Source organism: Pseudomonas sp. UBA3153 (assembly GCF_002364635.1).
Classification (GTDB): Bacteria; Pseudomonadota; Gammaproteobacteria; order Pseudomonadales; family Pseudomonadaceae; genus Pseudomonas_O; species Pseudomonas_O kuykendallii.
Window position 1 is genome coordinate 1 of the sequence record NZ_DEYR01000013.1, and the last position, 56,131, is coordinate 56,131.

A 56,131-nucleotide genomic window follows, 5' to 3' on the forward strand; every position below is an offset into this window, starting at 1 on the left:
TCGGCGGCGCGAAGGCCAGCGGGTTCACCTCCTCGTAGCGCAGCGCGACGCTGCATTCGGCGAGCAGGGCGAGGGCGTCGTCGTTGCGCAGGCCGGCGTCGGTCAACTGGCAGCCGGAGGCGACCGGCTTGGCCGCCGCGGTCGAGAGCCCGGCGCGCCGGGCCGCGTGGAGCAGGCCAGCGGCGATGGTGGTCTTGCCGATTTCGGTATCGGTACCGGTGACGAAGTAGGCGTGCTTCATGCGTTGGTTTTCACTCGATGGCGGGGCGCGGGTTCGCTCAGGCCTTGCGCAAGATACCGTAGACCACCTGATAGGTCGCCGGCAGGCCGAGCGGCTGGCGCTGGCGCTCGTAGGCCTCGACCAGCGCCCGCATCCGCGCGCGACCGGTCAGCCCGCCGGGGCGGCCGGGGTTGAGGTTTTGCGCGCCGAGCGCCTTGATCTCGTGGGTCAGCTGGCGCAGGTCGGGGAAATGCAGCACCTTGGCGCGTCGCTCCAGACCGACCAGGTGCAGGCCGCTGGCGGCGCACAGTTGCTGATAGTCCTCGACGCGGCGGAAGGCGTTGACGTGGACCAGCCCGTCGACGGCCTGCCAGCTGTCGCGCAGCTCCTGCAGGGTGCCGACGCAGAGGCTGGAGAACGCCAGGCAGCCGCCTGGGCGCAGTACCCGCCGGGCCCCGTCAAGCACGCCGGCGAAGTCGCCGCACCATTGCAGCGCCAGGCTGCTGAACAGCAGGTCGACGCTGGCGTCGCGCAGCGGCAGGTATTCGGCGTCGCCGGCGACGAAGTGGGTCGCGCCGCCCAGCGGCCGGGCGTGACGGAGCATGCCCTCGGCGATGTCCAGCGCCAGTCCTTCGGCTTTTGGAAAGCGGGTCGCCAGCACGCGGGAGAAATGCCCGGTGCCGCAGCCCAGGTCGAGCCAGCGCGCGGGCGCCAAGTCGGCCGGCAGGCGCGCGAGCAGCGCATCGCCTACCGTGCGCTGCAGGCCGGCGACGCCGTCGTAGCTGGCCGCGGCGCGGGAGAACGAGGCGGCGACACTGCGCTTGTCCGGTCGAGTCGAGGCGGCGGGCTCAGTCATCGACGGCGTCGCCGATGAAGCCCAGCAGCGCCCGCGCGATCTGGTCCGGGCATTCCAGCGGCAGGCCGTGGCTGGCGTCGAACAGTTCCACTTCCAGGTCCGGCAGCCAGGCCAGCAGGGCGTCGGCGGCGGCCACCGGAACCAGCGCGTCGTGGCGGGCGAACAGGTGCAGCTGCGGGCCGGAATAGGCACGCAAGGCGGCGCGTCCGTCCAGCTCGGCGAGCAGGCTCAGGCCGGCGTCCAACGCTTCGACGGGCGTGCGCGGCTGGGTCACCTGCAGTTGCCGGGCGAGCGTGCGCGGGTCGAAGGCGCCGCGGCTGGCGAGCAGGCTGAAGCGCTTCAGGGTCTGCTCGGCATCCAGGTCGAACGCCTGGCGGAAGGTGGCGAAAATCTCCGCGGGCATCGCCGTTGGCCAGTCCTCGCGGCTGGCGAAGCAGGCGTTGCTGGCGAAGGTGATCAGTCCCGGACAGGCCTCGCCGCGGCGGGCGGCGAGCTGGGTGGCGAGCATGCCGCCGAGCGACCAGCCGGCCAGCCAGGCTTCGGCCGGCAGGCGTGCGTCGAGCTCGTCGAGCCAGGCGCCGGGCGCGGCGTTCTCGGGCAGCTCGGCGATCTCCACGCGCAAGTTGGGCGCGCGTTGTTCGAGGGCTTCCTGCAGCGGTTGCAGCGCGGCGGCGCCGAAGCTCCAGCCGGGCAGCAGGATCAGGCGGTCACGCATCGGCGCCGGTCTCCGTATTCAGTTGGTGCCAGGCGTTGGCGAGGGCGTCGAGCAGGCGGTCGACCTGTGCCTCGCTATGGGCGGCGCTGAGGGTCACGCGCAGGCGCGCGCTGCCGGCGGGCACCGTCGGCGGACGGATCGCACCGACCAGCAGGCCGCGCTCGCGCAGCAGGCTGGACAGGCGCAGGGCGCGCGCGCTGTCGCCGATCAGGATCGGCTGGATCGGCGTCGGGCTGTCCATCAGTTCCAGGCCGATGCGCGCGGCGCCGTCGCGAAATTGCGCGATCAGCCGTTCCAGGTGCTCGCGCCGCCAGCGCTCGCTGCGCAGCAGTTCGAGGCTCTTCAGCGTCGCGCAGGCCACGGCCGGCGGCTGGCTGGTGGTGTAGATGTAGGGGCGGGCGAACTGGATCAGCGTTTCGATCAGTTCCTCGCTGCCGGCGACGAAGGCGCCGGCGGTGCCGAACGCCTTGCCGAGGGTGCCGACCAGTACCTGCACGTCATCGCTGCCCAGGCCGAGATGCTCGACGATGCCACCGCCGCTGGCGCCCAGCGGGCCGAAGCCGTGGGCGTCGTCGACCATCACCCAGGCGCCCTGGCGGCGGGCGGTGGCGCAGAGCGCCGGCAGGTCGGCGAGGTCGCCGTCCATGCTGAACACGCCGTCGGTGACCACCAGGGTGTTGCCGCTGGCTTTCTGCAGGCGCTTGCCCAGGCTCTCGGCGTCGTTGTGCAGGTAGCGCGAGAAGCGCGCGCCGCTGAGCAGGCCGGCGTCGAGCAGGGAGGCGTGGTTGATGCGGTCTTCCAGCACCGTGTCGCCCTGGCCGACCAACGCCGTGACGGCGGCCAGGTTGGCCATGTAGCCGGTGGAAAACAGCAGCGCGCGCGGGCGGCCGGTGAATTCGGCTAGGGCCAGCTCCAGTTCGTGGTGCGGGCCGCTGTGGCCGATCACCAGGTGCGAGGCGCCGCCGCCGACGCCCCAGCGCGCGGCGCCGTCCTGCAGCGCGCGGATCACTTCGGGGTGATTGGCCAGGCCGAGGTAGTCGTTGGAGCAGAACGCCAGCAGCTCGCGGCCATCGACCTGCGCCAGCGGGCCTTGCGGGCTCTCCAGCAGGGGCCGTTGGCGATAGAGATGGGCGGTGCGGCGCTCGGCGAGGCGGGCGGAGAGATCGAAGGTCATGGTGATCCGGTTGCGGGAGCGGGGGACAGGGTCAGGCCGCGGTGCGGGATTGCCCTCTCCCCGACCCTCTCCCGTGAAGGGGAGAGGGGGCCAATGGCATTCAGGCCGAGACGGCGTTGTAGAACAGCTTGGAGTCGCGCTGTTCGACCAGGGCCTGCTCGATGGCGGCCTGGTGCACTTCGTCGGCGTGTTCCTGGCGCTCTTCGGGCTTGATGCCGAGGCGGGCGAACAGCTGCATGTCCTTGCCGGCCTGCGGGTTGGCGGTGGTCAGCAGCTTCTCGCCGTAGAAGATCGAGTTGGCCCCGGCGAAGAACGCCAGCGCCTGCATCTGGTCGTTCATCTGCTCGCGGCCGGCGGACAGGCGCACGTGGGATTTTGGCATCATGATCCGCGCCACCGCGAGGGTGCGGATGAAGTCGAACGGGTCGACGTCCTTCTCTTCCGCCAGCGGCGTGCCCTTGACCTTGACCAGCATGTTGATCGGCACCGATTCCGGCTGCTCTGGCAGGTTGGCCAGCTGGATCAGCAGGCCGGCGCGGTCGTCCACCGACTCGCCCATGCCGAGGATGCCGCCGGAGCAGATCTTCATTCCCGCCTCGCGCACGTGGGCGAGGGTTTCCAGGCGCTCGGCGTAGGTACGGGTGGTGATGATGTTGCCGTAGAACTCCGGCGAGGTGTCCAGATTGTGGTTGTAGTAGTCGAGGCCGGCCTCGGCCAGCGCGACGGTCTGCTCGCGGCTCAGCTTGCCGAGCGTCATGCAGGTTTCCAAGCCGAGGGCCTTCACCCCTTCGACCATCTTCAGCACGTAGGGCATGTCCTTGGCCGACGGATGTTTCCAGGCGGCACCCATGCAGAAGCGCGTCGAGCCGATCGACTTGGCCTCGGCCGCGGCGTCGAGCACCTTCTGCACTTCCATCAGCTTTTCCTTGTCCAGCCCGGTGTTGTAGTGGCCGGACTGCGGGCAGTACTTGCAGTCCTCCGGGCAGGCGCCGGTCTTGATCGAGAGCAGCGTCGAAACCTGCACGCGGTTGGCGTCGAAATGCGCGCGGTGCACGGTCTGCGCCTGGAACAGCAGGTCGTTGAACGGCAGCTCGAAGAGCGCGCGGACTTCGGCGAGGGACCAGTCGTTACGCGGGGCGAAGGGAGAGGTGGCGCTCATGGGTGTTCCTTATCGGGGGCTGGCGCCTGCTACAGTCAGGCGCGACACAGATGTCACGCATATTAGGGAAGCTGGATGCGCTGTCAACCAAGGGCCTTGCGGCGGGTTTACAAGTGGTTAAATAGTGGTCAGTCATGCCTGCTCTGCGATGAGCCGGCCGAGCGCGACGGACTTCCCCTGTGCAATGCCTGCGAGCTCGAGTTGCCCTGGCTGCAGGGGCATTGCGCAGTCTGCGCGTTGCCGCTGCCTACCCAGGGGTTGGCCTGCGGCGCCTGCCTCAAGCGACCGCCGGCGTTCAGCCGGGTCGAAGCGCCCTGGCGCTACGCCTTCCCGGTCGACAGCCTGATCACCCGCTTCAAGCATCAGTCACGCTGGCCCATGGGACGTCTGCTCGGCGGGCTGCTGTCACACCATCTACAACAATCCTTCGCCGAGGGCCTGCCGCGCCCGGACGCCTTGCTGCCGGTGCCGCTGGCCACGCGACGGCTGCGTGAGCGCGGCTTCAACCAGGCGGCGATGCTCGCCCACTGGTTGGGGCGCGACCTCGGGCTGCCGGTCGAGGAGGGCGCGCTGCTGCGAGTGCTCGATACGCCGGCGCAGCAGGGGCTGACGGCCGTCGAGCGGCGGCGCAACCTGCGCCGGGCCTTCGCGCTGTCGGACGCCGCCGATGTGGAGGGCCGCCACCTGGCGTTGGTGGACGACGTGCTGACCACCGGCAGCACCGCCGATGCGCTGGCGCGGCTGCTGATCAAGGCCGGGGCGCGCCGCGTCGACATCTACTGCCTGGCGCGCACGCCGCGCCCCGGCGACTGAAACAGGACTGTCATCCGCGCGAATTAACGTCGGCCGCATCCCCGTGAAGGAGCCGACCATGTATCCAGACGACCTGCCCACCGACCTCGAACGTCTCGCCGGCCTGTCGCGCCGGCGCTTTCTCGGCGCCGGAACCCTCTGCGGCGCTGCGCTGTTCTTCGGCGGCCACCCCCTGGGTGCGCTGGCCGCCAGCCTGCAGACGGGCAACCGCGCGCTGATCGGCTTCGACGGGATCACCGCGTCCGATGCGGACGCCGTGCTGCTGCCGCCCGGCTACCGCTACGAGGTGCTGATCAGCTGGGGCGAGCCGCTGCACGCGGATGCGCCCGCGTTCGATCCCACCGGAAACGGCAGCGCGGCAGACCAGGAACGGCAGTTCGGCGACAACAACGATGGCATGTGCCTGTTCGCCTTCCCCGGCGAGGCCGACCGCGCGCTGCTGGCGATCAACAACGAGTACACCAACTACCGCTACCTCTATGCCCACGGCGGCAACCCGCAGTCGGCCGACGAGGTGCACAAGGCGCTCGCCTGCGAAGGCGTCTCGGTGGTGGAAATCCGCCGCGACGCCGACGGCTGGCGCTTCGTCCGCGACTCCGCCTACAACCGGCGCATTCACGGCAACACGCCGATCCGCCTCGGCGGCCCGGCCGCCGGCCACGCCTGGCTGCGCACCGCCGCCGATCCGAGCGGGCGCGAGGTGCTCGGCACCTTCCAGAACTGCGCCTCGGGCAGGACGCCCTGGGGCACCTACCTGACCTGCGAGGAAAACTTCACCGACTGCTTCGGCAGCAGCGACCCGGCCTACGCGGCGGAAGGCGCGTTGAAGCGCTACGGCGTGCTGGCCGACAGCAAGGACGTGCACTGGCATCCCTACGAATCACGCTTCGATGTGAGCCAGACGCCCAACGAGTACAACCGCCACGGCTGGGTGGTGGAGATCGACCCCTTCGACCCGCGCGCGCAACCGGTCAAACGCACTGCCCTGGGCCGTTTCAAGCATGAGAACGCGGCGCTGACCCAGGCCGCCGATGGCCGCGTGGTGGTCTACATGGGCGACGACGAGCGCGGCGAGTTCATCTACAAGTTCGTCAGCTTCGCGCGCTTCGACCCGACGCAGCCCAACCCCGATCTGCTCGACCACGGCACCTTGTACGTGGCGCGTTTCGACGACGGCGACGGCGACCCGCAGCATCCCAAGGGGCGCGGTCAGTGGTTGGAGCTGGTGCACGGACGCGGCGGGCTGGATGCTGCCGCTGGATTCCCCGGCCAGGCGGAAATCCTCATCCACACCCGGCTGGCGGCCAGCGTGGTCGGTGCCACGCGGATGGACCGCCCGGAGTGGATCGTCGTCAGCCCCGAGGACGGCCAGGTCTACTGCACCCTGACCAACAACGTGAAACGCGGCGGCGACGGCCAGCCGGTGGGTGGGCCGAATCCGCGGGCGAACAACGTCTACGGACAGATCCTGCGCTGGCGCGAGCACGGCGACGATGCCGCGGCGTCGAGCTTCGAGTGGGACCTGTTCGCCGTCGCCGGCAACCCGCTGGCGCACCCCGGCACGGCCAATGGCGGCTCGCCGAACATCACCGCGCGGAACATGTTCAACAGCCCGGACGGCCTCGCCTTCGACGGCGGCGGTCGGTTGTGGATCCAGACCGACGGTGACACCAGCAACAGTGGCGACTTCGCCGGCATGGGCAACAACCAGATGCTCTGCGCCGACCCGGGCAGCGGCGAAATCCGCCGTTTCATGACCGGCCCGGTGGGCTGCGAAGTGACCGGCGTGGCCTTCGCGCCGGACTACCGCACGCTGTTCATCGGCATCCAGCATCCCGGCGAGAACGGCGGCTCGAATTTCCCGTCCGGGCAGCCCGGCGCCAAACCGCGCTCCTCGGTGCTGGCGATCCGCCGCGACGACGGCGGGGTGATCGGCGCTGCCTGAGCGGCCTGCACCCGTACCCGGCGATCTATGCTCAACGGCGGGCGCAATCGGTTGCCCTGCCCGTGGCGGGCCTGCGCTACCATGCCGGCCCGCCGCAGGAGATCGCCATGACCCACCCGTTCGTCTCCCTCAGTCCCGACCTCGTACTGGATGCCGTCGAAAGCATCGGCTACCTCAGCGACGCCCGCGTGCTGGCGCTCAACAGCTACGAGAACCGCGTTTACCAGGTGGGCATCGAGGACGAGACGCCGATCATCGCCAAGTTCTACCGTCCCGGGCGCTGGAGCGAGGCGGCGATCCGTGAGGAACATGTCTTCACCCTCGAGCTGGCCGAGCGCGAGGTGCCAGTCGTGGCGCCCCTGGTGCGCGACGGCGAAACCCTGTTCGAGCACGCCGGCTTTCGTTTCGCGCTGTTCCCGCGACGCGGCGGACGCGCCCCGGAACCGGGCAATCTGGACCAGCTGTATCGCCTCGGCCAACTGCTCGGGCGCCTGCATGGGGTCTCGGCGATGCGCCCGTTCGAGCACCGCGAGAGCCTCGGCGTGCAGAACTTCGGCCACGACTCGCTGAATTTCCTGCTCGAAGGCGGCTTCGTTCCGCGCAGCCTGCTGCCGGCCTATGAGTCAGTGGCGCGCGACCTGCTCAAGCGCCTCGACGAACTTTTCGCGCGGGTCCGCTTCACGCCGATCCGCCTGCATGGCGACTGCCATCCGGGCAATTTGCTGTGCCGCGACGAGACCTACCACATGGTCGATCTCGACGACTGCCGCATGGGGCCGGCGGTGCAGGATTTATGGATGATGCTCGCCGGTGACCGCCACGAGCGCCTCGGGCAGATCGCCGAGCTGATCGACGGTTACCAGGAATTCCACGACTTCGACGCGCGCGAACTGCCGCTCATCGAAGGCCTGCGTTCGCTCCGGCTGATGCACTACAGCGCCTGGCTGGCGCGGCGCTGGGACGACCCGGCGTTCCCCATGAGCTTTTCCTGGTTCGGCAGCGAGCGCTACTGGGGCGACCAGGTGCTGGTACTGCGAGAGCAGCTCTCGGCCCTGGACGAGGAACCGCTGAAGCTGTTCTGAAATCCCCCGGTGCGCACGGCGCACCCCACGCGTGCGCGGTGCCGTAGGGTGCGCATGCGCACCGAGGCGGGCTGCGGCGAAAGCGGGTCGACCGGGCATCCCTGTCGCGTGGCCCGAAGCCCCCTGCGGCCGAGATCCCCCCGTGCGCGCGGCGCACCCTACGCGTGTGCGGTGCCGTAGGGTGCGCCACGCGCACCGAGGCGGGCTGCGGCGAAAGCGGGTCGACCGGGCATCCCTGTCGCGTGGCCCGAAGCCACCCTGCAGCCGGGATTCCCCCGGTGCGCACGGCGCACCCTACGCGTGCGCGGTGCCGTAGGGTGCGCATGCGCACCGCAGCAAAGCTGATCGACCAGACAAACCCCGGCTGGCCCTCTAGAATCATCGGCCCTTCCGTCTTCAGGACTGCTGCATGTCCACCGCCAACCCGCGCCGCGGTTATCTGCTGGGTGTCGCCGCCTACACCGCCTGGGGTCTGTTCCCGCTGTACTTCAAGATGCTGCAGGCGATTCCGGCGATCGAGATCATCGTCCACCGGGTGCTCTGGTCGGCACTGTTCGGCGCGCTGCTGCTGACGGTCTGGAAGCATCCCGGCTGGTGGCGCGAGCTGCGCGAGAATCCCCGGCGCCTGGGGGTACTGGCCGTCAGCGGCTCGCTGATCGCCTGCAACTGGCTGGTCTACGTCTGGGCGGTGAACAACGGGCGGATGATCGAGGCCAGCCTGGGCTACTACATCAACCCGCTGGTCAACGTGCTGCTCGGCCTGCTCCTGCTCGGCGAGCGCCTGCGCCCGCTGCAGTGGCTGGCGCTTGGCCTGGCAGCGCTCGGCGTGGCGCAGCAGGTGTGGCAACTGGGCAGCCTGCCGTGGGTATCGCTGGTACTGGCGCTGACTTTCGGCTTCTACGGGCTGATTCGTAAGCAGGCGCCGGTGGCGGCGTTGCCCGGGCTGGTGGTGGAAACCTGGATGCTGCTGCCGCTGGCGCTGCTCTGGCTGATCCTCGGGCCGTCCGGCGTGAGCAGCCAGGCGAGCTTCTGGAGCACGGCGGATGCGTTCTGGCTGGCGCTCGCCGGGCTGATCACGCTGTTCCCGCTGATCTGCTTCAACTCGGCCACGCGACACCTGCCGTTCACCTCGCTGGCGTTCCTGCAATACCTCTCGCCGACGCTGGTGCTGCTTCTCGCGGTGGTGGTCTACGGCGAGCACTTCGACCCGGTGCGCCTGCTTTCCTTCGCCTGCATCTGGCTGGGCCTGCTGGTCTACAGCGTTGACATCTGGCGTGGCCTGCGCCGCGCCCGCGCGGCGAGCTGAGCGGACGTCAGACGTCGGTCCGCAGGTTCAGCTCCACCATCAGGTCATCCGCCAGGGTCTCCAGGCGCTCCTGCAACAGGTCGAGGGACAGCTCCAGCGGCACCGCCAGCATCGCCTCGGCGTGGAACAGCGGCTCGCTGCTCATCGGCGCCGGCAGCACTTCGGTGATCAGGCTTTCGAGGTTGACGTCGTGTTCGGCCAGCAGCCGGGTGATGTCGCGGACGATGCCCGGCCGGTCGTTGCCGACCAGGTCGAGAAGGATCGGCTTGCCGCTGCGTTGCGGCTCGCCGCCCTCGGCCAGCTGGACGCGGATGCCATGGGTCTGCAGTGCCTGCAGGGCGTCGCTCAGGCCGCGATGGCCGGCCGCCGGCACCGACACGCGAAGAATCCCGGCGAACTGCCCGGCCATGCGCGACATGCGGCTTTCCAGCCAGTTGCCGCCATGATCGGCGACGCAGGCGGCGAGGCGTTCCACCAGGCCGGGCTGGTCCGGGGCGATGACGGTGATTACCAGATTGTCCATGCGGAGGTTCCTTTGGGTCGAAGGCGGCGGCCGCGGTTCAGGCGTCGGGCAGGGCCAGCCAGTAGGTGAGATAGACCTCGTCGCGCACGTAGCCGAGGCTTTCGTAGAGCGCCTGGCCGGCGAGGTTGGTCTTCGCGGTCTCCAGTTGGATGCCGCAGGCGCCGCCGAGTTGCGCGAGTTGCCGGGCGGCGTTCATCAGCGCGCGGGCCACGCCCAGGCGGCGGGCGCTCTCGGCGACGTAGAGGTCGCTGAGCAGCCAGGAGGGGCGCAGCGCCAGCGAGGCGAACAGCGGGTAGAGCTGTACGAAGCCCTGCGCCTGGCCCTCGTCATCCCGGGCGATCAGCAGCCGCGAGTCGCCTCGCTGCAGGCGCGCGGCGAGGAACGCGCGGATCGGCTCCTCTGCCTGTGGCACCTCATAGAACTTCAGATAGCCGCCGAAGAGGCGGGTCAGATCATCCAGATCGGCAGGGTGTACGGGGCTTACCGGCATGCGTCAGGTCTCCGTGGGCAAGGCCTGAGTATAGGCCGGCGCGGGCCGATGCCAGGGCGGTTTCGGCGGCTCCCCGCGGCCCCCTGATTTTTCCGCAGGCATCATGTAGTATCCGCCGATCCGCACTACAAGATCGTCCAGCCAGGCAGTGCTGGCCCCGAAAAGAGAGAGGAAGATGATGACGGAACGTGTTCAAGCCGGCGGCCTGCAAGTCGCCAAGATCCTCTTCGACTTCGTCAATGACGAGGCGATTCCCGGCACCGGCATCGACGCCGACGCGTTCTGGGCCGGCGCCGGAAAACTCATCGACGAACTGGCGCCGAAGAACCGCGCGCTGCTGGCCAAGCGCGACGAGCTGCAGGCGCAGATCGATGCCTGGCACCAGGCGCGTGCCGGCCAGGCTCACGACGGCGCGGCCTACAAGGCGTTCCTCGGCGAGATCGGCTACCTGCTGCCGGCGGTGGAGGATTTCCACATCGCCACCGAAAACGTCGACGACGAGATCGCCCGTATGGCCGGCCCGCAGCTGGTGGTGCCGGTGATGAACGCGCGCTTCGCCCTGAACGCTTCCAACGCCCGCTGGGGCTCGCTGTACGACGCGCTCTACGGCACCGACGCGATCAGCGAAGAGGGCGGCGCCAGCAAGGGCCCGGGCTACAACGAAGTGCGCGGCGCCAAGGTGATCGCCTTCGCCCGTGCCTTCCTCGACCAGGCCGCGCCGCTGGCCAACGGCTCCCACGTCGACGCCACGGCCTACGTGGTCTACGGCGACAAGCTGGTGGTCAACCTCAAGGGCGGCGATGAAACCGGCCTGCAGGACGAGTCGCAGTTCATCGGCTTCCAGGGCGACGCCGCGCAGCCCAAGGCCGTGCTGCTCAAGCACAACGGCCTGCACTTCGAGATCCAGATCGATCCTTCCAGCCCGGTCGGCCAGACCGACGCCGCCGGCGTCAAGGACGTACTGATGGAGGCCGCGCTGACCACCATCATGGACTGCGAGGACTCCGTCGCCGCGGTCGATGCCGAAGACAAGGTGCTGATCTACCGCAACTGGCTGGGCCTGATGAAGGGCGACCTCGCCGAAGGCATCAACAAGGGCGGCAAGGTCTTCACCCGCGTCATGTACGCCGATCGCAACTACACCGCGGCCGACGGCAGCGCGCTGACCCTGCACGGCCGCTCGCTGTTGTTCGTGCGCAACGTCGGCCACCTGATGACCAACGACGCGATCCTCGACGGTGCCGGCAACGAGGCGCCGGAAGGCATCCTCGACGCGCTGTTCACCAGCCTCGCGGCGATCCACAACCTCAACGGCAACACCACGCGCAGCAACAGCCGGCGCGGCTCGGTGTACATCGTCAAGCCGAAGATGCACGGCCCCGAGGAAGTGGCGTTCACCAACGAACTGTTCGGTCGTGTCGAGGATATCCTCGGCCTGCCGCGCAACACCCTCAAGGTCGGCATCATGGACGAGGAGCGCCGCACCACGGTCAACCTCAAGGCCTGCATCAAGGCCGCCCGCGAGCGCGTGGTGTTCATCAACACCGGCTTCCTCGACCGCACCGGCGACGAAATCCACACCTCCATGGAAGCCGGGCCGATGGTGCGCAAGGCGGCGATGAAGGGCGAGAAGTGGATCGGCGCGTACGAGAACAACAACGTCGACGTCGGCCTCGCCTGCGGCCTCGCCGGGCGTGCGCAGATCGGCAAGGGCATGTGGGCGATGCCGGACCTGATGGCGGCGATGCTGGAACAGAAGATCGGCCATCCGAAATCCGGCGCCAACACCGCCTGGGTGCCGTCGCCGACCGCCGCCGCGCTGCACGCGCTGCACTACCACCAGGTCGACGTGTTCGCCGTGCAGGCTGAACTGGCGCAGCGCGCGGCGGCCTCGGTGGACGACATCCTCACGATCCCGCTGGCGCCGAACCGCGACTGGTCGGCGGCGGACATCCAGAGCGAGCTGGACAACAACGCCCAGGGCATCCTCGGCTACGTGGTGCGCTGGGTCGAGCAGGGCGTCGGCTGCTCCAAGGTGCCGGACATCCATGACATCGGCCTGATGGAAGACCGCGCCACCCTGCGCATCTCCAGCCAGCACATGGCCAACTGGCTGCGCCACGGCGTGGTCAGCGAGGAGCAGGTGCGCGCCAGCCTGGAGCGCATGGCGCCGGTGGTGGATCGGCAGAATGCCGGCGATCCGGCCTACCGGCCGATGGCACCGGACTTCTCCAGCAGCGTGGCGTTCCAGGCCGCGTTGGAGCTGGTCCTGGAAGGCACTAAGCAGCCCAACGGCTACACCGAGCCGGTGCTGCACCGCCGTCGTCGCGAGTTCAAGGCCAAGCAGGCCCGCTGAACGCATTGCGGATGCTCCGCGCTCCCGTTCACGGAGCGCGGGGCGTGGGCCGCGAAACGTCGGCCTTTGCCTTCCGCCAAGCGTTCGAGCAACCGCATCAGCCGCCTTTCGAGGCGGCTTTTTTATGCGCGGCTATCGCCGCCTAGAGCGCCTTCGCCATCTCCGTGGTGCCTTTCCAGCCCAGTTCGGCGTACATCGGCTTGCCCATTTCGGTGGCATGGAGGATGGCGAACGGCAGCGCGCGGCGGGCGAATTCCGCTTCCGCCAGTCGCATCAGTTCACGCCCCAGGCCGCGCCGCCGATGGCTGTGTTCGACATAGACGTTGAGCACGTAGCCGCGCTGGTCGTGGCGCGGGTGCGACGGGTGCGGCGGCCAGTCGATGGCCATCAGGCCGATGCCGGCCACCGGTGTTTCGCCGTCCAGCAGGACAAAGCCGAAATAGCGTCCGTCGGCCAAGCGCGGCGCCAGCCAGGGCCGAAAATGTTCGGTCATCACCGCCAGCGTGGCCGCGTCGCGGCCGGCCTCGTGGAACATGGCATGACGGTGCCGGCAGATCAGTTCGAGGTCGCGGACATCGACCGGACGGTGCGGCAAGACGGACATGGGGCGGCTCCTGTGAAGGGTGTCTGGCGGCGATCCTAACCTGCGGCCCGGTCGCCGGAAATGACGCCGGCCTCGGCCCGGGCGCTCGCGACGGCACTCAGCGCGCTTCGTGAAGGAACACCTTGAAGGCCTGCCAGAGCGCGCTGCGATAGCGCTCCGGGTGCCACACCAGGGAAAAGGTGCGGGTCAGTTGCAGGTCGTTCTGCAGGACGACCAGTTCGCCGCGCTCCAGCTCGCCGGCGATGCTCAGGCGCGACATGCAGCTCAGGCCGAAACCGGCGCGCACCGCCTGCTTGATCGCCTCGTGCTGGCTAAGCTCCATGCGCACCCGTAGCCGTTCGGTGTGGTGCAGCACCGCCGACTCGAAGATGCTGCGGGTGCCGGAGCCGGGCTCGCGCAGAATCCACGGCTCGTTCTGGATGTCCTCGTCGCTCAGCCGTCCGCCGCGGGCGAGGGGATGCGCGGGGGCGCAGACCACGAGCATTTCGTCCTGGCGCCAGACTTCCCAGGCCAGCCGCGGCTCGCTGCACTGGCCTTCCACCAGGCCGAGGTCGGCCTCGAAGCGGAGGATGTCGCCGATCACTTCGCCGGTGTTGCGCAGGCGCAAGTGCAGGTTGGCGTCGGGGTGCGCCTCGCTGAAGCGCCCGGCGAGCGAGGGCAGCAGGTAATTACCGATGGTGGCGCTGGCGGCGATGTTGAGGGTGCCCTGCAGCGATCCCTGCGGCTCGCGCGCCGATTCGACGAACTGGCCGAGCTCGTGCAGCAGGCTCTCGGCCTGGGGCAGCAGGCGCCTGCCGACATCGTTGAGCTGCAGGCGACGCCCCTGGCGATCGAAGAGAATGACGCCCAGCTGGTGCTCGAGGTCGGCGAGCGACTGGCTGGTGGCCGACTGCGAGAGACTGAGTTTTTCCGCGGCGTTGCCGAGGCTGGTGTCCTTGGCCACGGCTACGAAGACCTGCAGCTGGCGGAAGGTGACGCTCGGGTTCATTTCACTTTTTCCGATCAGTCATATCGTTATAACCGTTTCGCAGCAGCACCTATTCGCCCATAGCCTGACCACATTCGCAAGCCTGGAGGTGGTTTTCATGTGGCAGGGTCTGCTCCTTTGCAGCGTACTGACGGCGCTCGGCTACGGTCTTTCGCAGGTGCCGCTGCTCGCCCACAGCGGTTTCAGCCCCCTGGTGTTCTCGTTGTTGCTCGGCCTGCTGGCGGGCAACCTCGGTGTCATCCGTTCGCTGCCCGGCGTGCGTCCGGGTTTATCTTTCTGCACGCGCTGGCTGCTGCGCGGCGGCATCGTGCTGTTCGGTCTGTCGTTGACCCTGCAGCAGATATTCGCCCTCGGGCCCTGGGTGCTGGTGCTCGACGTGCTGGTGATCGGCTGCGTGCTGACGCTGGGTTACCTGATCGGCACCCGGCTGCTGAAGCTGGACGCGGAAACCACCCTGCTGACCTGCGCCGGCAGCGCGATCTGCGGGGCCGCGGCGGTGCTGGCTACCGAGGCGACGATTCGCTCGCGGCCGGCGGCGACCTCGATGGCGGTGGCCACCGTGGTTCTCTTCGGCTCGCTGTCGATGCTGGTCTATCCGCTGCTCTACCCGCTGGTGGGGCTGGACGAGGCGCGCTTCGGCATCTACATCGGCGCCACCGTGCACGAGGTCGCCCAGGTGGTGGCCGCTGCCGACGCCGTCGGGCCGGATGCGCTGGCGAATGCGGTTATCGTGAAGTTGCTGCGGGTGCTGCTGCTGATTCCCTTCCTGCTGATCGTCGGCCAGTGGTGGCTGCGGCGCGGCCATCCGGCCGCGATGGGCATCGAGGGCAAAGGCCGCCTGGTGATTCCGTGGTTCGCCTTCGGCTTCCTGGCGATGGTGCTGTTCAACAGCTACGTCCAGCTGCCCGCCGAACTGCACCGCGATCTGATCCTGATCGGCCAGATCGCCCTGGCGATGGCGATGGCCGCGCTGGGCTACGAGACGCGTCTGGAGAAGCTGGCCGCGCTGGGCGTGCGGCCGTTCATCCTGGCCCTGTGTCTGTTCGCCATGCTCACCGGCGGCGGGCTGCTGATGACCGTGCTCTGCTTCGGCTGAGCAGGCCGTCGGGCTAGCCGGGCAGCGGCGTTGGCTCCACCGGCACGCTGGCGTCCTGGCCCACCGCGATCACCTGGCGCAGCGTGACGGGGATCGATTTCGCCGCCGGCACCTTGGCCCTTTCCGCGTAATGCCAAAGCGGGATCAGCGCGTTGCACTCGGGGTAGTAGCCGGCGCAGCAGCCTTCGGGGATGTCGTAGGGCGTCACCCGCAGCGGCCCCACCTCGCGATGCTCGCCGTCGTCCACCGCAGTGCTGACCTGCACCTTATCGCCTTCCGCTAGATTGAGCCGAGCGATGTCGTTGCGATGCATCAGCAGCACCGCGCGGGTGCCGTGGATACCGCGAAAGCGGTCGTTGTAGCCGTAGACGGTGGTGTTGAACTGGTCGTTGCTGCGGATCGTCATTAGGTTCAGCACGTTGCGACGCTCCGGCGGCTGCTCGACATCCTCGTCCGCCGACAGGGTGTGCGGCTCGATGAAGTTGGCCTTGCCGTTGCTCGTCTGCCACTGACGCTTGCTGGCGCCGAGCGGGCGGTGGAAGCCGCCAGGCTCCATCATCCTGACGTTGAGGTCGTGGAAGGTCTCCGGGTAGGTCGCGGCAATGGCGTCGCGCACCCGGCCGTAGTCGGCTACCCAGGCATCCCAGTCGATGGCCGGGTTCGGCGCCAGGGTGGCCTTGGCCAGCGCCGCGATGATGGCCGGCTCGGACAGCAGGTGCTCGCCGGCCGGCGCCGCCACGCCGCGCCAGGCACGGATGCAGGCGGTGCTGTCCTCGGTGGTGTAGCGCTGCTCGCCGCTGGCCTGGACGTCGACCTCGGTGCGTCCCAGGCACGGCAGCAGGTAGGCCTTCTCGCCGTGGACCAGATGGCTGCGGTTGAGCTTGGTGGCGATCTGCACGCTCAGCTTGAGCGCCGACCAGGCCGGCTCGAGACGGCCGCTGTCGGGAATCGCGCGGACGAAATTGCCGCCGAGGGCGACGAAAGCTTTCACCTTGCCGGCGATGATTGCTTCGCAGGCCTCCACCGTGTTCATCCCGTCCTCGCTGGGAGGCTCGAAGCCAAAGCGCTCGCGCAATTTGTCCGCGGGTACCTTGGCGGCTTTCTCGGTGATCCCCACGCTGCGCTGGCCCTGCACGTTGGAATGGCCGCGCACCGGGCATATGCCGGCGCCTTCCTTGCCCATGTTGCCGCGCAACAGCAGCAGGTTGACCAGCATCTGCACGTTCAGCACGCCGTGGCGGTGCTGGGTCAGCCCCATGCCGTATATCCCGATCACCCGCTCGCAACGGGCGTAGACGCTGGCCGCGGCCTCCATGGCGCCGCGGGTCAAACCACTGCGGCGCTCCAGCATTGGCCAGGCATAGCTGCGGATGCGTTGCTCGAAGGCCTCGAAGCCCGCCGTGTGCTCCTCGATGAAAGCAACGTCGAGCACCCGCGCGGCACCGGTCTCGCGGGCGCAGTCGTCCATTTCAAAGAGTGCCTTGCAGATCCCGGCAATGCAGGCGATGTCGCCGCCGATCGCCAGCTGGTGATACTGGGTGCTGACCACGATGGATTCGCCGGTGGTCATCTGCACCGGCGACTGCGGGTTGGTGAAGCGCTCCAGCCCGCGTTCGCGCAGCGGGTTGAAGGTGATGATCGGCGCATTGCGTTTACGCGCGGCCTCCAGCTCATGGAGCATCCGCGGGGCGTTGCTGCCGGTGTTGTGGCCGAAGAACAGCAGGCCGTCGGTTTTCGCGAAGTCGTTCAGCGTGACCGTGCCGACCGGCACGCCGATACTTTCCGGCAGCGCGATCGAGGTGCTCTCGTGGCACATGTTCGAACTGTCCGGCAGGTTGTTGGTGCCGTACAGGCGGGCATACAGCGCCCACATGTAGGAGGCCTCCAGCGAGGCACGGCCGGAGGCGTAGAACACCACTTCATTGGGATCGGCATAGCCCTTGAGTTCGGCGCCGATCTCGGCGAAGGCCTGTTCCCAGCTGATCGGCAGGTAGCGGTCGCTGGCGGCGTCCCAGCGCAGCGGTTCGGTCAGGCGACCCTGCTGCTCGAGTTCGTAGTCGCTCCAGTTGCGCAGTTCGCGCAGCGTATGCCGGGCGAAGAACTCCGGCCCGCAGCGCAGGTGGGTGCCTTCCCAGGCGGTGGCCTTGGCGCCGTTCTCGCAGAAGGCCAGCGGCAGGCTCGGGTGCGGCTTGGCCCAGGCGCAGCTAACGCAGGCGAAGCCGTCGATCGGCTTGTTCTGTTTGAGCAGCGCCTTGCTGGCGGCGAAGGGCGCGCGTTCGCGCAGCAGTATCTCGCCCACCGAATGCGCCGAACCCCAGCCACCGGCCGGGCCCTTGTAAGGCTTGAAGCGCGCTTTACGCATGCGGTTCTCCTCGGCGGCTGACGCGGGTTCGCTCAGGCATCTGAGTTACGACGCCGCGCCGCGGAGGATGGTTCAGGACAGCCGACGCCGCCCGATGAAACGCTAAGCGCCGCCGCGGAAACCAAGTTGGCGCCAGGCTTCGTAGACCGCAACCGCCACCGTGTTGGAGAGGTTCAGGCTGCGGCAGTCCGGCCGCATCGGTAGGCGCAGCCGCTGGTCGACCGGCAAGGCATTGCGGATTTCTTCCGGCAGGCCGCGGCTCTCGGGGCCGAAGAGGAAGGCATCGCCCTCGCGGTACTCGGCCTCATGGTGCGGGCGCGAGCCTTTGGTGGTGAAGGCGAATACCCGCGGGTGGCCGAGGCTTTTCAGGCAGCTGGGCAGGTCGGCGTGACGCTGCAGGGTGGCGTACTCGTGGTAATCCAGGCCGGCGCGGCGCAGACGTTTGTCGTCCAGCTCGAACCCCAGCGGCTCGATCAGGTGCAGGCTGCAGCCAGCGTTGGCGCATAGCCTGATAATGTTGCCGGTGTTGGGTGGAATTTCCGGTTGAAAAAGGATCACGCGAAACATGCACGGCTCCGAGCCTGAAGACGGGCTCCATTCTACCCCCGAGGATGACCCGCGACCGCGCATGTGGCCGCGCTTTCTCCTGGCCCTGGCGCTGTTCGGCCTGCTGCTGGGGATGATGATCGGTCGCCTGAATGCGCCCCAGCCCGTACTGTTGCAGCGGGTCGAGGTCCTGCCCGGTGCGCTGGTGCTGTGGTTCGACCGCGAACCGAAGGTTTTCGTCGAGCGTATCGAAGGCACGCTGGCGATGCTCATCGAAACCCGCGGCAAGACGGCGGGCGGCCAGTTGCTGCTCGACGGGCGTCCGGTGAACTGGAGGATCGTGCGGGTGGAGCGTGGGTTGTTGCTCAATCTTGTCGCTGCCCTGCCCCTGCACGGCGCCTTGAAGGGCGCGGCAGAGGAGGGAGGATGGCGGCTGGAGATCAGCCTGCGAGCGGAATAAAAGAGGGGAATCCCCGGCCTGCCTGTACCAAGGCCCCCGAAAAACGGTGGTATCTGGCTTATTGCATCTGCTGTGCCAGTTCCGTGCGGATGCCCGAAATCTGCAGGTCTTCGTTTTTAAGTCCTTTAAAATCAATAGCTTGTGCTTCAATTGTTGTGAAAATCGAGCGGGTTTGATGCTTCTCCGTCGTTTGCGCGAGGGGAATGCGCGGCACGGTGCGTGTTCAACATCTGTGCACCGTGCATTCAGGTTGTGCATGACAAGGTCATCGGCAGGGTGGATTCGGGTAAGCGGTTTGCGGCGCCGCGGCAGAGACAGGGCGCACTTCCCGTCGGCCCGTTCCCGCTGGCGGGTTGGCGGGAGCCGCGAGGCAATAAAAAAGCAGACCGAAGTCTGCTTTTGTTCCAGCGCGACGCGGCTCAGCTTTCTTCGCTGTCGTCGTCGTCACCGCCGTCGATCTTCATGCCCAGTTCCTTGATCTTGCGCGTCAGGGTGTTGCGACCCCAGCCGAGCAGTACCGCGGCATCGCGGCGGCGGCCGGCGGTGTGCTTGAGCGCGGTCTCGATCATGATCCGCTCGAAGGTCGGCACGGCGCTGTCGAGTAGGCTCGACTGGCCGCGCGCCAGGGCCTGGTCGGCCCACTGGCGCAGGGCCTGCTCCCAGTTGGTCACCGGCGCGGCATCCTGCGGCTGGGTGAGCAGCTCCGGGGGCAGGTCGTCGATGTGCACTTCGCGACCCGACGCCATCACCGTGATCCAGCGGCAGGTGTTCTCCAGCTGACGCACGTTGCCCGGCCAGTGCAGGTTCTGCAGGTAATCCTCGGTTTCCGGCTTCAGCAGCTTCGGCTCGACCGCCAGCTCCAGCGCGGCGCGGGCGAGGAAGTGGCGGGCCAGCGCGGGAATGTCCTCGCGGCGATCGGACATCCGCGGGATGTGGATGCGGATGACGTTGAGGCGGTGGAAAAGGTCTTCGCGGAATTTCCCCGCCTGCACCAGGTTTTCCAGGTTCTGGTGGGTCGCGGCGATGATCCGAACGTCGACCTTGACCGGCGTATGCCCGCCGACCCGGTAGAACTCGCCGTCGGCCAGCACGCGCAGCAGACGGGTCTGGGTGTCGGCCGGCATGTCGCCGATCTCGTCGAGGAACAGCGTGCCGCCGTCGGCCTGCTCGAAGCGCCCGCGACGCTGGTTGGCCGCGCCGGTGAACGCGCCTTTCTCGTGGCCGAACAGCTCGGACTCCATCAGGTCCTTGGGAATCGCCGCCATGTTCAGCGCGATGAAAGGCGCCGCGGCGCGCGGACTGTGGCGGTGCAGGGCGTGGGCGACCAGTTCCTTGCCGGTGCCGGACTCGCCGTTGATCAGCACGGTGATGTTGGAATGCGACAGGCGACCGATGGCGCGGAACACCTCCTGCATCGCCGGTGCCTCGCCGATGATTTCCGGCGTCCGGGCGATGCTCGCCGGCGCTTCCAGGCCCTGTTGTTCCTGGGCATGCAGGAAGGCGCGCTTGACCAGCGAAACCGCCTCGTCCACGTCGAACGGCTTGGGCAGGTACTCGAAGGCGCCGCCCTGGTAGGAGGCGACCGCGCTGTCCAGGTCGGAATGCGCGGTCATGATGATCACCGGCAGGCGGGGGTACAGCTCGCGGATCTGCGCCAGCAGATCGAGTCCGCTGGAGCCGGGCATGCGGATGTCGGAAATGATCACGTCCGGCTGCTGGCGAGTCAGCCGATTGAGCACGCTGTCGGCGTTGTCGAAGCTCTGGACGTTCATCCCCTCCTGTTGCAACGCCTTTTCCAGGACCCAGCGGATGGAACGGTCGTCATCGACGATCCAGACGGTTTCGCTACGGCTCATGTGACGCTGCTCCTTGTTCCAGCGGCAGGAAGATCGAGAACACGGTGTGGCCGGGATGGCTTTCGCATTCGATCAGCCCCTGGTGCTGACTGATGATGTTCTGGGTGATCGCGAGGCCGAGCCCGGTACCGTCCGGGCGGCCACTGACCATGGGGTAGAAGATGGTGTCCTGCATGTCGGCGGGGATGCCCGGCCCGTTGTCGATGATTTCCAGCTTCGCCACCAGGCGATGGCGGATGTAGCCGATGGTGAACTGGCGCAGGGTGCGGGTACGCAGGGAAATCCGTCCCAGGTGCAGGTCGTTCTGCGCCGACAGCGCCTGCATCGCGTTGCGCACGATGTTGAGCACCGCCTGGATCATCTGCTCGCGGTCGATCAGCACCTCGGGAATGCTCGGGTCGTAGTCGCGAACCAGGGTGATGCGCCCCTGGCTTTCCGCCTCGACCAGGCTGCTGACGCGCTCCAGCACTTCGTGGACGTTGGTCATCGACAGCGACGGCAGCTTGTTCGAGCCGAGCATGCGGTCGACCAGATTCCGCAGGCGGTCGGCCTCCTCGATGATGACGTTGGTGTAGTCCTTGAGGTGTTCTTCGGGCAGCTCGCGGGCAAGCAACTGGGCCGCGCCGCGAATGCCGCCCAGCGGGTTCTTGATCTCGTGGGCGAGGCCCCGCACCAGCAGTTTGGTGGTTTCCTGCTTGGACAGCTGCGCCTCTTCCTTGGTGATCCGCAGCAGGCGATCGCGCGGGTGCACTTCCAGAAGCAGCAGGGTCTCGTTACGGGTGATGATCGGCGTCACCGCGTAGTCGACCGTCTGCATCTGGCCGGTGAGCGAGGTGAGGGTGGCTTCGCGCTTGGTGAACGGATGGGCCTGCTCGACCGCCTGGCGCAGCGAATGCAGCGCCTCGGGTGACTCGGTGAACAGTTCGCTGATGAATTGCCCGTGGCTGCGCTGCCCGCTGACGGCCAGCAGCATCTCCGCCGCCGGGTTCATGTACTCGAGCCGCAGTTCGGCGTTGAGCAGCAAGGTCGCGGTGGTGAGATTGTCGAGCAACAACCGGTGCAGGGGAGAATCGTTGGTCATGAGTGCGCAGGTCTCAAAGGATGCTGGAAAAATGCAAAAAGCAAACCAAGCCCTGAAAAGACGCGCTTTTGTGGCCGAAATCCTCCGGCAAGCTGTTTTTCGGCGCAAAAAACAGCCGGATAGTGGGCTTATTTGGGGAGAGTATAAAAATTAGTGCACTATCGTGCTCTTTATTGGTGCGCGGCTTTGCTTTAGATGAACGGGATGAAGGGGATGTCGCGTTTTTCCGGAGGTTTGTCCTTCAGCGGGCATTCCGGTCGCACGCCCCAGTCGTCCTTCTTGCAGGGGTTGACGTTGCGTTTCTGCGCGAGGCTCGGACGCTGTACGTGGAAGGGCTGGCTCGGCGTCCGCTCCAGAACGACGCCGGCGGCGTCGACGATTTCCACCGACAGCTGATGCGTTCCGCGGTCCTGCGCGGCGAGTGGGAACACGGGGCTGCGCGTCGGTTCGCCGACCACCTTGCCATCCAGATACAGCCGGAAACTGTGCCCGGGCAGCAGGTTCGGCTCGCTGGTCACGGTGACGATCAGCTTGCCATCGCCATCGCGAAGGGTCGCATCCGGTTCGGGAACCAGAATGCGCAGCAGGTCGTAGCGCGGCGCGGCCACCGGCGCAGTCGCGGGCGGTCGCATGTGGATCGTCGCTGGCGCCGAGGTCATCGCGTTGGGCGGCGCCAGCTCGACGCGCTTGGCGTTGTCGCCCGCCCGTGGCTGGTCGGTGAACACACGGTTCCCGGCGGCATCGACGTAGGTGTACACCTCGGCGGCCGCAGGCAGCGCGACCAGCAGCAGGACAAAAAGCAGGCGAACGTTCGGCACTAGTTGCTGGGCCTCGGTGGTGGCGGTGGGGATGGCGGTGGACGCAGCGCCGGGCTCTGGGTGTTGACCCGTTGCACGCTGAAGGTGATGGGCGCGCTCTGCTGGATCGACTGGCCGCCACTGAGGACCTGGACGGCCAGGCTGTGCTCGCCGCGATCGATGTTGCTCAGTGGCAGGCGCAGCGAGGAATAGGGAACGCCATACGGGTTGCCATCCAGCAGCAGGCGCAGCGTATGACCCGCACTCAGTTCGGGCTGCAGGATCACATCCACGCTGAAGCTGCCATTGTTGGCGCGGATGGCCTCGGTGGTGGGCACGTTCAGCTGCAGTACCGCATACGGCGGCTGATCCGCCTGCTGCTGGTCGGAGCCCTGGCTGGGGGGCGGATTGGGTGTCTGGATATCCACGGTGTTGGTCGGCGGCAGTTGGATGGTTTCCGCCTGGGTGCCGTCCGGCGGTTGGTTGGTGAACACCGTCTTGCCATTGGCATCGATGTATTTGTAGATCTGCGCGGTCGCCGGCAGGGTCAGCAAGCAGAGAAGGCAGGCAATCAACAGGCGCATCGGTGCGGCTCCGTGAGTGGACGCCTTAAGCCTTGCACCCCCGCGCCCGGCTTGCAAGGCGGATGAGCCCGAAAGCCCCGGCATCCTCCGGGCCGCGCAGAGACTTTTCGGGCGCCCATGAAAAAGGCCTCCCGAGGGAGGCCTTTCGCTGACGCTACTGGCTTAGACGCTGTAGTACAGGTCGTATTCCAGCGGGTGCACGAAGGTACGCACCTTGATCTCTTCTTCCGATTTCAGCTCGATGTAGGCATCGATGAAGTCGTCGGAGAACACGCCGCCCTTGGTCAGGAACGCGCGGCCCTTGTCCAGCTCTTCCAGGGCTTCCTTCAGGCTGCCGCAGACCTGCGGGATCTGGCTCGCCTCTTCCGGCGGCAGGTCGTACAGGTTTTTGTCGGCGGCATCGCCGGGGTGGATCTTGTTCTGGATACCGTCCAGCCCGGCCATCAGCAGTGCAGCGAAGGCCAGGTACGGGTTGGCAGCCGGATCCGGGAAGCGCGCTTCGATGCGGCGGGCTTTCGGGCTGTTGACGTACGGGATACGGATCGAGGCGGAACGGTTACGGGCCGAGTAGGCCAGCATGACCGGTGCTTCGAAGCCCGGGACCAGACGCTTGTAGGAGTTGGTCGACGGGTTGGTGAAGCCGTTCAGTGCCTTGCCGTGCTTGATGATGCCGCCGATGAAGAACAGGGCGGTGTCGGACAGGCCGGCATAGCCTTCGCCAGCGAAGGTGTTCTTGCCTTCTTTGGAGATCGACAGGTGGACGTGCATACCCGAACCGTTGTCGCCGTACAGCGGCTTCGGCATGAAGGTAGCGGTCTTGCCGTAGGCGTCGGCGACGTTGTGCACGCAGTACTTCAGGGTCTGCACTTCGTCGGCCTTGGCGACCAGGGTGTTGAACAGCACGCCGATTTCGTTCTGGCCGGCAGTCGCCACTTCGTGGTGGTGAACTTCGACCTTCAGGCCCATCTCTTCCAGTGCGTTGCACATGGCGGTACGGATTTCGTGGTCGTGGTCGACCGGCGGTACCGGGAAGTAGCCGCCCTTGACGCCCGGACGGTGACCTTTGTTGCCGCTTTCGAAATCACCGTCGGTGTTCCAGGAAGCCTGCTCGGAGAAGATCTTGAACATCGAGCCGGAGATGTCCGACTTGAACTTCACTTCGTCGAATACGAAGAATTCCGGCTCCGGACCGACGAACACCTTGTCGCCGATACCGGTGGACTTGAGGTATTCCTCGGCGCGGCGAGCGATGGCGCGCGGGTCGCGGTCGTAGCCTTGCATGGTGCTCGGCTCGATGATGTCGCAGACCAGGATCAGGGTCGGCTCTTCGGTGAACGGATCGAGCACGGCGGTGGTGTCATCGGGCATCAGGATCATGTCGGAGGCTTCGATGCCTTTCCAGCCGGCGATGGAGGAGCCATCGAACATCTTGCCGTACTCGAAGAAATCGTCGTCCGCATCGCGTGCCGGCATGGTGACGTGTTGCTGCTTGCCCTTGGTGTCGGTGAAGCGCAGATCAATCCACTTCACATCGTTATCTTTGATCAGTTGAAGCGACTTCGACATGTTGTCCTCCAGGTGAAAGGCTGGGAGCGGTTGGCATACCCCCAGTATCAGTTGATGCCGGGGCAGGGATACTCCGCCAGGGCAACCTGCCTCACAAGGGAGCAATTAGCATGCCAGCGCCCCGAAATGGTAACGACCCCGAAACACGTGATTTTTCAGGGGGTCAAAGGCAATTTGAGGAGGGTGTGCGCCTTTAATTGGTGCGTGATGTTTTTTGTTTGCATTGTATTGGTGCGTATCTAAGTAGGCTGATAATCACTGATTAAACCTTGAGCAATTTTCCGCTATAATCCGCCCCCCTCTTTTTCGGCTGCTTCGTGCACGCGCTGTTTCCATGAAACTCATCGTCAAGGTCTTCCCGGAAATCACCATCAAAAGCCGGCCGGTGCGCAAGCAGTTCATCCGCCAGCTGGCGAAGAATGTGCGCACGGTTCTGCGCGACCTGGATGCCGACGTCAGTGTGGAAGGCGTGTGGGACAACCTCGAGCTGCTGACCCGTGTGGAGGACCCGAAGGTCCTGCGCCAGATCATCGAGCGGCTGACCTGCGTTCCGGGCATCACCCATTTTCTTGAAGTGCACGAATACCCGCTGGGCGATTTCGACGACGTGCTGGAGAAGTGCAAGCTGCATTTCGGTGACCAACTGGCTGGCAAGGTCTTCGCCGTGCGTTGCAAGCGCGCCGGCAAGCACAGCTTCACCTCGATGGAGATCGAGCGCTACGTCGGCAGCCAGCTGCGTCAGCAGTGCGGTGCCGCCGGCATCTCGCTGAAGCAGCCGGAAGTCGAAGTGCGCATGGAGATTCGCCACGAACGCCTGTTCGTCATCCATCACCAGCACAATGGCATCGGCGGTTACCCGCTGGGCTCGCTGGAGCAGACGCTGGTACTGATGTCCGGCGGATTCGACTCCACGGTGGCGGCCTACCAGATGATGCGTCGCGGCCTGCTCACGCACTTCTGCTTCTTCAATCTTGGCGGTCGTGCCCACGAGCTGGGCGTGATGGAAGTCGCTCATTACCTGTGGGACAAGTTCGGCAAATCGCACCGGGTGCTGTTCATCAGCGTGCCGTTCGAGGAAGTGCTCGGCGAGATTCTGGAGAAGGTCGACAACAGCCAGATGGGCGTGGTGTTGAAGCGCATGATGCTGCGCGCCGCCACGCGCCTGGCCGAAGATTTGCAAATCGATGCGCTGGTGACCGGCGAGGCGATTTCCCAGGTGTCCAGCCAGACGCTGCCGAATCTCTCGGTGATCGATTCGGCCACCGACATGCTGGTGCTGCGCCCGCTGGTCGCGGCGCACAAGCAGGACATCATCGATACCGCCTGTGAAATCGGCACCGCCGAGTTCGCCAAGCACATGCCGGAATACTGCGGCGTGATCTCGGTAAACCCGACCACCCGCGCCAAGCGGGCGCGTATCGAATACGAAGAAAAGCAGTTCGACATGGCGATTCTCGAGCGGGCGCTGCAGCGTTCGCGGCGGATGACCGTGGACCGGGTGATCGACGAGCTGGGGCAGGACGTCCAGGTCGAGGAGATCGCCCAGGCGCTGCCGGGGCAGGTGGTGATCGACATCCGTCACCCCGACGACCAGGAAGAGGCGCCGCTAGAACTGTCCGGCATCGAAGTGCGCAACCTGCCGTTCTATGCCGTCAACAGCAAGTTCAAGGAACTGGATGAAAATCGCCAGTACCTGCTGTACTGCGACAAAGGCGTGATGAGCCGCCTGCACGCTCACCATCTGCTCAGCGAGGGGCATGCGAATGTACGTGTTTATCGCCCGTCTTAAGCAGCCTGGGCTGTTCGGCGGCAGTATCCGCCACCGCCCTCCCGACGCCTGAGCCCTACCGTTTCAGGCCCCGTTTCCGTGATCGGCGACGGGGAAAGCACGCTTCCAGCCCGGACCTTCAGCCCGGTGCCACAAACGAGATATAGAACTGTGATCGAGAATCTCCGCAACATCGCCATCATCGCCCACGTTGACCATGGCAAAACCACCCTGGTGGACAAACTCCTGCGCCTGTCCGGCACCCTGGACCGCAAAGAGCTCGAAAGCGAGCGCGTGATGGACTCCAACGACCAGGAAAAAGAGCGCGGCATCACCATTCTCGCGAAGAACACCGCGCTGAAGTGGAACGGCTACGACATCAACATCGTCGACACCCCCGGCCACGCCGACTTCGGTGGTGAAGTCGAGCGCGTGATGTCGATGGTCGACTCCGTGCTGCTGGTGGTCGACGCCCAGGACGGCCCGATGCCGCAAACCCGTTTCGTGACCCAGAAGGCGTTCAAGGCCGGCCTGCGTCCGATCCTCGTGGTGAACAAGATCGACCGTCCGGGCGCGCGTCCGGACTGGGTCATCGACCAGATCTTCGACCTCTTCGACAACCTCGGCGCCACCGACGAGCAGCTCGACTTCCCGATCGTCTACGCCAGCGCCCTGAACGGCATTGCCGGTCTCGATCACGAGAAGATGGACGACCACATGGATGCCCTGTTCCAGGCCATCGTCGACCACGTTCCGCCGCCGAAGGTCGATATCGACGGCCCGTTCCAGATGCAGATCTCGCAGCTGGACTACAACAGCTTCCTCGGCGTCATCGGCATCGGCCGTATCGCTCGCGGCAAGGTCAAGACCAACACCCCGGTCGTCGCCATCGGCGCCGACGGCAAGAAACGTCAGGGCCGCATCCTGAAGATCATGGGGCACTCGGGCCTGCACCGTGTCGAAGTCGCCGAGGCCCAGGCCGGTGACATCGTCTGCGTCAGCGGCATGGACGAGCTGTACATCTCCGACACGCTTTGCGACCTGCAGGCCGTCGAAGCCCTGCCGCCGCTGTCCGTCGACGAGCCGACCGTTTCCATGACCTTCCAGGTCAACGACTCGCCGTTCTGCGGCAAGGAAGGCAAGTTCGTCACCAGCCGCAACATCAAGGAGCGCCTTGAGAAGGAGCTGCTGCACAACGTCGCCCTGCGCGTCGAGGAAGGCGATTCGGCCGACAAGTTCAAGGTCTCCGGCCGTGGCGAGCTGCACCTCTCCGTACTGATCGAAACCATGCGCCGCGAAGGCTTCGAGCTGGCCGTCGGCCGTCCGGAAGTGGTGATCAAGGAAGTGAATGGCGAGAAGCAGGAGCCCTACGAGAACGTCATCATCGACATCGAAGAGCAGCACCAGGGTCCGATCATGGAGCAGATGGGTCTGCGCAAGGCTGACCTGACCAACATGGTTCCGGATGGCAAGGGTCGTATCCGCCTGGAATACACCGTGCCGGCACGTGGCCTGATCGGTTTCCGTAACGCCTTCCTGACCATGACCTCCGGCAGCGGCGTGCTGACCAGCACCTTCAGCCACTACGGTCCGATCAAGGTCGGCGACGTCGGCCACCGCCTCAACGGCGTGCTGGTTTCGATGGCCACCGGCAAGGCGCTGACCTATTCGCTGGAAACCCTGCAGGATCGCGGCAAGCTGTTCCTCGAGCCTGGCCAGGACATCTACGAAGGCCAGCTGTGCGGCATCAACAGCCGTGACAACGACCTGGTGATCAACCCCACCAAGGGCAAGAAGCTCGACAACATGCGCGCTTCGGGCAAGGACGAAACCATCGCCCTGGTTCCGCCGATCAAGTTCACCCTGGAGCAGGCGCTGGAATTCATCGACGACGACGAGCTGGTCGAAGTGACGCCGAAGTCGATCCGTCTGCGCAAAAAGTTCCTCAACGAAAACGACCGCAAGCGCGCCAGCAAAAGCTGATAGCGCTCGTGTTTGACGACGAAGGCGCCTTATGGCGCCTTTTTCGTTTCCGGATTTCCATTTTCACTTACTCGTATGGCCGTTTGGTGAGTGCTCATCAAAGGCTTGGCGATCATTAGATTATGGTATTAATATAAGCTCACGATCTCTTACTTGCGGAGCAACACATGAGCGTCCCTTCACGAAAAGGCGTGGCACTGGTTACCGGAGCTTCCAGCGGAATCGGCGCCGGCTATGCGCAACGTCTCGCTCAACGCGGCTACGATCTGCTGCTGGTGGCGCGCGACGAGCAGCGCCTGAATGCGCTTGCTGCGCGTCTGGGCAGCGAGACCGGGGTGAAGGTCGAGGTGCTGCGCGCCGACCTGACCGACAAGGCGGATCTGCTGCGCGTCGAGCAGCGCCTGCGCAGTGACGACTCGATCAGCCTGCTGGTGAACAACGCCGGCATCGCCGTGAAGGGTACGACGCTGGAAACCAATCTGGACGCCTTCGAGCAGATGGTCCAGCTCAACGTGGTCGCCCTGACGCGGCTGGCGATGGCCGCCGGCACGCGTTTCGGTGCGGCTGCCGGCGGCACGCTGATCAACATCGCCTCGGTGCTGGCGCTGGCGCCGGAGTTGTTCAACGGCCCCTACAACGCCACCAAGGCTTATGTGCTCAGCCTCACCCAGAGCCTGCAGAACGAGCTGGTGCCGCTGGGCGTTCGCGTCCAGGCGGTGCTGCCGGGAGCGACCCGGACGGAAATCTGGGAGCGTGCCGGGCTGGACGTGGACGGCTTCCCGGCGAGCATGGTGATGGAAACCATGGAGATGGTCGATGCCGCGCTGGCCGGTCTCGATCTGGGCGAGAACGTCACCATCCCTGCGCTGCCGGACGTTGCCGACTGGGAGGCGTTCGCTGCCGCGCGCCTGAAGTTGATGCCCAACCTGTCGCTGAGCCAGGCCGCCAAGCGCTACAAGTCGACGGGCGAAGACGCCGCCTGAAGTTCCCCCGGACGCTGTGGGTACGCAGCGCCTTTACGCCTGCCGTGAACCTTTGCGGCGGGTTTTTTATTATCTGGGTGCCCGTTTTTTCCGGCGCCCCGGAGGCTGGATATGACTGCAACGAGAATCGTGGTGACCGGCATGGGGTTGGTCTCGCCGCTGGGTTGTGGGACCGAAATCGTCTGGCGCCGCCTATTGGCCGGTCAGTCGGGCATCAGGCGGCTGCCTGACGATGTCGTTGCCGACCTGCCTACAGCGATTGGCGGTGCGGTGCCGACGTTGGGGGAAGACCCCGAGGCCGGGTTCGATCCGGAGCGCGCCGCGCCAGCCAAGGAACGCAAGAAAATGGATCGCTTCATCCTGTTTGCCCTCGCCGCCGCCCGCGAGGCGCTGGAGCAGGCGAACTGGTTCCCGCAAAGCGCTGCGCAGCAGGAGCGCACGGCGACTATCATCGCATCTGGTATCGGCGGTTTCGGCACCATCGCCGAAGCGGTGAGGACGACCGACAGCCGGGGGCCGCGGCGCCTCTCGCCGTTCACCATTCCGTCCTTCCTGGTCAATCTCGCGGCGGGTCACCTGTCCATCCAGCATGGCTTCAAGGGGCCGCTGGGTGCGCCGGCCACCGCGTGCGCGGCGGGCGTGCAGGCGATCGGCGATGCGGCGCGGATGATTCGCGCGGGTGAGGTGGACATCGCCGTGTGCGGTGGCGCTGAGGCAGCGATCGACCGTGTCAGCCTGGGCGGTTTCGCCGCGGCCCGGGCACTTTCGAGCGATTTCAACGAGACGCCCGAGCGCGCCTCGCGCCCCTTCGACCGTGATCGCGACGGCTTCGTCATGGGTGAGGGTGCCGGTGTGCTGGTGATCGAGTCGCTCGAACATGCGCTGTCCCGGGGCGCGCTGCCGATCGCCGAACTGGTCGGCTACGGCACCAGTGCCGATGCCTATCACCTCACCGCCGGGCCGGAAGATGGCAATGGCGCACGTCGCTCGATGGAGCTGGCGCTGCGCCAGGCGGACATCGCGCCCGCGCAGGTGCAGCACCTCAACGCCCACGCCACCTCGACACCGGTCGGTGACAAGGGCGAGTTGGCGGCGATCAAGGCGCTGTTCGGCGCGAAAGGCGGTATTGCGGTGACGTCTACCAAGTCCTCCACCGGCCATCTGCTCGGCGCTGCCGGCGGTATCGAGGCGATCTTCACCGCCCTGGCGCTGCGCGATCAGAAGGTCCCGGCGACGCTCAACCTGGAGCACGTCGACGAGGCGGCGCAGGGTGTCGACATCGTTCACGGAGCGGCGCGCCGGATGCGCATCGAGCATGCGCTGTCCAATGGCTTCGGTTTCGGCGGAGTGAATGCCAGCGTGCTGTTCAAGCGCTGGCAGGGTTGAGGCGGGAGCCGGTATCGATCGCTCGGTGAGGTGATCGATACCGGCAAGCTCCGTCAGCCTCGGGGGCCGAGGATCATGCAGGTCGTGGTGCCGGTGGCGTAGAGGCGGTCGTCCACGTCGTAGATGCGGCCTTCGGCGAGGGCGATGGTGCGGCCGATGTGGACGATCGTGCCTTCCGCCCGGACCGGTCCGGTATCGCTGGTCAGCGCGCGTACATAACTGATGCGCAGATCGACGGTGGTATAGGCCTGGCCTTTCTTCAATCCGGTGTGCACCGCGCAGCCCATGGCGGAGTCCAGCAGCGTCGCGGCGTAGCCTCCGTGCACGCTGCCGAGCGGGTTGTAGTGACGCTTCCCCGGCGTGCCCTGGAAGACAAAGCGCCCCTCGGACCATTCGATGGGGTAGAAACCTATCAGGTCGCCGATGGCCGGGCTGGGGAAGTCGCCGCTGCCTATGCCGGCAAGGTAGTCCGTCGGTGCCAGTTCGAGCAGATGCTCGATGCTGGTGCTGCCGGGCGCGGCGAGGCGAGCACGCATGGCGGCCTCCACGGCATTCCACTCCTCGATTTTGCGGGTTCGTTCGGCTTCGTTCATGGCTGTTCCTTTATTGGTTTTGTATGACGGTCAACATGCTGTTGCGCAAGGGCTCGCTCTCCTGTGAGAGCAAGCGGGGGCATTCAGTCGCGGGGGTCGCAGGTCTGCTCGATGAGCCAGTCGCGGGTCGTGTCGAGGATGCGTTCGGACAGCTCGGGATCCACCACGCTGCGCGAGATCATCAGCGCGCCGAGCATGGCGCAGAAGGTGCCGATGCTGTCGCGTTCGGCCCGGGCGCCACCGATCTTGCCTTCGAGATTCGCCAGGCGGTCGCGCACCAGTTCGTCGGTCGTGCTGCTGGGTTGGCCGCGCTGGCCCAGCTCGGAGGACATGGTCGGCAGCGGGCAGCCCTTGCCGGGATTGTCGCGGTGCGCGGTGGACAGGTAGCCGGTGATCAACGTGCGCAGGTCGCCGCTCAGGGTGCTGTTCTGGGCGCTGTTCAGATTGCTGGATGCCGCGCGAAGCGCTTCTTCGACCAGTTCGTCCTTCGACTTGAAGTGCGCATAGAAGCCGCCGTGGGTCAGCCCCAGCGCCTTCATCAGGGGCTGCAGGCCGGTGGCGCCGATGCCGTCGCGGCGGAACCGCTCGGAGGCTTCGTCAATGATGCGCTGATGGGTGCGCGCCTTGTGGTCTTCCGAATATCGCACGGACATGCCTCCGCTTAGATTGTGACCGTAATTTAACACGGAATAGGCTGTGTGCGAAAAGCAGGAAGCGGTGTTTTCGGCGGGTGCTGGAGAAATGGTGGGCCTTCCCGGGCTCGAACCGGGGACCGAGCGATTATGAGTCGCGCGCTCTAACCAACTGAGCTAAAGGCCCTTGTAGCGATGCCGGCGACCTATGTCGCTCGGCTGTGGTGCAGGTCGCCCGTGAGGGCCGGCGGATTATAGGGCGCGCGTCGCCACGCGCCAAGCCATTGAGCAGAAAGCAAAACCCCAGCTTGTGGCTGGGGTTCTGTTGTTACTCGTCGAGGAACGAACGCAGATGCTCGCTTCGCGACGGGTGGCGCAGCTTGCGCAGCGCCTTGGCTTCGATCTGGCGGATACGCTCGCGGGTGACATCGAACTGCTTGCCGACTTCCTCGAGGGTGTGGTCGGTATTCATGTCGATGCCGAAGCGCATGCGCAGCACCTTGGCTTCGCGAGCGGTCAGCCCGGAGAGCACTTCGCGGGTCGCTTCCTTGAGGCTTTCCACGGTCGCCACGTCGATCGGCGACTGCATGCTGGAGTCCTCGATGAAGTCGCCCAAGTGCGAGTCTTCGTCGTCGCCGATGGGCGTTTCCATGGAGATCGGCTCTTTGGCGATCTTCAATACCTTGCGGATCTTGTCCTCGGGCATCTCCATGCGCTCCCCCAGCTCTTCCGGAGTGGGCTCGCGACCCATCTCCTGCAGCATCTGGCGGGAGATGCGGTTGAGCTTGTTGATCGTCTCGATCATGTGCACCGGAATACGGATGGTGCGGGCCTGGTCGGCGATCGAGCGGGTGATCGCCTGGCGAATCCACCAGGTGGCGTAGGTCGAGAACTTGTAGCCGCGACGGTATTCGAACTTGTCCACCGCCTTCATCAGGCCAATGTTGCCTTCCTGGATCAGATCGAGGAATTGCAGGCCGCGGTTGGTGTACTTCTTGGCGATCGAGATCACCAGGCGCAGGTTCGCCTCGACCATCTCTTTCTTGGCGCGACGAGCCTTGGCCTCGCCGATGGACATGCGACGGTTGACGTCCTTGATCTCGGCGACGGTCAGTTCGGCTTCGTCCTGCAGCGCGGCCAGCTTGCGCTGGGCGCGGACGATGTCGTCCTGCAGACGGCCGATGGCTTCGGCGTACTTGCTCTTGCCCTTGGCCAGTCCGGCGGCCCAGGTTTCATCGGTTTCATGGCCGGGGAACTGGCGCAGGAAGTCGGCGCGCGGCATGCGGGCATCGCGAACGCACAGCTGCATGATCGCGCGTTCCTGCTGGCGAACAAGATCCAGGGCGCCACGGACGCGGCTGACCAGCACTTCGAACTGCTTCGGAATGACCTTGATCGGCATGAACAGCTCGGCCAGGGCCTGCAGTTCGGCGACGGCCTGCTTGCTTGCGCGGCCGTGCTTCTTCAGGGCTTTCTTGGCCTTGTCCAGCTGTTCGGAAACGGCGGTGAAGCGGCGCAGCGCTTCCTCCGGGTCCGGGCCGCCGTCGCCTTCTTCCTCGTCATCGCTGTCGCTATCGTCCTCTTCCTCGTCGTCCTTGGCGGCAGCAGCGTCGGTTTGCGGCTGCACGGGCTCGACTTCCTCGCCCGGCGCGCTGCCGTCATCGGGATCGATATAGCCACTGAGGACGTCGGACAGGCGGCCACCTTCGCTGGTGACGCGCTGGTACTCGCCGAGGATGTAGTCGACGGTGCCGGGAAAGTGGGCAATTGCGCCCATGACTTCGCGGATGCCTTCCTCGATGCGTTTGGCGATTTCGATCTCGCCTTCGCGGGTCAGCAGTTCCACGGTGCCCATTTCGCGCATGTACATGCGCACCGGGTCGGTGGTACGGCCGATGTCGGTTTCCACGGCAGCGAGAGCGGCAGCGGCTTCTTCAGCGGCGGCTTCGTCGGTGTCGGCTTCGGCCAACAACAGGGCATCCGCATCCGGAGCACTCTCGAATACGTTGATCCCCATGTCGTTGATCATGCGGATGATGTCTTCCACCTGTTCCGGATCGGAAATATCCTCCGGCAGGTGGTCGTTGACCTCCGCGTAAGTCAGGTAACCCTGCTCACGACCGCGTGCGATCAACTCTTTCAAACGAGACTGCTGTTGCGCTTTTCCGGACATAACACCCTATCCACTTAGGTCTTGGCGGGCAAAAAATAAGCTGAGCATTATAGCTGAGCCTTGACCTCACGCGCCAGTTGAGGTCGGGGAGACGGGAGATGCATTTCGACTGAGCAGGTCCCGAAGCTGGTCTTTCTCTTCGGCGGTCAACTCACTTTGACGTGCTTTACGAAGCAGGTGTTCGAGGCTTCGCTCGCGTTGGCGGGCTGCAAGCCTAGTTATAGTGTCGAAAAACTGTTGTTCAAGGTTATCGGCCGAAATCAGCCATTCCTTCTCGGCCAGTGCGCGCAACAGTCGACCCTGTTCGGTGCCGTGCCAGCGCGCGATCAATTGCAGCGAGCGCAGCTTGGGATTCTTCTGCATCGCTTCGAGCAGTGATACCAAAAGCTGCGCATATGTGTCGTCTTCTGCGGCGAAGTGACTGGCATCTTCGACCTTGTGTGCGAGCTGCGGATGGTGAAGAAGCGTCCGCAGTGCGGTCAGCGTCGGTGATTCGACGGCGGTTGGAATGCGCGGGCCGCGCGGTTTCGGCTCCCCCTTGCGTCCATCCTTCTTCCAGTCCTTCTTGCCATCCCACTTCTTTTTCTCGCCCGAGCCTGGGTTGGGCCTCTCGAAAGTGGCCGGCTCGTAATCGTGTTCGTGCGCCGGCCTGGCTTCGTAGTAGACGCTGCCGTCGTCCAGCGGTGGCGGCCTGTCGGCCGCGGGGGCACTGTGCGCCATGTGCTGTAATGCATCGCCCTGCAGGCCGGTGATCTCGCTCAGACGCTGGCGCATCAGCGCGCGCAGGTTGGCACCGGGAATCTTTTCGATCAACGGTGCCGCGAGGGTGGCCAGATGGGCCTTGCCTTCGAGCGAGCGCGGGTCGGCTTCATCGGTCAACTGCTGGAAGAAATAGTCCGCCAGCGGTTGCGCATGCTGGTTGATGCGCGCGTGGAACGCGTCGGTACCTTCGGCGCGCACCAGGCTGTCCGGGTCCTCTCCCTCGGGGAGGAACAGGAAGCGCGCCCGGCGTCCGTCCTGCAGGCTCGGCAATGCCGATTCGAGGGCGCGCCAGGCGGCCTTGCGCCCGGCGGAGTCGCCGTCGAAGCAAAACAGCACGTTGGGCACCAGGCGAAACAGTCGCTTGATGTGCTCCTCGCTGGTCGCGGTTCCGAGGGTGGCGACGGCGTTGCGCAGGCCCTGCTGGGCCAGCGCGATGACGTCCATGTAGCCTTCGACCACCATGATTTCGTGTAGGTCGCGGTTGTTCTGGCGCGCTTCGTAAAGGCCGTACAGCTCCTGGCCTTTGTGGAATACCGGCGTCTCCGGGGAGTTCAGGTATTTCGGCTTGTCGTCACCGAGCACCCGGCCGCCGAAGGCGATCACGCGTCCGCGGCTGTCGCGGATGGGGAACATCACCCGATCGCGGAAGCGGTCGTAGCGCTTGCCGGTTTCGGCGTTCTCGATCAGCAGGCCGGCATCGATCATGGTCTTCTGCTGCAATGCATCGCCGCCGAAGTGCTTGAACAGGTTGTCCCAGCCGGGCGGGGCGAATCCCAGGCCGAAGTCGCGGGCGATCTCGCCGGTCAGCCCGCGTCCCTTCAGATAGGTGACTGCAGCCTTGCGCGTGGGGTGGCTTTTCAGCGCCTGACGATAGAACTCCGCCGCGGCCGCGAGCAGCGGGTAGAGCGGCGAGTCGGTGGGCTGACGGGCTTTTTGGCCGCGGCCGCCTTCCTCGCGCGGCACTTCCATGCCGGCACGCTTCGCCAGATCCTCGACGGCCTGGACGAAGTCCAGGTGGTCGTGGTCCATGACGAAGCCCAGGGCGTTGCCGCCAGCGCCGCAGCCGAAGCAGTAGTAGAACTGCTTGTCCGGACTGACCGTGAAGGACGGCGTCTTTTCCTTGTGGAACGGGCAGCAGGCGCTGTAATTCTTCCCGGTCTTCTTCAGCGAGATGCGCGAGCTCACCACGTCGACGATGTCGGAGCGGTTGAGCAGATCATCGATGAACGACTGGGGGATCAGTCCGGCCATGGGTGCGTCGGGCGCTCGCTATCAGCGGTGGGCGAAAGCGAAAAAACTCCGACCATCGCCAATCGGCGAAGCGGAGTCTGTCGGCGCTTGAAAAGCAAAGCCCGGCAGAAGCCGGGCAATGCGGGGCGTCAGCGGCGCAGGCTGTAACTCAGTACAGGCGCTCGCGACGGCGCTGTTCGCGCTGCACTTTCTTGGCGTGACGCTTGACTGCAGCGGCAGCCTTGCGCTTGCGCTCGGAAGTGGGCTTCTCGTAAAACTCGCGGCTGCGGACTTCAGCCAGTACACCGGCTTTTTCGCAGGAGCGCTTGAAACGACGCAGGGCTACGTCGAAGGGTTCGTTCTCTTTAACTTTGACGGCGGGCATCCAGGTCGTACCTTCATTAATACCGGTGGTGGAACGCTCTCCCGGCAATCGGCTCTGGGAGTACGTCGGTTTTCAAGGGTTGCGGATAGTAACGTCTCATGCCGCAGAATGCAAAGCCCTTCAGTCGAAAAGCGCTGGTCTGCCCTCGGGGCGGCGATTATCATGCGCGCCTTCGAATTTGCCTAGCGGGAAGCTCACTGCCCATGCGCGTGCTGGGATTGGAAACCTCTTGCGACGAGACCGGTGTCGCGCTCTACGACAGCGAGCGCGGTCTGCTAGCCGACGCGCTGTTCAGCCAGATCGACCTGCACCGCGTCTACGGTGGCGTGGTCCCCGAGCTGGCCTCGCGCGACCACGTCAAGCGCATGCTGCCGCTGATCCGCCAAGTTCTCGCCGAGGCCGACTGCGGCACCGGGCAGATCGATGCGATCGCCTACACCGCCGGCCCCGGCCTCGTCGGTGCGCTGCTGGTCGGCGCTTCCTGCGCTCAGGCGCTGGCGTTCGCCTGGGGCATTCCGGTGCTGGGCGTGCACCATATGGAAGGTCACCTGCTGGCTCCAATGCTGGAGGAGCAGCCCCCCGAATTTCCGTTCGTCGCCTTGCTGGTTTCCGGGGGACATACCCAACTGGTTCGCGTCGACGGCATCGGTCGCTACCAGTTGCTTGGCGAGTCCCTCGACGATGCGGCGGGCGAGGCGTTCGACAAGACCGCCAAGCTGATGGGCCTGAACTATCCGGGTGGGCCGGAAATCGCCCGGCTGGCCGAGGCCGGTACGCCGGGCCGGTTCACCTTTCCGCGGCCGATGACCGATCGCCCCGGCCTGGATTTCAGCTTCAGCGGGCTGAAGACCTTCGCCCTGAATACCTGGCAACACTGCCGAGCCTCTGCTGACGACGGCGAGCAGACGCGCGCCGATGTGGCGCTGGCGTTCCAGCAGGCGGTGGTCGACACGCTGACCATCAAGTGCCGCCGCGCCCTCAAGCAGACCGGCCTGAACAGCCTGGTGATCGCCGGCGGCGTCAGTGCCAACCAGGCCCTGCGCGAGTCGCTGGAGCGCATGCTCGGCGAATTCGGCGGCCATGTGTTCTATGCCCGGCCGCGGTTCTGTACCGATAACGGCGCGATGATCGCCTATGCCGGCTGCCAGCGGTTGCTTGCCGGGCAGCAGGACGGTCCGGCGATCAAGGTGCACGCGCGTTGGCCGATGGAGTCCCTGCCGGCGATTTGATCGGCGTTTTCAAACCGTTCAGAAGTGCCGTTCGCGGCCGCCGAACAGGTCGCGCAGGTTGCCGCGATGGCGCCAGACGATCAGCGCGCAGAGTGCGCTCATCGGCAGCAGGGCGCCGGGTTGCTGCCAGGCCAGCAGTGGCAGCGTCAGCGGCGTGGCCACCAGCGCGGCCAGCGAACTGATGCGGGTGAGGGCGAACGTCAGCAGCCAGGCGGCTGCGGCGAGCAGCGCTGCCGGTGGATAAAGACCGAGCAGCATGCCGGCGGCGGTGGCGACGCCCTTGCCGCCACGAAACCCGAAATACAGCGGATACAGGTGCCCGACCACCGCTGCCAGGCCGATCCAGGCTTGCTGCTGGACGGAGAAGCCGAGCAGCTTGACGATCAATACCGGCAGGCAGCCCTTGAGCAGATCGCCAAGCAGGGTGAGGATGGCCAGGCGTTTGCCGGCCACACGCAGCATGTTGGTGGCGCCCGGGTTGCCCGAGCCGCTGGCGCGAGGGTCCGGGCCGCCGGCCACGCGGCTGAGCAGAATGGCGAAGGACAGCGAGCCGAGCAGGTAGGCGAGGGCCGCCAACAGCCAAAACATGGTATCCATCCCGGGGCGAGAGAGTCCCGATTCTAGCGGGGCGCAGGCCCCTTGTCGTGCCGCGGAGAGCGAAGTGGACAGAGTGTTTATCGACGGGCTGAAAGTCGACACCGTGATCGGTGCCTACGACTGGGAGCGGGAAATCCGCCAGTGCCTGAGGCTCGATCTGGTGTTCGCCTGGGACAACCGGGCGCCCGCCGAGCAGGACGACCTGAGCAAGGCGCTGGACTATGCCACGGTTTCCGAGCGGATCGCCGCCTTCGCCGCCGAGGCGCGCTATGAACTGGTGGAAACCTTCGCCGAGCGGCTCGCCGCCTGCCTGATGGACGAGTTCGGCATGCCCGGCCTCTGGCTCAAGGTGACCAAGCCTGGCGCGGTGCCCAGCGCGCGCGGGGTCGGTGTGGAAATCCGTCGGGGTAGCCTGTGACGCCGATCCTGCTGGGCCTTGGCAGCAACACCGAGCGCACCGCGCACCTCAGCGCCGGACTGGAGGCGCTGGACGGCTTCCTGCAGAACATCGCCTGTTCGCCGGTGTTCGAGAGCCTGCCGGTGGGCATCAAGAGCGGACCGTTCTACAACCTGGTGGTGTCGGCGCAGACCGATCTTCCGCTCGGCGAGCTGGATCGCCGGCTCAAATTCATCGAGGCCGACAACGGTCGCTATGCGCCGGATCGGCGCGGCTTGCCCTTGGACATCGACGTGCTGACCTACGGCCAGATGACCGGCAACTTCGACGGACTGATCCTGCCGCGCGGGGAAATCCTGAAGAACGCCTTCGTGCTCTGGCCGCTCGCGCTGCTCGTGCCGGAGGGCCTGCATCCCGGCAGCGGGATCAGCTTCGCCGCGCTCTGGCGCGACGCGCAGATCGAACAGACCTTGTGGCCGGTGGCCTTCGAGTGGCGCGGCGTCGCGCTGACTCCCGCGAGCCTGATCGAGCGCCATCCGCGCCCGGTCTGAACGCTACTCGCGGTTCTGCTTGTAAGCCTTCAGCGCCGCCAGCCGCTCACGGTTCAGCGCCTCGCCTAGATGTGCGCCCTGGAAACCCTTCTCCAGCAAGGGCCGCACCGCCACCGCCCGCGCCGCGTCGGCCGCGCCGCGCAGGTAGTCGGCCTGCGGATAGTCGCGTTGTTCGAGGCCCAGGCGCCCGCGGGCATCCATCTCGCTGGCCGCGATGAACTCTTCGAAGCGCTGCGGGCGGCGGTAGATGTCGAAGTGCTGGAGCAGCTCGAACAGCGTTGAGGGGCGCAGCTCCAGGGCCCGGTGGGCATGGGTGTGGTATTCGCCCACCAGCAGCGCCAGCTCGGCGCATTCGCGCGGCACCTTGCAGCGCTCGTTCACCGCAGCGATCGGCTTACGGCCCTTGTGTTCATGGGCGATGTGCTTCGGCCATTCCTCCGGCGGGGTGAGGCCCTTGCCCAGATCGTGCAGCAGGCAGGCCCAGCGCACGGTGAGCGGCTGGTCGTGTTCGGCACACTGGCGCAACACGGCCAGTACGTGGGCGCCGGTATCGACTTCGGGATGGTGCTGCGGCGGCTGCGGCACGCCGAACAATGCGTCGACTTCCGGCAGCAATTCGGCGAGCGCGCCGCAATCGCGTAGCACCTGCACGAAGACATCCGGACGCGGCTCCATCAGCGCCCGGGAGATTTCCTTCCAGCTGCGCTCGGGCGTCAGCGCCTGCAACTCGCCGGACGCGGCGAGCTGCCGCATCAGCGCCCGGGTTTCCTCGGCGACGCGAAAGCCAAGCGGGGCATAGCGCGCGGCGAAGCGGGCGACGCGCAGCACGCGCAGCGGGTCTTCGGCGAAGGCGGGGGAGACGTGCCGCAGCAGCCTGGCCTGCAGGTCCTGTTGGCCGTGGTAGGGGTCGATCAGCTGGCCGTGCTCGTCCTCGGCCATCGCGTTGATGGTCAGGTCGCGACGGATCAGGTCTTCCTCCAGGGTGACCTGCGGGTCGGCGAAGAAGGTGAAGCCGCCATAACCCCGGCCGCTCTTGCGTTCGGTGCGTGCGAGGGCGTACTCCTCGCCGGTCTCTGGATGCAGGAACACCGGAAAGTCGGCGCCGACCGGGCGAAAACCCAGCGCCTGCATCTCCTCCGCCGTCGAACCCACCACCACCCAGTCGACCTCGGTGACCGGTCGCCCGAGCAATCGGTCACGCACGGCCCCACCCACCTTGTAAATCTGCATGTTCACCTCCGAGCCGCGGAGGATAACGGTTGGCGGCCGGCGACACACCTGCGTCGCGTTACGCGAGAGACGGCCGGGGCGATCGCGCGCCCTGGCCGGAGGGTCAGATCGGCGGCAGGGCCAGGTCGAGTCGCGGGTAGCCGCCGTCGTTGTCGTGCTCGCCCTTCGCCGGAACGTGATGGGTGTGCATGACCTTGTCGCCCTGCACGGTTTCCAGGTGCACGTCGAAGCCCCACAGCCGATGCAGGTGCTTGAGCACCTCTTCGGTGGACTCGCCCAGCGGTTTGCGGTCGTGCTGGGTGTGGCGCAGGGTCAGCGAACGGTCGCCACGACGGTCGACGTTCCAGATCTGCACGTTGGGTTCGCGGTTGCCGAGGTTGTACTGCGCGGCGAGCAGTTCGCGGATGGTCCGGTAGCCGCTCTCGTCGTGGATCGCCGGCACCAGCAGCTCGTCCTTCTGGTCGTCGTCGAGGACACCGAACAGCTTGAGGTCGCGGATCACCTTGGGCGAGAGGAACTGCAGGATGAAGCTCTCGTCCTTGAAGCTGCTCATGGCGAATTTCACCGTGGTCAGCCAGTCGCTGCCGGCGATCTCGGGGAACCAGCGGCGATCCTCGTCGGTGGGGTTCTCGCACATGCGGCGGATATCGGTGTACATGGCGAAACCCAGCGTGTACGGGTTGATCCCGCTGTAATAAGGGCTGTCGAAGCCGGGCTGGAAGATCACGCTGGTGTGGGACTGCAGGAACTCCATCATGAAGCCGTCGCTGACCAGGCCCTCGTCGTAGAGGTCGTTCATCAGCGTGTAGTGCCAGAAGGTCGCCCAGCCTTCGTTCATCACCTGGGTTTGCCGCTGCGGATAGAAGTACTGCGCGATCTTGCGCACGATGCGCACCACTTCGCGCTGCCAGGGCTCCAGCAGCGGCGCGTGCTTCTCGATGAAATAGAGGATGTTCTCCTGCGGTTCGGGCGGAAACCGCTTGCTATCGTGGCCATCTTCCTTGCCGGCGCCTTTGGGGATGGTCCGCCAGAGGTCGTTGATCTGCTTCTGCAGGTGTTCCTCGCGGTCCTTCTGCCGGCGCCGCTCTTCTTCGGCGGAGATCGGGTAGGGGCGCTTGTAGCGGTCGACGCCGTAATTCATCAGCGCGTGGCAGGAGTCCAGCAGGTCCTCCACGGCGTCGATACCGTGGCGCTCCTCGCACTGCATGATGTACTGCTTGGCGAACACCAGGTAATCGATGATCGAGCTGGCATCGGTCCAAGTGCGGAACAGGTAGTTGCCCTTGAAGAAACTGTTGTGCCCGTAGCAGGCGTGGGCGATTACCAGCGCCTGCATGCAGATGGTGTTTTCTTCCATCAGGTAGGCGATGCATGGGTCGGAGTTGATCACGATCTCATAGGCCAGACCCATCTGCCCGCGCGTGTAGGATTTCTCGGTGCTGAGGAAGTGCTTGCCGTAGGACCAGTGGTGATAGCCGAGCGGCATGCCGACCGACGCATAGGCGTCCATCATCTGCTCGGCGGTAATCACTTCGATCTGGTTCGGGTAGGTGTCCAGCGCGTAGCGCTCGGCGATCCGGCCGATCTCGCGGTCGTAGGTGCGGATCAGGTCGAAGGTCCATTCCGAGCCGGTGGAAAGGGGCTGGGCCCTGCGTTCACGTGCGCTCATCAGGCGAGCCTCCGTTGGAACAACTCGCGGAATACCGGGTAGATATCGCCGGCCGAAACCAGTTGCTGCTGGGCGAAGCTGTCGTCGAAGGCCTCGCGCACGGCCTCGTACTCGTACCACAGTGCCTGGTGTTCGCGCGGGGTGATCTCGACATAGGTGAAGTACTGTACGAAGGGCATGATCTGCTTGATCAGGATGTCACGGCAGATCGGCGAGTCGTCGTTCCAGTTGTCGCCGTCCGAAGCCTGGGCGCCGTAGATGTTCCATTCGTTGACCGGATAGCGCTCCGCCATGATTTCCTGCATCAGCTTCAGTGCGGAGGAAACGATGGTCCCGCCGGTTTCACGCGAGTAGAAGAACTCTTCCTCATCCACTTCGCGGGCACTGGTGTGGTGACGGATGAACACGACTTCGATCTTGTCGTAGCTGCGCTTGAGGAACAGGTAAAGCAGGATGAAAAAGCGCTTGGCGACGTCCTTGGTCGCCTGCGTCATCGAGCCGGAGACGTCCATCAGGCAGAACATCACGGCCTTGGAGCTAGGATTGGGTCGCTTGGTCAGCAGGTTGTACTTCAGGTCGAAAGTGTCGAGGAACGGTACGCGGGCGATGCGGCCTCGCAGCCTGGCGATCAGCGCCTCGATTTCCTGGATGTCGCTGAAATTGTCCGGCTCCTCGAGCCTGAGCCGCTCCAGTTCGGTCTCCGCGGCGCGCAGCTTGGCGCGACTGCTGCCGGACAATGCGATGCGCCGCGCGTGGGCCGAACGCAGGGTACGGATGATGTTGATGCGAGACGGGTTGCCCTCGCTACTGATCCCGGCGCGGACGGTCTTGAAGGTATCGCTGCCCTCCAGGTGGCGCTTCACCAGGTTCGGCAGTTCCAGGTCCTCGAACATGAACTCGAGGAATTCCTCCTGGGTGATCTGAAAAACGAACTCATCCATGCCTTCGCCGGAGTTGCTCGCCTTGCCCTGGCCGCCACCGCCGCCGCCGCCCTGGGGGCGCGGGATGCGTTCGCCTGCAGTGAACTCCTTGTTGCCCGGATGGACGATGGACTGCTTGCCGCCGCGCCCGTGGTGCAACACGGGCTCATCGATATCGCGGCCAGGAATGCTGATGTTTTCGCCATGCTCCATGTCGGTGATGGAGCGGCGGCCGACGGCCTCCTCGACCGCCTTCTTGATGTGATCACGGTAGCGCCGGAGGAATCGCTGGCGGTTCACCGTGCTCTTGTTCTTACCGTTCAGGCGTCGGTCGATCACGTAACTCATAGGCCCCTCCGAGGAGCAAGCTCCGGCTTCGCGCCCACGGGCGATGCCCGGGGCGCGTAGCCAGTGCTTATGGCTTGAGGCAGGTTACTGCGATTTGCGCACCCGCAGATACCACTCGGAGAGCAGGCGCACCTGCTTCTCGGTGTAACCGCGCTCGACCATGCGTCTTACGAAATCGCTATGTTTCTGCTGATCTTCCTTGCTTGCCTTGGCGTTGAAGCTGATGACGGGCAGCAGGTCCTCGGTGTTGGAGAACATTTTCTTCTCGATCACCACCCGCAGTTTCTCGTAGCTGAGCCAGGTCGGGTTCTTGCCGTTGTTGTTGGCGCGGGCGCGCAACACGAAATTGACGATCTCGTTGCGGAAGTCCTTCGGGTTGCTGATGCCGGCGGGCTTCTCGATCTTCTCCAGTTCCTCGTTGAGCGCCACGCGATTGAGGATCTCGCCGGTTTCCGGGTCGCGGTATTCCTGATCCTGGATCCAGAAGTCTGCGTACAGCACGTAGCGGTCGAAGATGTTCTGCCCGTACTCGCTGTAGGATTCGAGGTAGGCGGTCTGGATTTCCTTGCCGATGAACTCGATGTAGCGCGGCGCCATGTACTCCTTGAGGTAGCGCAGGTAACGCTCGCGCACCTCGGCGGGGAATTGTTCCTGCTCGATCTGCTGCTCGAGGACGTAGAGCAGATGCACCGGGTTGGCCGCCACTTCGTTGGGATCGAAGTTGAACACCTTGGAAAGAATCTTGAAGGCGAAGCGCGTGGACAGGCCGGTCATGCCCTCGTCGACGCCCGCGCTGTCGCGGTACTCCTGAATCGACTTGGCCTTGGGATCGGTGTCCTTGAGGTTTTCCCCGTCGTAGACCCGCATCTTCGAATAGATGTTGGAGTTTTCCGGCTCCTTCAGGCGCGACAGGGTGGAGAACTGCGCCAGCATCTTGAGCGTGTCTGGCGCGCAATGGGCCTTGGACAGCGAGCTGTTGATCAGCAGTTTGTCGTAGATCTTGATTTCGTCGGACACGCGCAGGCAGTACGGCACCTTGACGATGTAGATGCGGTCGATGAACGCCTCGTTGTTCTTGTTGTTGCGGAAGGTGTGCCACTCGGATTCGTTGGAGTGTGCCAGCAGGATGCCGTTGAACGGGATCGCGCCGAGGCCCTCGGTGCTGTTGTAGTTGCCTTCCTGGGTGGCGGTCAGCAGCGGGTGCAGCACCTTGATCGGCGCCTTGAACATCTCGACGAATTCCATCAGGCCCTGGTTCGCCCGGCACAGGGCGCCCGAGTAGCTGTAGGCGTCGGCGTCGTTCTGCGGGAATTCCTCCAGCTTGCGGATATCCACCTTGCCCACCAGCGCGGAGATGTCCTGGTTGTTCTCATCGCCCGGCTCGGTCTTGGCCACAGCGATCTGGTTGAGAATCGAGGGGTAGAGCTTGACCACGCGGAACTGGCTGATGTCACCGCCGAATTCCTGCAGGCGCTTGGTCGCCCAAGGGGACATGATGGTGGACAGGTAGCGGCGCTGGATGCCGTAGTCCTCTTCGAGGATGTCGCCATCCTCCGTGGCGTTGAACAGGCCGAGGGGCGACTCGAAGACCGGCGAGCCCTTGATCGCGTAGAACGGCACCTTCTCGATCAGTTGCTTGAGTTTCTCCGCCAGGGAGGATTTACCCCCGCCGACCGGGCCGAGGAGGTAGAGGATCTGTTTCTTCTCTTCCAGGCCCTGGGCCGCGTGACGGAAGTAGGAAACGATCTGTTCGATGCAGTCTTCCATGCCGTGGAAGTCGGCGAATGCCGGGTAGCGGCGAATGACCTTGTTGGAGAATATCCGCGACATCCGCGAGTCCACCGAAGTATCCAGCACCTCCGGTTCGCCGATGGCCATGAGCATCCGTTCCGCTGCGCTGGCGTAGGCGCTTTTGTCCTGCTTGCACAGGTCGAGGTATTCCTGGAGGGAAAGCTCCTCCTGGCGCGTGGATTCGAAGCGTTGTTGGAAGTGGCTGAATATACTCATTACATCACCTCGCTCGATGCTCGGAGCCGATGCGAGCTCGCTCTTGCGGGCGCTGGCAATCAGTCGACAAGTCGGCCGATCAATCCCCCAGTACACCTAAAAGGTCGCTCCCGCTCCGGTAGCCGGTGGGCCGGCTTTTCCCCTGATTTGGATGGCCTGCAGTGAAGGATAGTTCGATATCGCGATGATCAAGAACGCTGAAGCTTGTCCTCATATTGCGCTCCTTCCCCGCGCAGCGGAAGACCAGGCGGGACAAGGCATTGCGTCATTGCAAAAAAATTATTCAGCGTGCGCCTGGGAGGTTTGTTCGGGATAGGTGAGCCGCCAGAGCTCGAATCCGCCATCCAGACTGTACACCTCGGCGAAGCCCTGGTTGACCAGATAGGCGGCCGCGCCCTGGCTGGAGTTGCCGTGGTAACAGGTGACGATCAGGGGCTTATCGAGATCGGCCTGGGCGATGAAATCGGCCAGGGAGTAGTTGTCCAGATGCCGCGAGCCGCTGATGTGGCCGGCCGCGAAGCTCTGCGGATCGCGCACGTCGACCACCACCGCGCCCTGTTCGCGAAGCGTCTGTGCCTGTTGCGGGGGAATGCGTTTGAACTCGGTCATAGGAGGCTCGCTGACGGTTACTGACAATCGCAATGATGGCGCTGGCCGCTGCTCAGGTCGAGTAGCGTCAGACTGCCACCCCAGACGCAGCCGGTGTCCAGGGCGAACAGGCCCGGCTCGTCGCAGCGCCCTTCGAGCGCCGCCCAGTGGCCGAAGATCAGCTTCTGGCCGAGGGTCTTGCGCTCCGGGAAGCTGAACCAGGGTGCGAAGCCGGGCGGCGGGTTGTCGGCGCTTTCCTTGCTGTTCAGGTCCAGCGTACCGTCCGCGGTGCAGAAGCGCATGCGGGTGAAATAGTTGGTGATAGTGCGCAGCCGGGCGACGCCTTCGAGGCCGCTGTTCCACTTCGCCGGCTCGTTGCCATACATGCCGTCGAGGAACAGCGGCAGGAGCCGATCATCACGCATGACGTCCTCGACCTCGGCCGCGCGCTTGAGCGCCTTTTTCAGCGTCCATTGCGGCGGAATGCCGGCGTGGACCATGGCGAAGCCGAGCACTGGATCGTGGTGTAGGAGCTTTTGCCGGCGCAGCCAGTCGATCAGTTCCTGGCGATCGGGCGCATCGAGGATTTCGCGCAGGGTGTCCTGCTTCTTCAGCCGCTCGACGTTGTGCGCGACCGCCAGCAGGTGCAGGTCGTGGTTGCCTAGGACGATCACCAGCGCGTCGCGCATGGCGTACAGGTAACGCAGCGTCTCCAGCGATTGCGGACCGCGGTTGACCAGGTCGCCGGCCAGCCACAGGCGGTCCTTGAGCGGGTCGAAGGCAACCCGTTCGAGCAGGCATTTCAGCGGATCGAGGCAGCCTTGCAGGTCGCCGACGGCATACACCGCCATCAGTGCAGGGCTCCGGGCACCGCCAGGCGGAAGGGCGCGATCGGTGCATCGAAGCGGGTGCCGTCATCGGCCAGCATCTGATAGCTGCCGTGCATGTTGCCGACCCGCGTGGTCATCATGGTGCCGCTGCTGTAGGTGTGGCTCTGTCCGGGTTCCAGGCGCGGCTGCTGGCCGATGACTCCGGAGCCGCGCACTTCCTGCACATTGCCGTTGCCGTCGGTGATCACCCAGTGACGCGAGAGGAGCTTGGCCGGCAGCTCGCCGGCATTGCTTAGGGTGACGGTATAGGCGAAGGCGAAACGCTCCTGCTCCGGCTGGGACTGCTCGGGGAGGAAGCGCGAAATCACCGTGACGTCGATGTGGTAACGCGGATCGGGCATGCGGAAGAACTCGAAGGTGTCTCTGGCGAGTCTAGGGTGTTAGGCGGTGCTTGTCTGCTCGCAGAGCTTGTCGGCGAGGCGAACGAAGGCGGCGAGGTCGAGCTGCTCCGGGCGCAGGCTGCCATCCACGCCGGCGGCTTCGATCGCCTGGGCATCGAGCAGGCCCTTGAGCGTGTTGCGCAGGGTCTTGCGGCGCTGGTTGAAGGCGTCGCGGACCACGCGCTCGAGCTGGCGATGATCCCTGGCCGGGAACGGCAGGACGTCGTGCGGCACCAGGCGAACGATGGCGGAGTCGACCTTGGGTGGCGGGTTGAAGGCTCCTGGGCCGACGTTGAACAGGTGCTCCACGCGGCAGTGGTACTGCACCATGATCGACAGCCGGCCCCAATCGCCGCCGCCGGGGCCGGCGGCGAGGCGCTCGACGACCTCCTTCTGCAGCATGAAGTGCATGTCGCGGATCAGCCCGGCGTGATCGAGCAGGTGGAAGATCAGCGGGGTCGAGATGTTGTAGGGCAGGTTGCCGACCACGCGCAGGCTGTGCGGCTGATCGCTCAGACGGGCGAAGTCGAACTTCAGCGCGTCGCCCTGGTGCAGGCTGAAGTTCGGCAGGCTGCCGAAGCGCTCGCGCAGGATCGGGATCAGGTCGAGGTCCAGCTCGACCACGTCGAGCTGCGCGCCGCTGCCGAGCAGGCCTTCGGTGAGGGCGCCGTGGCCGGGGCCGATCTCCACCAGGCGTTCGCCTTCGCGGGGATGAATGCCGCGCAGGATGCGGTGGATTACCCCGGCATCGTGCAGGAAGTTCTGGCCGAAGCGTTTGCGGGCGCGGTGTTGGTACTCGGACATTGCGAAAAGGCTCCAGGCTTCGGCTGCAGGCGACAGGCCAGAGCGGAAGCGAAACGACAAAGGTGCGCAGTTTAGCAGCATTGCCCCGGGCGCCGATTCGCCGGGGCGCAGCCCGCCGGAAACGGCCTGCTCAGCGCCCCGCGGCGCGGGCTTCAGTCATCTGGTAGGCGGTTTCCAGCGCGACCGCCAGGCTGCCGCTGTCGATCCGGCCGCTGCCGGCGAGGTCCAGCGCGGTGCCGTGGTCGACCGAGGTGCGGATGATCGGCAGGCCCAGGGTGACGTTCACGGCCGCGCCGAAGCCCTTGTACTTGAGCACCGGCAGGCCCTGGTCGTGGTACATGGCGAGTACCGCGTCGCACCGCTCGAGGTGCTTGGGCGTGAACAGCGTGTCGGCGGGCAGCGGGCCGATCAGGTCGATCCCTTCCGAGCGCAGCTGCTCCAGGGTCGGTTCGATCACCTCGATTTCCTCGCGCCCGAGATGACCGCCTTCGCCGGCATGGGGATTGAGGCCGCACACGAGGATGCGCGGCCGGACGATGCCGAACTTGTCGCGCAGGTCGGCATGCAGGATGCGCGTGACGCGCGTCAGGCGCTCGGCGGTGATTGCATCGGCGACCTCCCTGAGCGGCAGGTGAGTGGTCACCAGCGCTACCCGCAGGCCGCGCGTGGCCAGCAGCATCACCACCTGCTTGGTGCCGGTAAGGTCGGCGAGAAACTCGGTGTGCCCGGAGAATGCGATGCCGGCATCGTTGATCACGCCCTTGTGCACCGGCGCGGTGATCATCCCGGCGAAGTCGCCCGCCAGGCAGCCCTGGCCGGCGCGGGTCAGGGTTTCCAGCACGTAGGCCGCATTCGCGGCGTCGAGCTGGCCCGCACTCACCGGGGCGCACAGCGGCGTATCCCAGACGTAGAGGCTGCCGGCCGGCGCGGCTTTTTTCGGCCATTGGCCAGGCCCGACGGGGATCAGCTCGACGTTCAGCGCCCGCTGGAGCGCACGCTCGCCAAGCAGCGCCAGGCTGGCGATGGCCACCAACGGATGTGGCTGCGCCTGCCCGGCCAGCAGCAGGCAGAGGTCCGGGCCGATGCCGGCGGGTTCGCCCGGGGTAAGCGCAAAAACGGGTTGAGCGGTCATTGGAGGACTCTCCGGTGGCAGGGGCACTACTGTAAACCCGAGGGACGCGAAAACGAAAAAGCCCGGCGGCTGCCGGGCTTTCTCAACGCTGCGGGTTGCCCCTCAGAGTTTGATTTCCACGTAAGCCTCGTCGCGGATCTGCCGCAGCCAGGCTTGCAGTTCCTCGTCGTACTTGCGGTTGCGCAACGCGTTCATCGCCTGTTGCTCGCGGAACTGCGCGCTGTTGTCGGTGGCGCGGCGTCCGAGGACTTCCAGCACGTGCCAGCCGTACGGGCTCTTGAACGGTTTCGACACCTGCCCGGCGGGCGTATCCATCATCACCTGACGGAATTCGGGAACCAGCGCGTTGGGGTCGACCCAGTTCAGGTCGCCGCCGTTGAGCGCTGAGCCCGGGTCCTCGGAGAAATTCTTCGCCAGCTCTGCAAAATCCTCGCCCGCGCGGATGCGCTCGTAGAGACGCTCGGCGAGGCGCTGGGTCTCGGCTTCGCTGCGGATTTCGCTGGGCTTGATCAGGATGTGGCGGACATGCACTTCGTCACGGACCTGGGTGTCGCCACCGCGCTTCTCGACCAGCTTGAGGATGATGAAACCGCCCGGCGTGCGCAGCGGTTCGGTGACTTCGCCCGGGTTCATCGCACCGATCATGGTGTCGAACGGCTGCGGCAGCTGGGCGGCCTTGCGCCAGCCCATGTCGCCACCTTCCAGCGCGTTCTCGCTGGCGGAATGGGCGATGGACAGCTGGGCGAAGTCGGCCCCCTTGAGCAGTTGCGCGTGCAGATCCTGGGCCTTGCGCTCGGCGGCCTGGATGGCGTCCGCCGACGCGGCGTCGGGAACCGGAATCAGGATGTTGGCCAGGTGGAACTCTTCGGACAGCTGCATCTTGCCCATGTCGGAGGCAAGGAAGTTCTGCACTTCCTGGTCGGTGACCTGGATGCGCTCAGCCACGCGACGTTGCCGCACGCGGCTGATGATCATCTCGCGACGGACCTGCTCGCGGGCGTCGTCGAACGACAGGCCATCCTGCTTCAGCGCGGCGCGGAACTGGTCGACGGTCATGCCATTACGCTGGGCGATGGTGGTGATCGCGTCGTTCAGTTCGTCGTCGCCGATGCGGATGCCCGAGCGTTCGCCCATCTGCAGCTGCAGGTTCTCGATGATCAGCCGATCGAGCACCTGCGGGTCCAGCACGTTCTCGGGCGGTAGCTGGCCGCCCCGTTTGGTGATGGTCTGCTCGACTTCCCGTACGCGCTGGTCCAGCTGGCTCTTCATGATCACGTCGTTGTCGACGATGGCGACCACGCGGTCCAGCGATTGCACCTGGGCGTGTGCCAGGGTACCGACAAACACTGCGCCCAACAGCAGCGGGCGCAGACACTCAGAAAGCTTGGTCTTCACGTTCACGATAACCTTCGATGCCTTTGTCGAGGAAAGTCTCGACACCATTGCCAAGTACCCCACCGAGGCCCTTGAACACGATCTGGAGGAAGATGCCGCGGTCCGCTTCGTCGTTGCGGTCCGGGTTCAGGCTGGCTTCGTCGTAGTCGATCCAGTAGCGATTGACCAGACGCAGCTTCCAGCAGCAGCTGTCGTATTCGAAGCCGCCGAATGCCTCCAGCGTACGGTTGCGGTTGTAGTCGTACTGCCAGCGCGCGATGACACTCCACTGCGGGACGATCGGCCAGATGGTCGAGAAGTCATGCTGGCTGATCTTGTAGTAGTCCTTGATGTAGTTCGGGTTCGGCGAGCCATCTTGCAGAGTAGGAGTTCCGAAATCCTGCGAGTAGTCCCAGGTACCCGAGGCCTGGTCGAAGCGCACGGTGTCGGCGCGGTAGCGGTAGCCGGCGTTGATCACCTTGTTCGGGTTGTCTTCCGGCTGGTAGTGGAACATCGCGCTGCCGGAGCGGGTTTCACGCGAGTCCGGGTCCCAGTTGAAGTCCGAGGTCAGGCGCCAGTCGCGGTTGAAGCGATACATGTACTCCAGCGCGTAGGGCGATACCGAGGACTGCGATTCGTTGCGGTCGCGGTAGTCGATGCCCGGCATCTGTACCTTGCGATCCTCGAAGTAGATCGCCTGGCCGATGCTGAAACGCTGCCGCTCGAAACCGTTCGGCTCGATCCAGCGGTTGGTCACGCCGAGGGACAGCTGGTTGGCGTCGCCGATGCGGTCGCTGCCGGAAAAGCGGTTTTCGCGGAACAGCGAGGCATAGTTGAAGGTGCTTTCGCTGGTGTCGAACACCGGAATGTCGGTCTGGTCTTCCTCGGGTACGTAGAGGTAGAACAGGCGCGGTTCCAGAGTCTGGCGGTAGGAGTTGCCGAACAGCTGGGTGTTGCGGTCGAAGTACAGGCCGCTGTCGACGCTGTAGATCGGTACGCTGCGGCTAGGTGAGTCGTTGAAATTTGTTACGCCGTTGAAAGCTGGGTCCTGTCCCCTGGAGTCCAGATCAAGATCGTATCTGGTGTAGGCGTACTTGACCGACGGCTTGAGGTAACCGAAGGACCAGTTGAGCGGCAGGCTTACGCCCGGCTCGACGTGGAGGCGGTTGCCGTCGGCGCGCGCCAGTCCGGTCAGGTTGTTGTCGTACCAGGATTCGAGCTGGTTGTCGCGGTTGGTGAAGAAACCGCTACGCAGATCGCGGTCGAAACGGACGATTTCGGTGTTGTACGAGAAGTTCAGGCCCGCCGGCTGGAACGGCAGGGTGCCGTTCAGGGTGAGTTGCGGCAGACGCTCGTACGGGGTGATGTCGGTGACGGTCGCGCGCTCGTAGCCCTGCACGTTGAGGCGGGCGGTGTAGCTGTCGCCGCGCCAGGTCAGGGTGCCACGCTTGTCGAGGTAGTCGCCGGTGTTGATGCCCAGCTGGGTTTCCAGATCCTGGAAGTAGTAGGGATCGCTGATCTCGGTGTAATCGACTTCGCTCAGCAGGCGAGTATCCAGGCCGCCCTTGTGCTGCCAGCTGTACATCCAGCGGGTGTCTTCGTATTCCGACTGGTTCTTGCGCTGGTCCTCCTCGTCGTTGAGGAAGGAGGCGCCGACCTGGCCCTCGGTGCTCTTGGTCAGGTAGCGGACCTCGCCTTCCATCTGCAGACCGCGCTTGGTCATCAGGGTCGGATAGAGCGTGGCGTCGTAGTTCGGCGCCAGGTTGAAGTAGTACGGCGCGAGCAGCGAGAAACCGGTGTCGCTGGAATTGCTGATGCTCGGCTGGAGGAAGCCGGACTGGCGACGGTCGTCGATCGGGAACTGGATGTACGGCGTGTAGAACACCGGCAGGTCTTTCACCCGCAGGGTCACGTTGGTCGCCGTGCCGAAACCGGATGCCGGGTTCAGGGTGATGTTGTTGCCCTTCAGGTACCAGGTGTTCTCGCCCGGTTCGCAGCGGGTGTAGGTACCGTCCTTCAGGCGGATGATCGCGGTCTCTTCACGCTTGGCGTACTGCGCGCTGCCGCGGATGTGCGACTTGTGCAGCACGTACTCGGCGTTCTCGATCTTGGCTTCACCGTTGTCCAGTTGCAGCTCGGCGCGATCGCCGACCACCAGGGCACCGTTGTCGCGCAGGCGGACGTTGCCGACCAGCTCCCCCTTGTTTTCCAGCTGTCGCAGGTTGGCCTCGTCGGCCTCGACCTGCAGGTGGCTCTGGCGCAGCACGACGTCGCCGGCGAGGGTCGCGACCTGTTCGTTCTGCTCGTAGCGCGAGGCCTTGGCGGAAACGAACAGCGGCGCTTCGCTCAGCGGCGTCTTGTCATCCATGCCCGGGCGCAGCGGCTCGACATAGGCGCCGGCGCAGTAAGGACCGGCTTCGGCCAACTGGGCAGGCGTGAGCTTTTCACGCGGCACCCAGTCGATATGGCTGTAGTCCGCACTGCGCGCCGTCAGCACCTTGCCCTTGTTCTCCGTTACCAGGCGAGTGCTCGCGGGTTGCGCCGCAGCGGCCGTCGCGGGCTCGGCGGCCGTGGTGCCGACGGTGGAGCTGACCGCCGAGTTGCTGTGCACCGGGCGTGGAGGCAGGTTCGCCGGCTCGCTTTTGGGTGCGCAGGCCCAACTACCGGCGGAAGCCTGGCAATCGTATTGCTCGGCGGCGACAACGTATTGGGTAGCGACGGGCTGCAGGGCCAACAGGCTTGCGGACACCAACAGAGGAAACTTCTTGCGAAACGCGGGGGACTTTACTGCCATCTTATTAATCCAGGCTTCCTGCGCGCCATCGGCCGCGGGGGGCCGCACGCCTCTCGATGGGCTGAAAAAGATGCTGGATAATAAAGCATGACCCGCGCAACGGCTAGCGCCGTCGGAGAGCCCTGCAATGCCCGATGAAGATGTACGTCTGCAACAAATAAGCGCCTGGCTGGATCACTGCCTTCCCGGGGCCTGCGCCCATCTGGGCTGGGCTCCTCCGGGAGGAGGACGGCTAACGCCCGCCAGCAGCGACGCCAGTTTTCGGCGTTACTTTCGCTGGGAAAGCGAGGGGCGCAGCCTGATCCTGATGGACGCTCCGCCGCCGCACGAAGACTGCCGGCCCTTCGTACGGATGGCGCAAATGCTCGCCGGAGCCGGTGTTCACGTGCCGAAGATTCTCGCCGCCGACCTCGATCGCGGCTTCCTGCTGCTCGACGATCTCGGCCGGCAGACCTACCTCGAGGTGATCGACCCGGACAACGCCGACGCGCTGTTCGAGGATGCCCTGCAGGCCCTGCTGGCGTTCCAGCGGCTGCCCCTAGACGGCGATCTGGCGCATTACGACGACGCCTTGCTGCGCCGCGAGCTGCAGCTCTTCCCCGACTGGTACCTGCAGCACGAGCTGGGCGTGAGCCTCGACGGCGAGCGTCTGGCGGCCTGGCAGCGCATCAGCGCGTTGCTGATCGACAGTGCCCTGGTGCAGCCGAAGGTGCTGGTGCACCGCGATTTCATGCCGCGCAACCTGATGCTCAGCACGCCCAATCCCGGCGTGCTGGATTTCCAGGACGCCGTCTATGGCCCGGTCACCTACGACATCACCTGCCTGTTCAAGGACGCCTTCCTCAGCTGGCCGGAAGCACGTGTGCGCGGCTGGCTGGAGGACTACTGGCAGCGCGCCCGCGCCGCCGGCATCCCGGTGCAGGCCGAGCTGGACGACTTCCTCCGCGCCAGCGACCTTATGGGCGTGCAGCGTCACCTCAAGGTGATCGGCATCTTCGCGCGCATCTGCCACCGAGACGGCAAGCCGCACTACCTCGGCGACGTGCCGCGCTTCTTCCGCTACATCAAGGCGGTGGTCGCGCGGCGACCGGAACTGGCCGAACTCGGCGAACTCATCGCCAGCCTGCCGAACCCGGAGAAACGCCAATGAGGGCGATGATCCTCGCCGCCGGCAAGGGCGAGCGGTTGCGTCCGCTGACCCTGCACACGCCCAAGCCGCTGGTGCGTGCCGGCGGCGTGCCGCTGATCGAGTACCACGTACGCGCGCTGGCGGCTGCCGGTTTCCGCGAACTGGTGATCAACCATGCCTGGCTCGGCCAGCAGATCGAGGACTACCTCGGCGACGGCGCGCGCTTCGGCGTAACGATCCGCTATTCCGCCGAGGGCGAGCCGCTGGAAACCGGTGGCGGCATCTTCCGCGCGTTGCCCCTGCTGGGCGATCGACCCTTCCTGCTGGTCAACGGCGACGTCTGGGGCGACTTCGATTTCGCCGCCCTGCGCAAGCCGCTCGACGGCCTGGCCCACCTGCTTCTGGTGGACAACCCGGCGCACCATCCGCAGGGCGATTTCAGCCTGCACGACGGCCTGGTCGGCGACGCGCAGGAGGGCGAGAGCCTGACCTACAGCGGCATCGCGGTGATCGACCCGCAGCTGTTCCTCGGTTGCGAGGACGGCGCCTTCAAGCTGGCGCCGTTGCTGCGCCAGGCGCTGCGCGAGGGGCTGGTCACGGGCGAGCGGCACGCCGGAAGCTGGATCGACGTCGGCACCCACGAGCGCCTGGCCGATGTCGAGCGTCTGCTTGCGGCGCGGGGCTGAGGTGTTCTTCTGGCCGATCACCTTTCTGGGCGCCGGCGTCGGCTGGGCGGTGGCGAGCATTCCGGGCGCGCTGCTCGGCGCGGTTCTCGGCCAGGTGCTGGACCGGCGCCTGAAGATCGACTCCTGGGCCGGCTTGCGCGAGCTTCTCGGCGGCGCGGCGCTGCCGCCCGAGGAACTGCTGTTCGTCCTGCTCGGGCGGCTGGCGAAGAGCGAAGGCCGCGTGCTCGAAGTGCACATCGAGCAGGCGCGGGCGGAGATGCGCCGGCTGGGGCTGGACGCCGCGGCCTTGAAACGGGCGATCGCCGCGTTTTCGCGGGGTAAGCGCGACGAGCTGGGCCTGCGCAAACCGCTGATGCGCTTGCGCGGCGACCAGGAACGGGTGCGCGAGCTGCTACGCGCCTGCTGGCGCATGGCGCTGGCGGACGGCAAGCTCGGTGAGCGCGAACGCGAGCTGATCCTGCTCTGGGGACGCTGGCTCGGGTTGTCCGCCGCCGAGGTGGAGGACCTGCAGCCGCCGCGCGAGAAGCGTGCTCCCGGTGGCGTTTCGCCGCGCACGTTGAACACCTACGAAAGCGCCCTGAAGCTGCTCGGCATTCCCGCCGACAGCGACCTGGCGGTGATCAAGCGCGCCTACCGCCGGCTGCTCAGCCAGCATCACCCGGACAAGCTGGCCGGTGGCGGCGCCAGTGAGGCCCAGGTTCGCCAGGCCACGGAAAAGACCCGCGAGTTGCACGCGGCCTATGCGCTGGTGCGCGAGCGGCAGGGACTTCGTTAGGCGAGTTTCGCGCTGCTTCGGTGTGTGCGTTACGGTGCGCGCGGCGCACCCTACCGCTCAGTCGTTGCCGGAGCGTCGCATATCGACTGCCGTGATAGGGAGGGCGCGGCGCACCCTACGGCGCGGCGCTACTTGGCGTAGATGCGCCATGCGCACC

52 protein-coding genes and 1 tRNA gene are annotated in these 56,131 nt (G+C 65.6%); 18 read left to right on the plus strand and 35 right to left on the minus strand.

Features of this window, described 5'->3' with window-relative positions; translation table 11 throughout:
- The 5 genes from bioD to bioB form a co-directional block, all read right to left on the minus strand.
- On the minus strand, positions 1-241 hold a 241-nt coding region (gene bioD / locus B2X67_RS02875; protein WP_286784548.1), incomplete at its 3' end, for an ATP-dependent dethiobiotin synthetase BioD.
- A gap of 37 nt (positions 242-278) precedes the next feature.
- Complete coding sequence (gene bioC, locus B2X67_RS02880; protein ID WP_286784549.1) at positions 279-1,076, minus strand: malonyl-ACP O-methyltransferase BioC; 798 nt, start codon at positions 1,074-1,076, stop codon at positions 279-281.
- Complete coding sequence (locus B2X67_RS02885) at positions 1,069-1,791, minus strand: alpha/beta fold hydrolase (RefSeq protein ID WP_286784550.1); 723 nt, start codon at positions 1,789-1,791, stop codon at positions 1,069-1,071. Before B2X67_RS02885 ends, bioC begins: the two co-directional genes overlap by 8 nt.
- Entirely contained in the window at positions 1,784-2,965 is a 1,182-nt protein-coding gene (bioF, locus tag B2X67_RS02890; protein WP_286784551.1) for an 8-amino-7-oxononanoate synthase, read from the minus strand. Before bioF ends, B2X67_RS02885 begins: the two co-directional genes overlap by 8 nt.
- A 100-nt stretch (positions 2,966-3,065) precedes the next feature.
- Positions 3,066-4,124 carry a biotin synthase BioB gene (gene bioB / locus B2X67_RS02895; RefSeq protein ID WP_282340549.1) on the minus strand — a complete coding sequence of 353 codons (1,059 nt, stop codon included), beginning with the start codon at positions 4,122-4,124 and terminating at the stop codon, positions 3,066-3,068.
- 75 nt (positions 4,125-4,199) lie between these two features.
- Between bioB and B2X67_RS02900 the strand changes: the two genes are divergently transcribed.
- From B2X67_RS02900 to rarD, 4 genes are all read left to right on the plus strand, one after another.
- Positions 4,200-4,937, plus strand: a complete 738-nt coding sequence (locus tag B2X67_RS02900; RefSeq protein ID WP_286784552.1) for a ComF family protein — start codon at positions 4,200-4,202, stop codon at positions 4,935-4,937.
- A gap of 58 nt (positions 4,938-4,995) precedes the next feature.
- Complete coding sequence (locus B2X67_RS02905; protein WP_286784553.1) at positions 4,996-6,882, plus strand: PhoX family protein; 1,887 nt, start codon at positions 4,996-4,998, stop codon at positions 6,880-6,882.
- A 107-nt stretch (positions 6,883-6,989) separates the two neighbouring features.
- Entirely contained in the window at positions 6,990-7,964 is a 975-nt protein-coding gene (locus B2X67_RS02910; RefSeq protein ID WP_282340545.1) for a serine/threonine protein kinase, read from the plus strand.
- 409 nt (positions 7,965-8,373) lie between these two features.
- Positions 8,374-9,270 carry an EamA family transporter RarD gene (gene rarD, locus B2X67_RS02915; protein WP_286784554.1) on the plus strand — a complete coding sequence of 299 codons (897 nt, stop codon included), beginning with the start codon at positions 8,374-8,376 and terminating at the stop codon, positions 9,268-9,270.
- A 7-nt stretch (positions 9,271-9,277) separates the two neighbouring features.
- Here rarD and B2X67_RS02920 read toward each other — a convergent pair whose 3' ends face one another.
- Both B2X67_RS02920 and B2X67_RS02925 read right to left on the minus strand, forming a co-directional pair.
- On the minus strand, positions 9,278-9,793 hold the full coding sequence (locus B2X67_RS02920) for a glycine cleavage system protein R (protein ID WP_282344070.1): 516 nt from the start codon (positions 9,791-9,793) through the stop codon (positions 9,278-9,280).
- A gap of 37 nt (positions 9,794-9,830) precedes the next feature.
- Complete coding sequence (locus B2X67_RS02925; protein WP_286784555.1) at positions 9,831-10,283, minus strand: GNAT family N-acetyltransferase; 453 nt, start codon at positions 10,281-10,283, stop codon at positions 9,831-9,833.
- 178 nt (positions 10,284-10,461) lie between these two features.
- Between B2X67_RS02925 and B2X67_RS02930 the strand changes: the two genes are divergently transcribed.
- A complete protein-coding gene (locus B2X67_RS02930) occupies positions 10,462-12,639 on the plus strand; it encodes a malate synthase G (RefSeq protein ID WP_286784601.1) in 2,178 nt (725 codons plus the stop codon).
- A gap of 142 nt (positions 12,640-12,781) precedes the next feature.
- Here B2X67_RS02930 and B2X67_RS02935 read toward each other — a convergent pair whose 3' ends face one another.
- Positions 12,782-13,243, minus strand: coding sequence for a GNAT family N-acetyltransferase (locus B2X67_RS02935; RefSeq protein WP_282344068.1), 462 nt, complete (start codon positions 13,241-13,243; stop codon positions 12,782-12,784).
- A gap of 97 nt (positions 13,244-13,340) precedes the next feature.
- Entirely contained in the window at positions 13,341-14,231 is an 891-nt protein-coding gene (locus B2X67_RS02940; RefSeq protein WP_286784556.1) for a LysR substrate-binding domain-containing protein, read from the minus strand.
- A gap of 97 nt (positions 14,232-14,328) precedes the next feature.
- Here B2X67_RS02940 and B2X67_RS02945 point away from each other — a divergent pair, with 97 nt between their 5' ends.
- Positions 14,329-15,327 carry a YeiH family protein gene (locus B2X67_RS02945; protein ID WP_286784557.1) on the plus strand — a complete coding sequence of 333 codons (999 nt, stop codon included), beginning with the start codon at positions 14,329-14,331 and terminating at the stop codon, positions 15,325-15,327.
- Positions 15,328-15,340: 13 nt separating this feature from the next.
- Here the strand turns inward: B2X67_RS02945 and B2X67_RS02950 are convergent, their stop codons facing one another.
- Together B2X67_RS02950 and trmL are read right to left on the minus strand one after the other, a co-directional pair.
- Positions 15,341-17,689, minus strand: a complete 2,349-nt coding sequence (locus tag B2X67_RS02950) for an FdhF/YdeP family oxidoreductase (protein WP_286784558.1) — start codon at positions 17,687-17,689, stop codon at positions 15,341-15,343.
- 102 nt (positions 17,690-17,791) lie between these two features.
- Positions 17,792-18,256: a tRNA (uridine(34)/cytosine(34)/5-carboxymethylaminomethyluridine(34)-2'-O)-methyltransferase TrmL gene (gene trmL / locus B2X67_RS02955; protein WP_286784559.1), complete on the minus strand. Its 465-nt coding sequence runs from the start codon at positions 18,254-18,256 to the stop codon at positions 17,792-17,794.
- Here trmL and B2X67_RS02960 point away from each other — a divergent pair.
- Complete coding sequence (locus tag B2X67_RS02960; protein WP_286784560.1) at positions 18,255-18,695, plus strand: hypothetical protein; 441 nt, start codon at positions 18,255-18,257, stop codon at positions 18,693-18,695. The two genes, trmL and B2X67_RS02960, sit on opposite strands and share 2 nt — an antisense overlap.
- A 58-nt stretch (positions 18,696-18,753) precedes the next feature.
- Here B2X67_RS02960 and B2X67_RS02965 read toward each other — a convergent pair whose 3' ends face one another.
- The 3 genes from B2X67_RS02965 to glnL all read right to left on the minus strand — a co-directional run bounded on the left by B2X67_RS02965 (position 18,754) and on the right by glnL (position 21,632).
- On the minus strand, positions 18,754-18,909 hold the full coding sequence (locus B2X67_RS02965; protein ID WP_286784561.1) for a hypothetical protein: 156 nt from the start codon (positions 18,907-18,909) through the stop codon (positions 18,754-18,756).
- A gap of 205 nt (positions 18,910-19,114) precedes the next feature.
- Complete coding sequence (gene ntrC, locus B2X67_RS02970) at positions 19,115-20,551, minus strand: nitrogen regulation protein NR(I) (protein WP_090225045.1); 1,437 nt, start codon at positions 20,549-20,551, stop codon at positions 19,115-19,117.
- Positions 20,541-21,632 (minus strand): nitrogen regulation protein NR(II), encoded by a 1,092-nt coding sequence (glnL, locus tag B2X67_RS02975; RefSeq protein WP_090225047.1) that lies wholly within the window; start codon positions 21,630-21,632, stop codon positions 20,541-20,543. The genes ntrC and glnL overlap by 11 nt, the downstream gene beginning before the upstream one ends.
- On the opposite strand from glnL, the gene B2X67_RS02980 reads away from it, so the two are divergent.
- Positions 21,631-21,786: a hypothetical protein gene (locus tag B2X67_RS02980; protein WP_273233743.1), complete on the plus strand. Its 156-nt coding sequence runs from the start codon at positions 21,631-21,633 to the stop codon at positions 21,784-21,786. The two genes, glnL and B2X67_RS02980, sit on opposite strands and share 2 nt — an antisense overlap.
- 37 nt (positions 21,787-21,823) lie before the next feature.
- On the opposite strand, the gene B2X67_RS02985 is transcribed toward B2X67_RS02980, so the two are convergent.
- From B2X67_RS02985 to glnA, 3 genes are all read right to left on the minus strand, one after another.
- Positions 21,824-22,450 carry a DUF4124 domain-containing protein gene (locus B2X67_RS02985; protein ID WP_286784562.1) on the minus strand — a complete coding sequence of 209 codons (627 nt, stop codon included), beginning with the start codon at positions 22,448-22,450 and terminating at the stop codon, positions 21,824-21,826.
- Positions 22,450-23,013, minus strand: a complete 564-nt coding sequence (locus B2X67_RS02990) for a DUF4124 domain-containing protein (RefSeq protein ID WP_282344060.1) — start codon at positions 23,011-23,013, stop codon at positions 22,450-22,452. Before B2X67_RS02990 ends, B2X67_RS02985 begins: the two co-directional genes overlap by 1 nt.
- Before the next feature lie 162 nt (positions 23,014-23,175).
- Positions 23,176-24,579: a glutamate--ammonia ligase gene (gene glnA, locus B2X67_RS02995; protein ID WP_286784563.1), complete on the minus strand. Its 1,404-nt coding sequence runs from the start codon at positions 24,577-24,579 to the stop codon at positions 23,176-23,178.
- A 334-nt stretch (positions 24,580-24,913) separates the two neighbouring features.
- Here glnA and thiI point away from each other — a divergent pair, with 334 nt between their 5' ends.
- The 4 genes from thiI (at position 24,914) to fabF (ending at position 30,699) form a co-directional block, all read left to right on the plus strand.
- Entirely contained in the window at positions 24,914-26,368 is a 1,455-nt protein-coding gene (thiI, locus tag B2X67_RS03000) for a tRNA uracil 4-sulfurtransferase ThiI (protein WP_286784564.1), read from the plus strand.
- A 150-nt stretch (positions 26,369-26,518) separates the two neighbouring features.
- Positions 26,519-28,330: a translational GTPase TypA gene (typA, locus tag B2X67_RS03005; protein ID WP_090225056.1), complete on the plus strand. Its 1,812-nt coding sequence runs from the start codon at positions 26,519-26,521 to the stop codon at positions 28,328-28,330.
- A 167-nt stretch (positions 28,331-28,497) separates the two neighbouring features.
- On the plus strand, positions 28,498-29,313 hold the full coding sequence (locus B2X67_RS03010) for an SDR family NAD(P)-dependent oxidoreductase (RefSeq protein ID WP_282344056.1): 816 nt from the start codon (positions 28,498-28,500) through the stop codon (positions 29,311-29,313).
- Positions 29,314-29,424: 111 nt separating this feature from the next.
- A complete protein-coding gene (fabF, locus tag B2X67_RS03015) occupies positions 29,425-30,699 on the plus strand; it encodes a beta-ketoacyl-ACP synthase II (protein ID WP_286784565.1) in 1,275 nt (424 codons plus the stop codon).
- A gap of 53 nt (positions 30,700-30,752) precedes the next feature.
- On the opposite strand, the gene B2X67_RS03020 is transcribed toward fabF, so the two are convergent.
- From B2X67_RS03020 to rpsU, 6 genes are all read right to left on the minus strand, one after another.
- Positions 30,753-31,292, minus strand: a complete 540-nt coding sequence (locus B2X67_RS03020; protein WP_286784566.1) for a PaaI family thioesterase — start codon at positions 31,290-31,292, stop codon at positions 30,753-30,755.
- A gap of 83 nt (positions 31,293-31,375) precedes the next feature.
- Entirely contained in the window at positions 31,376-31,939 is a 564-nt protein-coding gene (locus B2X67_RS03025; protein WP_286784567.1) for a TetR/AcrR family transcriptional regulator, read from the minus strand.
- A 95-nt stretch (positions 31,940-32,034) separates the two neighbouring features.
- A tRNA-Ile gene (locus B2X67_RS03030) sits at positions 32,035-32,111 on the minus strand.
- Between the two features lie 141 nt (positions 32,112-32,252).
- The gene (gene rpoD, locus B2X67_RS03035) at positions 32,253-34,097 is read right to left on the minus strand and encodes an RNA polymerase sigma factor RpoD (protein ID WP_286784568.1); all 1,845 of its coding nucleotides are present in this window, start codon (positions 34,095-34,097) and stop codon (positions 32,253-32,255) included.
- 66 nt (positions 34,098-34,163) lie between these two features.
- Positions 34,164-36,110 (minus strand): DNA primase, encoded by a 1,947-nt coding sequence (gene dnaG, locus B2X67_RS03040; RefSeq protein WP_286784569.1) that lies wholly within the window; start codon positions 36,108-36,110, stop codon positions 34,164-34,166.
- 148 nt (positions 36,111-36,258) lie between these two features.
- Complete coding sequence (gene rpsU / locus B2X67_RS03045; protein WP_010795989.1) at positions 36,259-36,474, minus strand: 30S ribosomal protein S21; 216 nt, start codon at positions 36,472-36,474, stop codon at positions 36,259-36,261.
- Between the two features lie 203 nt (positions 36,475-36,677).
- On the opposite strand from rpsU, the gene tsaD reads away from it, so the two are divergent.
- Positions 36,678-37,703: a tRNA (adenosine(37)-N6)-threonylcarbamoyltransferase complex transferase subunit TsaD gene (gene tsaD, locus B2X67_RS03050; protein WP_286784570.1), complete on the plus strand. Its 1,026-nt coding sequence runs from the start codon at positions 36,678-36,680 to the stop codon at positions 37,701-37,703.
- Positions 37,704-37,721: 18 nt separating this feature from the next.
- Here the strand turns inward: tsaD and plsY are convergent, their stop codons facing one another.
- A complete protein-coding gene (plsY, locus tag B2X67_RS03055; RefSeq protein ID WP_090225225.1) occupies positions 37,722-38,291 on the minus strand; it encodes a glycerol-3-phosphate 1-O-acyltransferase PlsY in 570 nt (189 codons plus the stop codon).
- Between the two features lie 73 nt (positions 38,292-38,364).
- On the opposite strand from plsY, the gene folB reads away from it, so the two are divergent.
- Positions 38,365-38,718 (plus strand): dihydroneopterin aldolase, encoded by a 354-nt coding sequence (gene folB / locus B2X67_RS03060; protein ID WP_286784571.1) that lies wholly within the window; start codon positions 38,365-38,367, stop codon positions 38,716-38,718.
- Positions 38,715-39,248: a 2-amino-4-hydroxy-6-hydroxymethyldihydropteridine diphosphokinase gene (gene folK / locus B2X67_RS03065; protein ID WP_282344505.1), complete on the plus strand. Its 534-nt coding sequence runs from the start codon at positions 38,715-38,717 to the stop codon at positions 39,246-39,248. Before folB ends, folK begins: the two co-directional genes overlap by 4 nt.
- A gap of 3 nt (positions 39,249-39,251) precedes the next feature.
- On the opposite strand, the gene B2X67_RS03070 is transcribed toward folK, so the two are convergent.
- The 11 genes from B2X67_RS03070 to B2X67_RS03120 form a co-directional block, all read right to left on the minus strand.
- Positions 39,252-40,478: a multifunctional CCA addition/repair protein gene (locus tag B2X67_RS03070; protein WP_286784572.1), complete on the minus strand. Its 1,227-nt coding sequence runs from the start codon at positions 40,476-40,478 to the stop codon at positions 39,252-39,254.
- Positions 40,479-40,581: 103 nt separating this feature from the next.
- Positions 40,582-42,147, minus strand: coding sequence for a SpoVR family protein (locus B2X67_RS03075; protein ID WP_286784573.1), 1,566 nt, complete (start codon positions 42,145-42,147; stop codon positions 40,582-40,584).
- Entirely contained in the window at positions 42,147-43,415 is a 1,269-nt protein-coding gene (locus tag B2X67_RS03080; protein WP_286784574.1) for a YeaH/YhbH family protein, read from the minus strand. Before B2X67_RS03080 ends, B2X67_RS03075 begins: the two co-directional genes overlap by 1 nt.
- 84 nt (positions 43,416-43,499) lie before the next feature.
- Entirely contained in the window at positions 43,500-45,422 is a 1,923-nt protein-coding gene (locus B2X67_RS03085; protein ID WP_273234167.1) for a PrkA family serine protein kinase, read from the minus strand.
- Positions 45,423-45,701: 279 nt separating this feature from the next.
- Positions 45,702-46,031 carry a thiosulfate sulfurtransferase GlpE gene (glpE, locus tag B2X67_RS03090; RefSeq protein ID WP_090225076.1) on the minus strand — a complete coding sequence of 110 codons (330 nt, stop codon included), beginning with the start codon at positions 46,029-46,031 and terminating at the stop codon, positions 45,702-45,704.
- A gap of 17 nt (positions 46,032-46,048) precedes the next feature.
- Positions 46,049-46,861 (minus strand): symmetrical bis(5'-nucleosyl)-tetraphosphatase, encoded by an 813-nt coding sequence (locus tag B2X67_RS03095; protein ID WP_286784575.1) that lies wholly within the window; start codon positions 46,859-46,861, stop codon positions 46,049-46,051.
- Positions 46,861-47,241, minus strand: coding sequence for a Co2+/Mg2+ efflux protein ApaG (gene apaG / locus B2X67_RS03100; RefSeq protein WP_273234171.1), 381 nt, complete (start codon positions 47,239-47,241; stop codon positions 46,861-46,863). Before apaG ends, B2X67_RS03095 begins: the two co-directional genes overlap by 1 nt.
- A 39-nt stretch (positions 47,242-47,280) precedes the next feature.
- Entirely contained in the window at positions 47,281-48,084 is an 804-nt protein-coding gene (gene rsmA / locus B2X67_RS03105) for a 16S rRNA (adenine(1518)-N(6)/adenine(1519)-N(6))-dimethyltransferase RsmA (RefSeq protein ID WP_286784576.1), read from the minus strand.
- Positions 48,085-48,214: 130 nt separating this feature from the next.
- Positions 48,215-49,216, minus strand: a complete 1,002-nt coding sequence (pdxA, locus tag B2X67_RS03110; protein WP_286784577.1) for a 4-hydroxythreonine-4-phosphate dehydrogenase PdxA — start codon at positions 49,214-49,216, stop codon at positions 48,215-48,217.
- Between the two features lie 102 nt (positions 49,217-49,318).
- A complete protein-coding gene (locus tag B2X67_RS03115) occupies positions 49,319-50,611 on the minus strand; it encodes a peptidylprolyl isomerase (protein ID WP_286784602.1) in 1,293 nt (430 codons plus the stop codon).
- Positions 50,592-53,384 carry an LPS-assembly protein LptD gene (locus B2X67_RS03120; protein WP_286784578.1) on the minus strand — a complete coding sequence of 931 codons (2,793 nt, stop codon included), beginning with the start codon at positions 53,382-53,384 and terminating at the stop codon, positions 50,592-50,594. Before B2X67_RS03120 ends, B2X67_RS03115 begins: the two co-directional genes overlap by 20 nt.
- A gap of 127 nt (positions 53,385-53,511) precedes the next feature.
- On the opposite strand from B2X67_RS03120, the gene B2X67_RS03125 reads away from it, so the two are divergent.
- From B2X67_RS03125 to B2X67_RS03135, 3 genes are read left to right on the plus strand one after another with little or no spacing between them, the layout of a single operon-like run.
- Entirely contained in the window at positions 53,512-54,534 is a 1,023-nt protein-coding gene (locus tag B2X67_RS03125) for an aminoglycoside phosphotransferase family protein (RefSeq protein WP_286784579.1), read from the plus strand.
- The gene (murU, locus tag B2X67_RS03130; protein WP_286784580.1) at positions 54,531-55,199 is read left to right on the plus strand and encodes an N-acetylmuramate alpha-1-phosphate uridylyltransferase MurU; all 669 of its coding nucleotides are present in this window, start codon (positions 54,531-54,533) and stop codon (positions 55,197-55,199) included. Before B2X67_RS03125 ends, murU begins: the two co-directional genes overlap by 4 nt.
- Positions 55,183-55,974: a TerB family tellurite resistance protein gene (locus B2X67_RS03135; protein WP_286784581.1), complete on the plus strand. Its 792-nt coding sequence runs from the start codon at positions 55,183-55,185 to the stop codon at positions 55,972-55,974. Before murU ends, B2X67_RS03135 begins: the two co-directional genes overlap by 17 nt.
- Positions 55,975-56,131 lie beyond the last annotated feature (157 nt).

Coding starts and splice junctions, on each gene's coding strand:
- B2X67_RS02930 (WP_286784601.1), top strand. CDS start 10,462: ATGACGGAACGTGTTCAAGCCGGCGGCCTGCAAGTCGCCAAGATCCTC.
- B2X67_RS02980 (WP_273233743.1), top strand. CDS start 21,631: ATGAGTGCGCAGGTCTCAAAGGATGCTGGAAAAATGCAAAAAGCAAAC.
- rarD (WP_286784554.1), top strand. CDS start 8,374: ATGTCCACCGCCAACCCGCGCCGCGGTTATCTGCTGGGTGTCGCCGCC.
- rpsU (WP_010795989.1), bottom strand. CDS start 36,474: ATGCCCGCCGTCAAAGTTAAAGAGAACGAACCCTTCGACGTAGCCCTG.
- fabF (WP_286784565.1), top strand. CDS start 29,425: ATGACTGCAACGAGAATCGTGGTGACCGGCATGGGGTTGGTCTCGCCG.
- rpoD (WP_286784568.1), bottom strand. CDS start 34,097: ATGTCCGGAAAAGCGCAACAGCAGTCTCGTTTGAAAGAGTTGATCGCA.
- bioC (WP_286784549.1), bottom strand. CDS start 1,076: ATGACTGAGCCCGCCGCCTCGACTCGACCGGACAAGCGCAGTGTCGCC.
- tsaD (WP_286784570.1), top strand. CDS start 36,678: ATGCGCGTGCTGGGATTGGAAACCTCTTGCGACGAGACCGGTGTCGCG.
- B2X67_RS02905 (WP_286784553.1), top strand. CDS start 4,996: ATGTATCCAGACGACCTGCCCACCGACCTCGAACGTCTCGCCGGCCTG.
- B2X67_RS03020 (WP_286784566.1), bottom strand. CDS start 31,292: ATGAACGAAGCCGAACGAACCCGCAAAATCGAGGAGTGGAATGCCGTG.
- glnA (WP_286784563.1), bottom strand. CDS start 24,579: ATGTCGAAGTCGCTTCAACTGATCAAAGATAACGATGTGAAGTGGATT.
- pdxA (WP_286784577.1), bottom strand. CDS start 49,216: ATGACCGCTCAACCCGTTTTTGCGCTTACCCCGGGCGAACCCGCCGGC.
- B2X67_RS02940 (WP_286784556.1), bottom strand. CDS start 14,231: ATGAACCCGAGCGTCACCTTCCGCCAGCTGCAGGTCTTCGTAGCCGTG.
- B2X67_RS02885 (WP_286784550.1), bottom strand. CDS start 1,791: ATGCGTGACCGCCTGATCCTGCTGCCCGGCTGGAGCTTCGGCGCCGCC.
- B2X67_RS03075 (WP_286784573.1), bottom strand. CDS start 42,147: ATGAGCGCACGTGAACGCAGGGCCCAGCCCCTTTCCACCGGCTCGGAA.
- apaG (WP_273234171.1), bottom strand. CDS start 47,241: ATGCCCGATCCGCGTTACCACATCGACGTCACGGTGATTTCGCGCTTC.
- B2X67_RS02950 (WP_286784558.1), bottom strand. CDS start 17,689: ATGCGTAAAGCGCGCTTCAAGCCTTACAAGGGCCCGGCCGGTGGCTGG.
- B2X67_RS03070 (WP_286784572.1), bottom strand. CDS start 40,478: ATGCAGATTTACAAGGTGGGTGGGGCCGTGCGTGACCGATTGCTCGGG.
- thiI (WP_286784564.1), top strand. CDS start 24,914: ATGAAACTCATCGTCAAGGTCTTCCCGGAAATCACCATCAAAAGCCGG.
- rsmA (WP_286784576.1), bottom strand. CDS start 48,084: ATGTCCGAGTACCAACACCGCGCCCGCAAACGCTTCGGCCAGAACTTC.
- B2X67_RS03120 (WP_286784578.1), bottom strand. CDS start 53,384: ATGGCAGTAAAGTCCCCCGCGTTTCGCAAGAAGTTTCCTCTGTTGGTG.
- dnaG (WP_286784569.1), bottom strand. CDS start 36,110: ATGGCCGGACTGATCCCCCAGTCGTTCATCGATGATCTGCTCAACCGC.
- B2X67_RS02960 (WP_286784560.1), top strand. CDS start 18,255: ATGCACGGCTCCGAGCCTGAAGACGGGCTCCATTCTACCCCCGAGGAT.
- B2X67_RS02935 (WP_282344068.1), bottom strand. CDS start 13,243: ATGTCCGTCTTGCCGCACCGTCCGGTCGATGTCCGCGACCTCGAACTG.
- B2X67_RS02945 (WP_286784557.1), top strand. CDS start 14,329: ATGTGGCAGGGTCTGCTCCTTTGCAGCGTACTGACGGCGCTCGGCTAC.
- B2X67_RS03125 (WP_286784579.1), top strand. CDS start 53,512: ATGCCCGATGAAGATGTACGTCTGCAACAAATAAGCGCCTGGCTGGAT.
- glpE (WP_090225076.1), bottom strand. CDS start 46,031: ATGACCGAGTTCAAACGCATTCCCCCGCAACAGGCACAGACGCTTCGC.
- B2X67_RS03095 (WP_286784575.1), bottom strand. CDS start 46,861: ATGGCGGTGTATGCCGTCGGCGACCTGCAAGGCTGCCTCGATCCGCTG.
- ntrC (WP_090225045.1), bottom strand. CDS start 20,551: ATGAGCCGTAGCGAAACCGTCTGGATCGTCGATGACGACCGTTCCATC.
- B2X67_RS03010 (WP_282344056.1), top strand. CDS start 28,498: ATGAGCGTCCCTTCACGAAAAGGCGTGGCACTGGTTACCGGAGCTTCC.
- plsY (WP_090225225.1), bottom strand. CDS start 38,291: ATGTTTTGGCTGTTGGCGGCCCTCGCCTACCTGCTCGGCTCGCTGTCC.
- trmL (WP_286784559.1), bottom strand. CDS start 18,256: ATGTTTCGCGTGATCCTTTTTCAACCGGAAATTCCACCCAACACCGGC.
- B2X67_RS02990 (WP_282344060.1), bottom strand. CDS start 23,013: ATGCGCCTGTTGATTGCCTGCCTTCTCTGCTTGCTGACCCTGCCGGCG.
- B2X67_RS03080 (WP_286784574.1), bottom strand. CDS start 43,415: ATGAGTTACGTGATCGACCGACGCCTGAACGGTAAGAACAAGAGCACG.
- B2X67_RS02920 (WP_282344070.1), bottom strand. CDS start 9,793: ATGGACAATCTGGTAATCACCGTCATCGCCCCGGACCAGCCCGGCCTG.
- bioF (WP_286784551.1), bottom strand. CDS start 2,965: ATGACCTTCGATCTCTCCGCCCGCCTCGCCGAGCGCCGCACCGCCCAT.
- B2X67_RS02925 (WP_286784555.1), bottom strand. CDS start 10,283: ATGCCGGTAAGCCCCGTACACCCTGCCGATCTGGATGATCTGACCCGC.
- bioB (WP_282340549.1), bottom strand. CDS start 4,124: ATGAGCGCCACCTCTCCCTTCGCCCCGCGTAACGACTGGTCCCTCGCC.
- B2X67_RS03085 (WP_273234167.1), bottom strand. CDS start 45,422: ATGAGTATATTCAGCCACTTCCAACAACGCTTCGAATCCACGCGCCAG.
- B2X67_RS02910 (WP_282340545.1), top strand. CDS start 6,990: ATGACCCACCCGTTCGTCTCCCTCAGTCCCGACCTCGTACTGGATGCC.
- B2X67_RS02900 (WP_286784552.1), top strand. CDS start 4,200: ATGCGCTGTCAACCAAGGGCCTTGCGGCGGGTTTACAAGTGGTTAAAT.
- murU (WP_286784580.1), top strand. CDS start 54,531: ATGAGGGCGATGATCCTCGCCGCCGGCAAGGGCGAGCGGTTGCGTCCG.
- glnL (WP_090225047.1), bottom strand. CDS start 21,632: ATGACCAACGATTCTCCCCTGCACCGGTTGTTGCTCGACAATCTCACC.